Origin of the sequence: Lwoffella lincolnii (genome assembly GCF_037201985.1) — a bacterium.
GTDB classification, from domain to species: domain Bacteria; phylum Pseudomonadota; class Gammaproteobacteria; order Pseudomonadales; family Moraxellaceae; genus Psychrobacter; species Psychrobacter lincolnii.
Genome location: NZ_CP147511.1, coordinates 2,076,172 through 2,133,842, shown reverse-complemented (window position 1 = coordinate 2,133,842; position 57,671 = coordinate 2,076,172). Strand labels below are relative to the sequence as shown.

Below are 57,671 nucleotides of genomic sequence, written 5' to 3'. Positions count from 1 at the left end.
CATTGCCACCATTAAATCTGTCTATGAAAGTGATGATGACTTACTGGACCCACACACGGCAGACGGCGTGAAAGTGGCTCGTCAAGTGCGTCAAGATGATGAAATCATCATCTGTGCTGAAACCGCACTGCCTGCTAAATTTGCTCAAACCATCAATGAAGCGGTGGGTGAGATTGACATTCCTAGACCTGAGCATACCAAAGGCATTGAAGCCTTGCCACAGCACGTTACGGTATTGGACAATGATGCCCAGTTAGTGCGTGAGCAGATTGAGAAGTTTGTCGTGGCGAAATGATGGGCAAAAATTGAATTTTTAGCTAAAAAATGGCTCATTTTGTCAGTTTGTTGCCAAATCTTGCTGATATTATGTTATTGTTAGACGATATGTAAATGAGATACAATGTTTATTTGGTCATGATTGCAATGATTCCAGTTCAGTTTCATTTTATGCTCAATGTCATTTTATGATGGATACAACAATGAAAAACACCGCTCGCTTTGTTAAAAAAATGCTTACTGGCAGTGTCATGGCAGCCACGTTGCTGTCAGCCATTCCTGCTCAAGCGGACAATCCCCCACCGACCTTTAAGGCAGATGCCCCCAACCGTTATGTGGTAAAAAAAGGCGATACCCTTTGGCACATCTCGGGGCGTTACCTTGAAAGCCCTGCTCGTTGGCGTGAGATTTGGGCAACCAATCCACAGATTAAAAACCCCCATCTTATCTACCCCGGGGATATTTTAATTTTGTGTGTCATTCGTGGTGAGACCATGGTTGGCATTGATACAGGTGAAGGCTGTGCAGGGGTAGAAAAACACGTTACAGGTCAAGTTACCCAAACCCCTCAAGTTACCCAAACCCCTTCTGTTGTTGTTACTGATGTTGCCAATAGCATTCCTGCCATTCCGTTATCTACCATTCGTCATTGGTTGGATAAGACCGTCATCGTCGACCCAACCAATTATGAAGCCACACCGTATGTCTTGGCATCTAAAAATCGCAATCTGCTTACCGCAGAAGGGGATAAAATCTATGTCAAAGGTGTTCCGTTAATTGTTGGTCAAAGATATGGTGTGTATCGTGAAGGTCAGCCGTATGTAGACCCATTAACCAATCAAGTCATGGGCTTAGAGGTTACACAAGTGGCATCAGGCATCGTTACTGATGTGGCGAGCAATGGCATATCTAGCCTACAGTTGCTAAAAAACTATGATAAAGAAGTGCGTGAAGGTGATCGTGTCTTTGTCGAATTGGGTAATTTTGTTCCTCCTGTGTTTAATCTTCGTCCTGCTCAAGTCAGCCGTGGCGGTCGTATTTTAAGGGTGATGGATTCTATCAACTATGCTGGGCAAGGCAGTGTGGTGTCTATTAACTTGGGTGCACTACAAGGGGCAAATCCTGGTGATGTGCTGACGGTTTATCGCAGTGGGGCATTGGTGCGAGACATACGAGATGATGACGCAACAGTGCGCCTACCCAGTGAGCCTGCTGGCAACGTGATGATATTTAAAACATTTGATAACATCAGCTATGCGTATGTGCTTGACTCAACAGTGCCGTTAGATGTGGGTGATAAGTTATTGCCACCACCTTATATTTAAGTATTTAATCATCACATTGCCATTTACTCCCATGTCGCATCAATCGGGCAGATAATGTTATCTGCCTTATTTTTATGTTTTTATGGCATATTTTTGATAATGGTTTTGATTTATGACAGTGATACTCACCCATCAACAGCAAGCGATATTGAGCCTTTGGCAACAAGTCAATGCGTCATTGACTGCCTATCACAAACTATTGACCCATTTTGGGTCAGCAAGGTCGGCTCTTGATGCTGGTGGGCAGGCTTGGGCAAAGATTGGCATTCATGCCACACATGTGGCTCGCCATCAAGACACAGATAAAAGTCAGCAGGTGTTAGAGCAGATTGAGCGGTCTGTTTATCAAGGTGAGTATCAGCTAGTCTTTGCTGATGGCAAAGATTATCCTCAACAATTAAGCCATCTATATGACCCACCACCGTTGCTGTTTGTCAAAGGCAACGTAGCACGCTTGCAAGATGCCCAAATTGCCATTGTTGGCAGTCGCAAGCCCACGCCACACGCACAAAAAATCACCTTTGACATGGCACAATATTTGGCTGAGCGGGGCTATGTCATCACCAGTGGCTTGGCTCAAGGGGTAGATAAGCAAGCTCACCTTGGGGCGTTAGAACAAAGTTCACCTGAACAACTTGGACGCACTGTGGGTGTGATGGGCACTGGCATTGATGTCTGTTATCCCAGCAGTCATGCTTTGCTGTTTGAGCGTATTGTTCAGACAGGGGGCTGTTTGGTAAGTGAGCTGTTACCCAGCACTCCCGCCAGTAAGCACACCTTTCCACGGCGTAACCGTTTGGTTGCAGGTTTAAGTCTTGCCACCATTGTTACCGAGGCCACCGTCCAAAGTGGTTCACTCATCACCGCACGGCTGACCAGTGAACAAGGTAAGCAGGTCTTTGCCATACCCAGTCACATTGATAATGCCAACGCTGAAGGCTGTCACCATTTGATACGAGAAGGGGCAACGCTCATCTATCACCCTGAGCAAGTCATCGAAGATGTACAAACACAGCGACACATCATCAGCCGTATTAGCCAGCCCAATACTCAACCGCCAACGTATGCTCATCAGCATCAAACCAACAAACCGCACATCAATCAACCACCAGAAAATATCAACACTGACCAACCATCGACTTCAACCATCACCAGTGCCACCTCTGTATCACAAATCACTGTACCCACACACCTACAAGCAATCTATGCCCACATTGACTGGAGAGGCATAGACCTAGACAATTTAGCGGTTAAGTTGGGTAAAGATGTCCAAACCCTGCTGGTACAACTGATGGAGCTTGAGCTGATGGGGCTGGTCATGACTCAAGGTGGACGCTACCTGAGAGTTTAGCCAAGTTTAATTTGGTTTAATGGACAGACACCCAATGACCACCACCCAACCTTTGTTGTCATCATCATATCCATCTTGCATCACCACTGAGCCAATGATTGCCAGTCAATGGCTTAAACAAGGTGAGCTGTTGGCATACCCGACTGAGAGTGTGTGGGGCATTGGTTGTGATGCCATGAACGAGCAAGCTGTCATCAAGATACTGACCATCAAACAGCGTCATGTTAATAAAGGCTTGATTGTGCTGACGGACACCACTGAGCGACTCATTCCACTGCTGGTTACTTTAACCAATAAGCAACGCCAGCAACTTGAAAAAAGCTGGCAAGCCCAATATCTAAAAGACCAACCCCCACAAGCACAAACGCAAGCCAGCACATGGCTATTGCCCTTACCCCATGGCATTAACCTGCCCCATTGGCTGACTGGTGAGCATGGCAGTTTGGCAGTGCGAGTCATTGCCCACCCAGTCATACAGCAGGTGTGTCGGCACATGGTGTCAGCCGATAATCCCTTTGGTTTTATTGTTTCCACCAGTTGCAACCCATCTGGACAAGCACCTGCCAAAACTTTGCCAGAAGCCATCTGCTATTTTGGCGATGATATCGGCTATTTGCAAGGTGATACTTTGGGTTACCATAAGCCCAGTCAAATCAAAGATGCCATCACAGGTAAAGTTATCCGCTAACAACGTTATCCGCTAACAACGTTATCTGTTAACAACGTTATCTGTTAACAACGTTATCTGCCAACAACAAAGTTACCTACTAATAATCAACTGATTGGTTTTCTTTTTTTTGTTTTGGTGTTTTGTCTTGTCTGTCATGTTTCAATTTTTAATAACGCTTGTTTTTTGTCAATTCCCCCAGTGTAGCCACCCAGTGAGCCATCACTTCGAATCACTCGATGACAAGGAATGATGATGGAAATGGGGTTTTTGCCATTGGCATTGGCAACTGCTCTGGTGGCGGTGGGCTTGCCAATACGCAAGGCTTGCTTGGCATAACTGATGGTCTGCCCATAAGCAATGCGTTGTAATTCTTGCCATACTCGTTTTTGAAAAACTGTGCCTTGTAAAAGCAAAGGAATGTCAAACGTTTGGCGATGACCAGTAAAATACTGCCTTAGCTGGTGTTCTAAGTTATCCATTTGCTCTATCAGTTCAGTTGCTGGATTGGCGATTGAATTGATGATGTGAGGTGATGCGGTTTGTTGGCAATAGACTGCATTGATAAAATCCAACCGACACAATGCCCAGTGTTGTTTTGAGTGTGGCTTTGAATGTGGTTTTAAGTTCTCTGCATGGTCTGACAGTATCCATTGGGCTTGTAACTGCCCCAATGGGCTGTTGATGTGTTGAATGCCATGAGTTTGCTGTGTTTGCTGGTCATTATCTAAATAACAATGATGATGACGCAGGGTGATTGACTGAGTTAAATCATGAGACTGACACATCGGATTTTAATATCCTTAATAATAAATAAACATGCACCAACGTCAACAGGGTAAACAAAATAGATGATTGCTCAGGAATTGATAAACCCATAAACGTCCAGCTAATTGCCCCACAGTATCCTGAGCCACGGAACACTTGTTTAATCACTTCAAACAATGGTAGGGTATTGACCATGTACTCAAGCCCAGCCCCACAACTGGGCAAATCATTGGACGGAAACCACTGCATGTATACATGACGATACGCCACCCCTGTTGCCCACGCAATCCCTGCAAAACTGCCCAGCCATAACGTGAGCTTTATCCAGCGTTTTTTAGGATTGATGAGCAGTGTTAATAAGGCAAATATACCCATGATAATCACCCCAATCCGCTGAAAAACACACAAATCGCACGGATGCAATCCCAAATGTTTTTGTAAATAAAAAAAAGCAAAACTCATGGCAACCACAGACATCAACAGCAAAAACGCATTGATACTGCGATAAGATGTTAAAACATGTAGCATGGTAAGCACCTTATTTAATTAAGTTAATTAAGCAAGTTAAATTGATTAACGATATTGTTTGATAAATTCATTAAACGCTTGTGTTTGCTCAGCTTCTAGCTCGCTTTGTTGCATAAGCGACTTCTCTGCCAGCACTTCATATTTTGCTTGTAGATGGGGGCTTAGGGCATGCCCCAATATTTGCTTACGATGATGCAACGCCAAATCATACCCCAACTGCCATGTACTGCCCAAACGTTTGCTGTCAGCCATCAGTTGTGCCGATAAAGTCAGCTCTGGGTTGCCCACTTTACCCTGCATCAGTGCCATGGCAGTGCGGTATTCGTTACCACCTTGCTTAGCGTCCAGCAGACTTGCTAAAGGCAACATATTATTCATATGCTGGTTCATCCAAGTGTGTAGTGAGATTTCTTTACCTGCAACCAAAATGGTCAAGTCTTCTTTTAAGCCATCATTAACCACCCGCTCAAGGTTAATGGCAAGCTCATCGTCTTCTTGTGGCAACAGCATGGGTGAATCGGTTAACAGACAGTACAACGCCAACACTTCCAAAAAGCACGCACTGGATAAACGAATGCCTACATCGCTATAAGGGTCTAAATCAATGGCACGAAATTCCACATAAGCGATGCCACGATTTTCAAGCGCTTGGGTAGGTGTTTCTCCTACCTTGGTCACTTGTTTGGGACGAATGGGGCTATAGTATTCATTCTCAATTTGTAAAATGTGGTCATTTATTTGAATGGGGTTGCCATCAGCATCATCTACGCCAATATCGCTAAACTGAGCAAATGGCGTGCCAATCGCTTGTCGCAAGCCTTGGATATATTCAGGCAAATGATTGTAGCGAATGTCTAACTGGTCCTGCACGCTGTTGGTGTAGCCCAACTTACCCATGCGTAAAGATGTGGCATGGGGTTTATAAAAGGTCTTAGTATTTAATGGCTCAAGATCATGCTCTCGCCCTTTTAAAAAGCATGGGCAGACGCTGGGGCTTGCCCCAAACAGATACAGAACCATGCTGGTCAGACGTTTAAAATTGCGGATAAGCCCAAGATATTTTTGGTTTTTAAAACTGGTCAAATCATCATCACTGCCCACATCACGTTGCCAAGCGACAAACAAATCATCGCCAAAAGATAAATTATAGTGCAATCCTGCGATGGTCTGCATACGCCTGCCATAACGCACCCCAAGCCCACTGCGGTATAAGGTCTTAAGCTTACCACTGTTAGATGTGCCATAGTCTGCCAATGGAATGTCATCGTCATTAGATGACAGCATACACGGCATGGACAAAGGCCACATCAGCTCACCTTCTGGTAATGCCTGCTGTACCAAAACATGAAGTTGACGAAGCATGTTTAACGCATCTTTGACTGATGACTTAGGCTCAGTAATCAGCTCTAGCAGACTTTCTGAATAGTCTGTGGTGATGAAAGGGTGGGTCAGCTTAGAACCCAGTGCTTTGGGGTGGGGGGTTTGTGATAAAAACCCATTGGACTGCATACGCAAGCCTTCTTTTTCGATGCCACGGAGCATGCTGGCGGTCAAATCAGCATCTAACCAATCAGGTGGCGTAAAGGTCATATCAGCTTGGGACATGGGGGTAGATATGGGAGCAGATAAAGGGGCAAGTTGAGCAGAAGTGTGTGTGGGCATGGGAGACTCTTTTTATAAGGTTTATTCATCAAAACAGCAAAAACTGTGTATGGCGTAGATTTTATCCTATTTAACCGATGATGTGTATGATAAGCTGGCAATGTTTTAATGCCTTATTGAATAAGCAACAAAAAAACACCCACCAAAAGGTGGGTGTTCTTAGCTCTATATGATGAGCTTTGCGATTGATTAAGAAAAATCAAGCTCAGTTTCAAACCCTTTCAAGCTATGGCGAGCCATGGCAAGGTTTGATTTTTGACGGTCAAGTACTAGGTACAAAAATAAATTTTCATTACGAACCAATGGGCGTAGCAAGTGATATTGCTTGCCTAGTGTGATTAGAATGTCTTCGATAGATTCGTTCAGACCTAAGGCATCAGCGACTTTACGCTTAGCACGGATAACTTCTGTGTTACCAGCAGAAGCCAATTCAAGATCCAAACCAGTACCTAAAGTAGCCAAAGCAAGACCTGACTCGCTATCAACTAGGGCAGCAGCGATGAAGCCATCAACTTGGTTTAGTGCGTCTAAAGATAATTTAGCCATGATAATTTTCCTTTTAAAAGATTAAATTAAAATTATCGTTAATATAAATAATAATTACTTGTTAATTTTGTTTGTAAATGATAGTTCAGTCTATGGTTATAAACTTATTAACAGATAACAAATTATTTAACCTGTTTAACGACATGTTGGTTAAGAGAACATTGATATGGACAGAAAGTTAAGAAATTTATTAATGTCTCAACCCACATCAGAAAATATACCGAATAATGGGCTTGGTTGCAAGGGGGTATCTGATAAAGTGAGTAAACGGTTGATTGACTGGTTAATGATGCGAATGAATAAAGCTTTAAGTCATGGGAAATCAAGCAAAACCATGGTTTGTTGATTTGGTCGCTATTTGCTACCATTTATCGTACATGATTATCCAATTATTTTTATCAATGGTTACATTAAGGTAAATAAAACTAAATTGAAAATGATGAGCCACAACCGCACGTGGTGGTGGCATTTGGGTTGGTCACGGTAAAGCGTGAACCCTCTAGCCCTTCTGTGTAATCAACGGTAGAACCTTGTAGATATTGGTAACTCAATGAATCAACCACCAAGGTAACATCGTCATTGATAAAGCTGGCATCATCATCACCAAGTTCGTTCGCAAAGTTAAAGCCATAAGAAAATCCTGAGCAACCACCACCAGTAACATAAACTCGCAACATCAGGCTGTCATCGCCTTCTTCGATGCGTAGGCGACGCACTTTGTCGGCGGCGTTGTCAGTTAGTATCATGGTAGGGCTTGTCATGGCATGGTCTCTTTGATATGGCGTTTTGATACGGACGATTGCTTTTATGCTTTGATGTGGCATCAATTTGGCAATCATGATGGTGTCATTATGATGATGTAATATAGTATCATAATTCCATAAATCAAGCGTCTTAATTAGGTGTCTTAATGCGATTGCGTTTTAATAAGGTTGTATTTTAATAAAGTCATGAGTAGTCAGGTCAAATGATAGAATTTAATGATGTCAGTGTGCGTCGAGATGGGCGTGTGCTGTTTAAAGATGTCAGCTTTCAGCTACACCCTAAGCAAAAGGTGGGTTTAATTGGTAACAATGGCACGGGAAAATCGTCCTTTTTTGCGGTGTTGTTGGGTGAGCTTGGTGTGGATACAGGTGAGGTGAGCATGCCACCTAACTGGCAGATTGCCCATATGGCACAGGAAGTGCCTGCCAGTGATGAGTTGGCGATGGATTATGTGTTGGCAGGTGATAAAGAATGGTATGAGCTGAATGCCAAGTTGTTGGCACAGTCTGAGCTTGATGGTGAGCAGATAGCTAAGTTGCATCAGCGATTTGATGAGATTGACGGTTATCGGATACCCGCTAAGGCGGCTCAGATTTTGGCTGGGTTGGGGTTTGCCACGCATCAGCATGATCATGCGGTTAAGGCATTTTCAGGTGGTTGGCGAATGCGATTAAATCTTGCACGCACTTTGATGAGTCGAGCTGATTTATTGTTGCTTGATGAGCCAACAAACCATTTGGATTTAGATGCCATTTTATGGTTGGAAGAGTGGATTGCTGGATTTGATGGGTTGGTGTTATTGATTTCACATGACCAAAGTTTTTTAGATGCTTGTGTGGGGCATATTTTACACATCGAATATCAGCAAATGATTTTATACACAGGTAATTACAGTCAATTTGTCCGCATTCGCAGTGAACGGCTTTCTCAACAGCAACAAGCTTATGAAAAACAACAAGCCACTCGTGCCCATTTAGAGGATTTTATCCGCCGTTTTAAAGCCAAGGCCAGCAAAGCCAAACAAGCCCAAAGCCGTATCAAACAACTGGAGCGTATGAGTAAGATTGCTCCTGTGATGGCAGACAATCCGTTTACCTTTGCTTTTTATGAACCTGCACAGCTGACCTCGCCTTTAATTGTGATGGACAATGCCAGCGTGGGCTATGATGGCGTGCCATTGATTCAAAACATTCGCTTACAGATTACCCCTGACAGTCGAATTGGGCTATTGGGTATGAATGGGGCAGGCAAATCAACGGTCATTAAAGGTTTGGTTGGTGAGTTGCCATTGTTACCAAATGACCTGTTATCAAACCATAAAGGCGTGATAGGCACACGCACTGTTGCAGACAGTCTGGCACTTGGCTATTTTAATCAGCATCAAATGGACGCATTAGACAGCGAAGCCACGCCCATGTTGATGTTACAAAGATTGGCAGGCAACACATCTGATGCCGACTTAAGGGCTTTTTTGGGCAGTTTTGACTTTCGTGGTGAGCGGATTGACACGCCCATCAAGCTGTTTTCAGGCGGCGAACGGGCAAGGCTTACGTTGGCACTGATTGTGTGGCAACGCCCTAATGTGTTGGTGCTGGATGAGCCTACCAACCATTTGGATTTACAGATGCGTCAAGCGTTAAGCTTTGCTTTACAAAACTTTAGTGGGGCGGTGATTTTGGTGTCACATGACCGAGAGATGATGGCCACGGTTTGTGATGAATTGTATTTGGTGCATGATGGCAGATGTGAAATTTTTGATGATGACATTGCGTCTTATGGTGTGTGGCTGTCGCAAGTGCGAAAAGAGCAAAGCAAAACCCTCCATCATGGCGCATGTGAAACAATAAAAAAATCTGAACAAGCCAATTTAAGTGTATCAAAAGAAGAACAACGCAAAAAATCCGCTGAGCAACGCAAACTGACCGCTCCCATTCGTCAACGCATTGAAACTGCTGAAAATGGCATTGAAGTCTTGGATAAACAGCTTGCTGATTTGGAAAATAAGCTTAGCAATACGGAGCTTTATGACGACAGCCGTAAAGCAGAATTATTGACACTATTGGATAAGCAAAAACAGCTACAAAGGCAGCACAGCGAGCAAGAAGAAGCATTGTTAATGGCAATGACAGAGCTTGAAGAGATGGAAAGCGGATTTGAATGATGAATTAAAATGAAGAAAAAAAGGAAAATTATGAGTGATAAAACCCACTACGACAGCCTAGGGGTGAGTAAAAACGCCACCGAAGCTGACATTAAAAAAGCCTATCGCAAACTGGTGCGACAATATCACCCAGATGTCAGCGATGCTCCTGATGCCGATGAAAAAATCGCTGAAATCAACAACGCTTACGAAACCCTAAAGGACAAAGACAAACGAGCCGAATATGATGCCATGTTGTCTAATCCATTTGCCAGAGCTGGCGGGTTTGGTGGCACAAAAAGCGGTGGTTTTGGTTTTGGCGGTCGCACACAAGGGAGCGGATTTAAATGGGAAGATTTAAAGGACCAGTTTGGTGAAAATTCACCGTTTACCAGTGGTAGTTTTCGCTTTGATGACATTTTATCTGCATTTGGCTCTGGCAGACGTAAATCATCACAATCTGGGTCTGCTGGGTCAAGAGCAAACGGCTTTAATTTTGATGCAGGATTTGACCCAGCTGGTTCATATGGTTTTGGGGACAGTGGTCAAGACCAGCATGCTGAGATTGAAGTGGAATTGGCATCAGTGTATACAGGCGATGATTATCATGTTCGCTTAAGCGTTCCCACACGTGGGGCTGACGGTCATATCCAAAATCAAGACAAGACGCTAAAAATTAAAATTCCCAAAGGCATCACCGAAGGTAAGCAAATCCGCCTGACAGGACAAGGGGCTGTCAGTTTAAGCGGTGGTTCAAATGGCGATTTGTTATTAAAGGTAAAAATAAAACAGGCTGATGGCATACGCATTGATGGAGCAGATGTGTATCAAACCATTAACGTTACCCCTTGGCAAGTGGCGTTGGGTGAACACATTACCGTGCAGACACCAGCAGGCAGTTTTGGCGTAACCATTCCTGCAGGCAGTCAGTCAGGCAGTAATTTACGGCTTAAAGGCAAGGGCATTCCTGCCAACGACGTGGGCGACTTGTATCTCACCTTAAACATCACCGCCCCAACCATTGACAATGATGCACAAAGACAAGCGTATGAGCAGTTAAAAGCGGTTTACAGTCATTAAATATCCCACATTAAATATCCCATACGGTTTATGGGCTGTTATTCTTATAGGTCGTTATTCTTGTGGGCTATGATGACTGAGTAAATCTTTTTCTCCATCATTGCCTTGGATTTCTGCTTCCACTTTCTGTAACAGATTGGGGTCAGGGGCGGTGTCTAATACCGCATCAATGTCTTGACATGCCAAGATTTTCTTGGCACGTTCTTTGGCAAGTTGTTTTTGGTTGTTGTCGGTTGCTGTGCTAAGTGTTGTCTTATTTGTGTTCATTGATGGGGCGATGGGTTTGTCGCTTGTGATTGAATGATTGGTGGTAAAGTGGCTGGCAAGATTAATGATGGCATCTTCTAATGTTTGGTCAAAGTTCATCATATAAATGGGCTCGGGTAAATTAAAGCCATTATTTTCAAGGGCATGTTTGGTCTCACGAATGGCGACACTGCGTGCTTTTGAGAAATCAGTTGTGGTTTGGTTTACCCAAACTTGAAAGCCAAGTAAGATGTTTGAATCCCCCACTTCTTTAATGACGGCCGTTGCTTTGGGTTCTTTTAGCACAAATTCTAACCCATCAATGGCATCTAATCCCACTTTAATGGCGGCTAATGGGTCGTTGTTGGCATCTACACCCAGCTCAAAGGTAAAACGTCTTTCTGGGTTTTTGCTGTAATTTAGGATAGTGCCTTTAAATACTTCTGAGTTTGGTAATCGTAAATGATTGCCGTCTAATGTCATTAAAATGGTTGCACGGCTGGTTAAACGCACCACAATGCCTTCATGGTCATTAATCACCACATGGTCACGAGAGCGAAATGGCTGCCTGATGCTGAGCATCAACGACGCAATGTAATTTTCGATGGTGTCTTTCACCGCAAAACCCACGGCAATCCCCAACACCCCAGCACCGCCTAACAGAGTGCCGATGATGGCTTCTGCTCCCATCAAGCTTAAGCCCAATATTAACCCCAAAATGATAAAAATCACTTTGGCGGTCTGAGCCAAAAGTTCTGCCACAAAAGGGTTGGGCGTGATGCGTTGCCAAAGATTATTGCGATTGGCAAGCCAACCGCCAAACCATGCCATCAATCCAAACGCCAATATGGCCACTAACATCAAAGGCATCGCCCTTAGCCAACCTTTGGCTTTGATGTATAGATTATTAAGTACGGGGGTTACGTTGTCTTGTACGTCCAGCGTGCGACTGATGCCATCTTCCACCGTGACCACGTTGCTGACTCGGCTGGCAAGTTTCACCGCTTGTGTGGCTTTTTTTTCATTGGCGGTTTCACCACTTAATTTTACCACCCCTTCATTGACGGTGACTGTGACCGCCATCAGCCCATCTACTTCAGCAAAAATCCCCCGAATGCGTTCAGCAATCTTATCATCATTAATCAGTGCAGGGTTGCTTTCAATTGTACCGTTGATTTCGATGTCATCGGTTGGCGTGGGTAAGCTTGTGTCATCATTGGCGGTTGCTGTGTTGTTGGCTAACTGGTCATCAGATGACTGATTGCCAGATAACTGATTGCCAGATAATATGGTATCCACCATCAATAGCTCTTCAGCAACGGCATGGGCAGATGGGGCAAACAGCCCACTGCTGACAATGAACACAACGGTGGTAAGATAAGATAATAAAGTTTGACGCATTAATGAGTTATTCATGGCTAATGGGTAATGGGTGGTTTTTTATCTCTTTATGATACTGTATTTTAATTGTGCGATGTCAAATTTATGTCAAATTTTATGTTGTTTGCATAAATATAAAATTTAATATTAATAATCAACATTAATCATAACACCACAAAAAAACGGTGTCTTTGCTGATGACATATCAGCTTAGTCTGCGTCCAACAGCATTTGGGCTTCACCCAAATCTAGCGTGCCTTCATATATCGCTCGCCCTGTGATGATGCCTTTAAGGTATTGAGCATGTGGTTTGAGCGTGTGAATGTCGCTGATGTCGGTTACCCCGCCAGAAGCAATGACAGGCAGACCGCTTTGTTTGGCAAGATGAATGGTTTGCTCCACATTAACCCCCTGCATCATGCCATCACGAGCAATGTCAGTATAGACAATAGATGACACCCCCATATCCGCAAAGTGTTTGGCAAGTTCCACTGCCTTGATGTCGGTTACCGTTGCCCAGCCATGCGTGGCGACCATACCATCTTTGGCATCAATCCCCACCATGATATGCCCTGCAAACTCACGGCATGCTTCTTTGACAAATGCTGGCTCTTCTACTGCCTTTGTGCCAATGATGATGTCAGTTAATCCTGCATTCAGATAATGCTCAATGGTGGATAAGCTGCGTACGCCACCTCCTAACTGAATGGGCAACTTTGGGTGAGCTTTGGCAATGTCTGCCACCACCTCTTTATGCACAGGCACACCGTCAAACGCCCCATTTAAATCCACCAAATGTAGCCGTCTTGCTCCTTCACGCACCCAGCGGCTTGCCATCGCCACAGGGTCATTGCTAAATATGGTGTCATCATTCATGCGTCCTTGTTTAAGACGCACACATTTGCCATCTTTTAGGTCAATGGCAGGAATGATGATGGGGCAAGATTGGGGTGATGGTGGCAACATTGACATGATGATTTCCTTGAGTGTTGTTTTTAAAGCATTATTTTTAGATGGGCAGTTTTTAGACGTGCATTGACTAAAGTTGAGACAAAAATGATGAAAAATAACATCTGACTGTAATTTTAGGTGAATTTATCGTATAATCCTAGATGATATTACATTTATATTTTGGTTGTCAGTCGCCACCGAGTTGATTTTAACGTGCTGTCAAGGCGTTTAGGTCAGCGTTATCATTGGCATTATTCCAGTTACGTTAAAATGAGTTATATTAAAAGTCGTTCAGCTTTTTTTTAAGTGGTTGGTAAGTGGTTTGGCTGGTGTGTTTTAAGTTAGTTAGAACAAGTGTTTGCTTATGATTACCATCAAAAAAGGACTCGATGTGCCCATTGCTGGTGAGCCAAACGATCAGATTACTGAGCATACGGCACGCCATATTGCTTTAGTGGGCTACGACTATGTCGGTATGAAGCCCACCATGAATGTTAAGGAAGGCGATACGGTTGCTAAAGGGCAACCCATCTATGAAGACAAAAAGCGGGTGGGGGTCATCTACACAGCCCCAGCCGCTGGCAAAGTGATTGCCATTAACCGTGGTGAGCGTCGTGTGTTTGAAAGCTTGGTCATTGAGGTTGACCCAAATGGTGAAGAGATTACCTTTGATGTCTTTGCCAGTGATGAGCTTGCCAGTTTGGACACAAAAGTTGTCGAAGCACAGCTTATCAAATCAGGCGAATGGACAGCATTTCGCAGTCGTCCTTACAGTCGCACGCCAGAGATTGGTTCCAGACCTGAGGCGGTGTTTGTCACAGCAATGGATACCAACCCTTTGGCAGTCAACCCAATGACGCTCATCAATCATGAACGACAAGCTTTTGATGATGGCTTGGCAGTCATCTCAACACTGACCCCCATCACCTATGTGTGCCATCATGGCGATGCCAATTTATCTGGCATTGATAAAACAGCACCCAATAATCGCACTGAATACCACGCCTTTGCTGGCGTGCATCCCGCTGGCTTGGCAGGCACACACATTCATTTTTTGCATCCTGTTAGCCGTCATGTCACCGTATGGACGATTGGCTATCAAGATGTCATTGCCATTGGTAAATTATTTACCACAGGTAAACTTTTTACCAAACGCTTGATTAGCCTTGCAGGGCCTCAGGTTACCACACCGCATTTGGTGGCGACCGACCGTGGTGTGGCGTTAGATGAAATTACCCAAGGTCAGCTTAAGGCAGGCGATAACCGCATTATTTCAGGTTCGGTGCTATCAGGGCGTAAAACCATTGCCAGCACAGCCTATTTGGGCAGATTTCACAATCAAGTCAGCGTGCTAGAAGAAGGGTATGAACGCCCTACCTTGCACTTTTTTAGTTTGGGAGCAAATCGCTTCTCTAAATTGCCGATTTATGTGTCGCACTTTATGAAGAAAAAATTCAACTTCACCACATCGTCGAATGGCTCACCTCGTGCCATGGTACCGATTGGGGTGTTTGAAGAGGTGATGCCACAAGATTATCTGCCCACTCAGTTGCTCAAAGCCTTGATTGTTGAAGACATCGTACAAGCGGTGGAGCTTGGGGCGTTAGAATTGGATGAAGAAGACTTGGCATTGTGTACCTTTGTGTCGCCAGGTAAATATGAATTTGGTGACATATTGCGTGACAATTTGACACGCATTGAGATGGAGGGCTAATCCAATGAAGTTTATCCATAATGTGTTTGATAAGATGGGCCCTGCTTTCTCAAAAGGGGGTAAGTACGAGAAGTACTATGCTGTCTTTGAGATGTTTGATACCTTTTTTCGTCAACCTGGCACAACCACCCATTCAGCAGCACATGTGCGTGATGGCATTGACCTAAAACGCATCATGATTACCGTGTGGCTGTGTACTTTCCCTGCGATGTTTTTTGGAATGTACAATGTTGGTCATCAAGCCTTGATGGCAATCGCTCAGCTGGGGCTTGAGCCAACAGGTTGGCGTACCATCATCACCAACATGGCAGGTTATGACCCAAATAGCATTTGGGCAAGCTTTGTCTATGGGGCAATGCAGTTTTTGCCCATTTACATTGTTACGTTTGTGGTTGGTATTCTTTGGGAGATTATTTTTGCGGTGGTGCGTGGACATGAAGTCAATGAAGGCTTTTTTGTCACCTCTGTGCTTTATGCCTTGTGTTTACCCCCTGACATTCCATTATGGCAAGTGGCACTTGGCATCACTTTTGGGGTTGTGGTTGCCAAAGAAGTGTTTGGTGGTACAGGTAAAAACTTTCTTAACCCTGCCTTGGCAGGTCGGGCATTTTTGTACTTTAGCTATCCTGCTTATATGTCAGGTGACAGCATTTGGACGGCGATCGATGGCTTTTCTGGCGCAACCCCATTGGGTTTGGCGGCCATTGGTGTGACACCAGAGCAATTTAGCAATGCTTATGGTCAAGCCATCAGCTGGACAGATGCCTTTTTGGGCAACATGCAAGGCAGTATTGGTGAGGTCTCCACCCTTGCGATTTTGCTTGGGGCGGTTGGATTGATTTGGACTCGCATCGCATCGTGGCGGATCATGGCTGGCGGCGTGATTGGCGTGGTGGTTACTGCCTTGCTGTTCAATGTGTTTGGTTCAGAAGAAAATCTGATGATGAGCATGCCATTTTATTGGCATTTGGTGTTGGGTGGATTTGCCTTTGGGATTGTGTTTATGGCAACCGACCCTGTGTCAGCGGCCCAAACCAATAAAGGACGCTGGCTTTATGGTATTTTGATTGGTGTTATGACCGTGCTTATCCGTGTGGTTAACCCTGCTTTTCCAGAGGGGATCATGTTAGCCATCTTGCTCGCCAACTTATCTGCCCCATTGTTTGATTATTTTGTTACCCAAGCCAACATCAAACGCCAAAATGCACGGAGAATGAGTCATGTCTCAGCCCAAAAATAAGTCTAAAAGTAATAACTTAAGTACCATTGCCGTTGCCTTAACCTTGTGTTTGGTCTGTTCGGTGTTGGTATCGGCAGTGGCAGTGGGGTTAAAACCCAAACAAACTGAAAATGTTAATCTTGACCGTAACAGAAACATCTTATTGGCAGCAGGTGAGTTGCAAGAAGAAGATGACAGCGAAGTGGTTAAGCAAAAGTTTGCTGACTTTGAGCCACGCATCATTGATTTACAGACAGGCAAAGTTGCCACCGATGAACAGCTTAAACAAGCAGGCATTGAGGATGTCAACGCTTATGACACCAGTTCGGCATCAAAGATAGCCAATCTGAGCAATGACTTGGGTGATGATGACCCTGCCAATATTGGGCGTGTGCCTAAGTTTGCCAAAGTTTATGTTAAAGAGGGGACAGATGGTGCAACCGAGGCGGTGGTATTGCCCGTTTATGGTTATGGGTTGTGGGGAACGATTTATGGCTTTTTGACCATCGGCTCAGACATGAACACCATCGAAGGCATCAGTTTTTATTCTCATAAAGAAACCCCCGGTTTGGGCGCACGCATTGAAGAATCTCAATGGCGGGCCCAATGGAAAGGCATCAGTGCTTATGATGAACAAGGCAATGTTGCCACTGGTGTGACCAAAGCAGGTAACCATAAAGAAAATTATGTCGATGGCATCAGTGGAGCAACGTTGACAGGGCGTGGGGTGAATAATTTCATTCAATTTTGGCTGTCTGAGCGGGGTTATAAGCCATTTTTGGATAACATGAAAGAAGGTCAAATTTCAGCAGCCACCGCTAACAGCATAAATTCAAGCACAGATAAGGAGATATGAGCATGGCGGATACCAAAAGTATATTGACCAAACCCATATTTGATAACAACCCCATTGCGTTGCAAATATTGGGCATTTGTTCGGCATTGGCAGTAACCACCAGCGTTACCAATGCGTTGGTGATGTGTATTGCGTTGACGTTAGTAACGGCATTTTCAAGCTTTTTTATCTCCATTATCCGTAACAAGATTCCTTCATCGATTCGCATCATTGTACAGATGGTGATCATCGCTTCTTTGGTCATTGTGGTTGACCAAGTGCTTAAGGCAGTGGCGTATGATGTCAGTAAGTCTTTGTCCGTCTTTGTGGGTTTAATCATCACCAACTGTATCGTCATGGGTCGTGCTGAAGCCTTTGCCATGAGCAATCCACCTATCCCAAGCTTTTTAGATGGCATTGGTAATGGGCTTGGCTATTCGGCGGTGTTGATTTTTGTTGCCAGTATCCGTGAGCTGTTGGGGGCAGGCAGTTGGTTGGGTATTCAGCTATTAAATCCTGCCACTGATGGTGGTTGGTATGTTCCCAATGGCTTGTTATTGTTGCCACCGTCAGCATTTTTTATCATTGCTTTGTTCATTGTTGTGGTGCGTTTGTGGAAGCCAGAACAGGTTGAAGAATCAGAGTTTGTGATGAAACCACAATCTAAAGGCTTGTCTCATGGAGGAAGTCACTAATGGGTGCTCATGTCAGTTTATTTATCACGTCAGTATTTATTGAGAACATGGCACTTGCCTACTTTTTGGGCATGTGTACTTTTTTGGCAGTATCCAAAAAGGTTTCTACTGCCCTAGGTTTGGGCGTGGCGGTGGTGGTGGTCATGGCGATTACGGTGCCGTTAAATAATTTACTCTTTCAATTTATCCTAAAAGATGGGGCGTTGGCATGGGCAGGCTTCCCTAACTTGGACTTAAGTTTTCTAGGCTTACTGAGTTACATTGCTTTGATTGCTGCCACGGTACAGATTTTAGAGATGTTTTTGGATAAGTTTGTGCCAGCTTTGTATAACGCTTTGGGGGTATTTTTGCCTTTGATTACGGTGAACTGTGCCATCATGGGTGGTGTGTTGTTTATGGTTGAGCGTGATTACAACTTTGGCGAGTCGCTTACCTATGGTGTGGGAGCAGGTTTGGGCTGGGCGATTGCCATTGCTTTGTTGGCTGCCATTCGTGAAAAGCTAAAATATTCAGACGTGCCTGCACCGCTTCGTGGTCTTGGCATTACCTTTATTACCGTTGGGTTGATGTCACTGGGCTTTATGTCTTTTGGCGGTATGTCCATATAATTTAGCCATTTATATTGATGTTGGTAAGGGTTGATTGATGTTGGTTGGTATTGATTGATATTGATTGGCACTGTCCCCTTACTCTCAGATAAATTAAGGAAATAAGTATCATGGAATCGTTCGGTACTGCAATTGGTGGTGTCGCCATGTTTACCCTGATTATCATGAGCTTGGTTGCCATCATTTTGATGGCACGCTCACGATTGGTCAGCTCTGGTGATGTCACCATTCGCATTAATGATAACCCAGATAATGATGTCGTCACTCCTGCTGGTGGCAAACTGCTACAAACCCTTGCTAATGAAGGCATCTTTTTATCTTCGGCATGTGGTGGGGGTGGCACATGTGGGCAATGTCGCTGTAAAGTGAATGAAGGTGGTGGCTCAATTTTACCCACCGAAGAGGGGCATTTTACCCAAGGTGAAATCCGTGACAACATGCGTTTGGCGTGCCAAGTGGCGGTCAAACAAGACATGAAAATTGAGATTGATCCAGAATTTTTTGATGTGCAAAAATGGGAGTGTGAGGTTGTCTCTAATGACAACGTTGCCACCTTTATCAAAGAGTTGGTATTAAAAATTCCAGAGGGTGAAGAGGTCAACTTTCGTGCAGGTGGTTATGTGCAACTAGAAGCCCCTCCGCATGAAGTGCATTATAAAGACTTTGATATTGATGAAGAATATCGTGAAGACTGGGAAAAATTTAACATGTTTCGTTATGTCTCTAAGGTTGATGAGACGGTGGTGCGTGCCTATTCCATGGCAAACTATCCAGACGAAAAAGGCATCATCAAGTTTAATATTCGCATCGCAAGCCCTCCACCAAGAGGTCCTGAGGGCATTCCTCCTGGTAAGATGTCGTCTTGGGTGTTTAGTCTAAAACCTGGTGATAAGGTAACGGTATCAGGTCCTTATGGCGAGTTTTTTGCCAAAGATACCAAAGCTGAGATGGTCTTTGTCGGTGGTGGTGCGGGCATGGCACCGATGCGTTCACACATTTTTGACCAGCTTAAACGCTTAAGCTCTGACCGTAAAATCAGCTTTTGGTATGGGGCCCGCTCCATTCGTGAAATGTTCTATGTGGAAGACTATGACAGCTTAGAAGAAGAGTTTGACAACTTTGAATGGCATGTGGCGTTGTCTGACCCCTTACCTGAAGATAACTGGGACGGATACACTGGCTTTATCCACAATGTCTTGTATGAAAACTATCTTAAAGACCACCCAAATCCTGAAGACTGTGAATTTTATATGTGTGGACCACCTGTCATGAACGCTGCTGTCATTGACATGTTGCATTCGTTGGGGGTGGAAGATGAAAATATCTTATTGGATGACTTCGGTGGTTAAGCCATGCCCCTTTAGTAACATTCACTTTTTGTTTAAAATAAGCCCCATGTTGATTGGGGCTTGTTTTATTGATAGAGTGGTTCGGTTTGAGTTTATTTTAACGTATCGCTGACTTTAACTTATCATGATGAGATGAATTATGGAATTTGAATTAAATGGCTACTACACGCTGATTTTAGCCACTTTGGTGTTGTTATTAGGGCGATTTTTGGTCAAACGCATCAAATTTTTATCTGACTTTAACATTCCAGAACCTGTGGCAGGTGGCTTGGTTGCTGCCATAATCGTCTATGTGCTTAATTTGACCTTAGGATACAATTTTAATTTTCAAAAAGAGCTACAGACTGCTTGTATGTTGATGTTTTTTGCGTCCATTGGGTTAAGTGCTGACTTTGGGCGACTGAAAGCAGGCGGCAAGCCGTTGGTGGTGTTTTTGGTGCTGGTCTCAGGTTATATCATCGTGCAGAATGTCGTCGGCGTGGCAATGGCAAAGGTTGTGGGGCTTGAGCCATTGATGGGCTTGGTGATAGGCTCAATTTCGTTGACAGGCGGGCATGGCACAGCAGGAGCATGGGGGGCGGTGTTTGAGTCAAAATATCAAATCACTGGGGCGACCACGCTGGGCATTGCTTGTGCAACTTATGGCTTGGTTGCAGGTGGTTTGATAGGTGGCCCTGTTGCCAAACGCTTGATTAAAAATCTAAACATCAGCCCAATGATGAATCAGGACAATCAAACCGATCAGACTGATGTCGAAAAGTTGGCAGGAAAGCAATCGCTATATAGCACCCGCCATCATGAAGATGATGATGGCAAAGCCAAAGAAATCTTTGAAAGACCTGATAACATTCGTTTAATCACCGCATCATCAACCATTGAAACTTTGGCGATGTTCGCTGGGGCGTTGGCATTTGCAGGCATCATGACCGATGTTGCTAAAGGCACTTTGTTTGAATTGCCGACGTTTGTTTGGGCGTTGGGTGGTGGGGTCATCATTCGCAATGTGCTGACCACATTCTTTAATTTTGATATGTTTGACCGTGCCATTGATGTGTTGGGCAATGCGTCATTATCGCTGTTTTTGGCGATGGCGTTGATTTCGCTTAAGCTGTGGGAATTGGCAGATTTGGCAGGTCCTGTGTTGATTATTTTATTGGTACAAACGGTGATGATGATAGCGTTTGCTTATTTTTTAACCTTCCGTGTGATGGGCAAAAACTACGATGCGGCTGTCTTATCAGCTGGGCATTGTGGTTTTGGCTTAGGGGCAACACCGACTGCCATCGCCAACATGCAAGCCATCACTGACCGTTATGCCCCATCGCCCAAAGCATTTTTGATTGTGCCGATGGTGGGGGCATTTTTTGTGGATATCATCAACGCCACGGTGTTGCAGATTTTTACTCAATTGCCATTTATGTGATTAGGTTGATATGATAGCCTAAAGGTCAATCACATTTTATAACCGAGTATTTACCCCATGCCCAGCTTATCTTTCACAATGTCGTCCATTGACCCTAATGCCATTGGCGACAACGTGCCACGCCGTCATAACCCCATCATTGCCAAATATGCCGATAAATTTCTAAAAATGCTGGGTTGGGACATTGTTGGCAACATTCCCAATGTTAAAAAATGTGTGTTGCTTGCCGTGCCACATACGTCTAACTTTGATGGTGTTTATGCCATTCCCACCTTGTTGGCATTAGACGTTGATATCAAAATATTGGGCAAAAAAGAGTTGTTTAAAGTGCCTGTGATGGGTAAATTCTTAAAATGGGCGGGCATCATCTCCATAGACAGGCAACAAAAAGGCTCAACTTTACAAATGACCATTGACCGTTTTTGGCAAGAAGACCAGCTTTGGCTCGGACTTGCCCCAGAAGGCACTAGGGATTACACCGAAAGCTGGAAAACGGGCTTTTATTATTTGGCATTGGGGGCAAAAGTACCCATCTTACCTGTGGCGATGGATTATCAAACCAAGCAGGTGCGTTTTATGCCATTATTTTATCCAACTGGTGATATTGACGCAGATTTACCAAAAATTTATGACTATTATCGTGGTGTGCAGGGCAAACATGTCAATAAAATGTCTAAGCCTCTGCAAGATATGAATAAATAGAAGAGAGAAATGAATAGAAAAGGTGCGTCAATAATAAGGTATTTGTATTTTCATCAGGTTATCAGGTTAATCATGTCAATGCACAGACGTTGATGATAAATAAAAAATGACAAATAGAAAATGACAAATAAAAAAGGGCGACCACAGTCTCCCTTTTTTTTGTATCAACGTTATTGTGTCAGCTTTATGGCATCAACATTGCATCAACCGCTGATGTTTATTTTAGGTCTTCGCTGTTGAACGAGCTGGTTTGATGAAACGTGGTTGATGTGGCATTTACACCTTGAACATTATCATTGCCTTGAGTGATGTGGGTGGACTCAGACGCATTGTTGATTTTGTTGGCTTCACGCTCGGCTTTATCCTGCATGTTGCGTAATAGGCGAGCGGCAGCTTCTTGACCACCCAACCCAAAGGACAAAGCGAATGCCACGGCAACCGCACCTAAGGTTAGACCAAATGCCAAGTTAACAATCGAGTCAGCGATGCCCATGGCTTTTAGACCCATGGCAAGTACCAAGCCCATAATCAGCACACGCACGATGTTGGCTAAAAATTGTGAGCCTTTTTCAGAGCGTTCAACCATGCCAGCGATGAGGTTGGCCAGCCAAAACCCAATAAATAGGATAACCGCACCCAACAATATGTCAGCACTAAAAGTAATGAACAGAGAAATTAAGTCACTCACACGGTTAAAGCCTAAGCGATTAGACGCTTCGATAGACGCAAATAACATGGTGAAAAAAACCAGCAACATACCAACCAAATCAGATACCCGCTTTTCACCCAAGATGTCTTGCACACCAACTTTGTTAGGTAATTCATTAATGCCAGTGTTGACTAACAAGTTAGCAACAATGTTGGCAACAAACTTAATCACATAATAAGCAATGCCCAAAATGGCAGCGGCAGCAATGATGTTAGGAATGGCTTGCATGATTTGGTTAAGCATGTTGGTTGCAGGGCGTGAGATGACCTCAATTTTTAGGGCATCTAAAGACGCAATCAACGATGAGATGATAACCACCAAAAACACCAACGTCCCTGCAATATTGGCAATGCTGGTGTCGTTGCTAACACCTGCTTTATTGGCAACTGATTGGATATTGAGGGTGGATACCAAGTTGGTAACGATGCTGCGTAAAATTTTGGCGATGACATAACCCACGCCAAAAATGACCACGGCGATGACCATATTGGGAATGAAGTCTAGCATCTTGCTGACCATGCCACTGACAGGCTCAAGCAAGCCAGTCAAACGCAACTGCCCCAATATCATGGGTAAAAATATTAATAAAATAAACCAATACACCACATCAGAGATGGTGCTACTCAAAGGCTGTATGCCAGCTTCGGCACTCAATCGCTCATCCATGGTGGTCTTAGACAATGCGGTGCTGATGGCGGTACGAGCCACCGTCGCCACAACCCAGCCGACCACGCCAATGGCAACTGCGGCAATGAAATTAGGGATAAAGGACAACACTTGGTTGACCATATTGGCAAATGGGGTAGAAATTGAATCAAGATTCAACTGATTTAACGCCCCAGAAATGGCGATGATAAAGATAAACCAAAACACCACCTTAGAGATGATGTTCTCAATGTCGTGTTGCTTGCCTGTTGATGAATTGATGCGTTGATTGAGATTGACCTTTGCCAAGACGTTGCGTATCAACGCACCGCCAATCATGGCAACAATCCAGCCAAAGATGAATATTACAATTGCCCCAATCACAGAGCCGATGGGTCCTGCCAGGTTGTGGTTAAACCAACCCAATGTGTTGTTCATACTGTCTCCAAAAATGAGTTTGTCGCTTCAAAAACTTGTTGCTAAAAAACTTATTGCTAAAAAAAAGTTGTCCTAACCGAACTGATGGGCAAATGAGAATTTGCCATCTAAAATGGGGTAAGACGGTGAAATGTTTGACGATGGGGTTTGACAGAGTTTGTCAATGTGTCAACATATGTGTCATATATCAATGTGTCATATATCCATGTGTCATGATATCAACACATCATGCGTATCAACATATGATGGTGGTTATGCTGACGATTTTAACAGAGTGATGTTCCAAACACTAGCATCTGACATACTGCCATCATTAATACTGCAAGGCTAAAAAAACTTGATAAAATTTTTAGTGGTCAGTGTGGTCAGTCAATCACAACAATTCCTTACTTAAAAGTCATCAAAAGTTGTCTAACATGGTTCTATCAAAAAATAGGCAGACAAAAAAGCAAATAAAGCCTGCTGACTTGCTTGCTGACTCTAATTTGATGACTCATCACGCCACTTTTTGACAACACTTTTACAACACTTTTTTTTGACAACTCACCTTGATGTTGTCAAAATATGCTTGATAATATTAGGTTTGATAAATGTTGATAAGTTTTGTACAGCAAATTTTGCTAAATGTTTATATGCCAAAAGGCGTTTGATGGCCATTTTTTTGTTTTTTATCAAGGGTGTGTTTATCAGCGGTCATTTGGGCATCATTAAGGATAAACTATGCGTAATAAATCAGTTTTGACAGCAATGACCATGGGGGTCAGTGTGTTTTTATTTGGTTGTAACAATGGTGGTCAGCAAGCCCAAACCGCCCAAGCCACTAAAAGCACCATGACCATCACCAATGAGTCGCCTGAGCTTGAAAAAGTGGGCTATAGCTTGGGTTATATGATGGCAGAAGGTAATAAAGGTCAGGTTGATGATTTAAACCTTGATGCCTTTGAGACAGGTTTTCGTGATGGTTATGAAGAAAAAGAATCCGCTCTTACCCAAGAGCAGATGCAACAGGTGTTGGTGAGTTATCAAGAGAAAAAACAAGCTGAATTGATAAAAGAGATGGAAGCCAAAGCCGCCAGTAATAAAGAAGAGGGGCAGAAGTTTTTGGCAGAGAATAAAACCAAAGAAGGGGTACAGACCACCGATTCAGGTTTACAATATAAAGTGGTCAAAGAAGGTAGTGGTGCATCACCAAAAGCGACTGATATGGTTAAGGTACATTATGAAGGCAAGCTGATTGATGGCACGGTATTTGACAGCTCTTATGAACGTGGTGAGCCAATTGAGTTCCCATTAAACCAAGTCATTCCTGGTTGGACAGAAGGCGTGCAACTGATGAAAAAAGGGGCAGAATACGAGCTTTATATTCCGTCTGATTTGGCATATGGTGAGGCGGGTAATCCGGGGATTGAACCCAATAGTGTGTTGATATTTAAGGTTGAACTGTTGGACTTTCACTCTGCTTAATCGTTTTGTGGGTTGGATTGTGTCAACAACGCCAACAACATCAGCAAAAAACGCCTAAAAAACGCCAACATGATTTGGCGTTTTTTGGGCGTTTTTGTGTCATGTTGCGTCCATGATGCCACTGTATTTGTGTTTAATTATTTGTGTTTAATTTCCGTTCTCATCATTCACTTTCGTTAAAGAAGTGAAGTTAAAGAGGTGAATATGATACATAACGCACACAACTATGTTGCCTAAGCTTTGCTTGGGTTTGTTATGATGGTTAGCATTTCTTTTCTTTGATTAATTTTTATTGGTTTTTATCAACATTCATTTTATTAATTTATTAATAATATTAAGGATACCACCATGAAGCATCAGAACCGCCATGTTTCACTTCTTATCCCAATTCTTAACCCCAATTTTACTTTAAATTCTTTAAGTTTGCTAAATTCTCTAAGCTGGTTACGGTCTTTGGCACATCGTTCCGTGGTCATGGCAGTGGGCATGCTGTCTGCCACTGCATTGATGATGAGTCAAGCCACAGCAGAACCGCTACCCAGCACTCAACTACCCAGCACCCAACCTGCAACCAATTGGGTAAATGCGTCAAATGGTGGTACTGGTGGGGTTAATGGCATCACCATAAACACCACCGCCCAACTTGTCAGCAATGATAACGGACAAGAAGTGTTTATGCCACTGAATGCACAGACCCAACTGGTCAGGGGTAATGTCATTGAATATCATGTGTATTTAACCAACACCAATAACGACCGTATCCGTACCATGAAAGCCAATATCACCATTCCCAATGGTGTTCAACTGTTGGGAGCGGTTAGCCCAGAAGCGACCATGGGCAGTGTTGATGGACAAAACTTTTATCCCATGCCTTTGCGTACGCAAGTGGGTGGACAAATTCAGCCCATTCCCTTAGGTCAATATAAAGCCCTACAATGGCAAATTGAAGATGTGGGGCTTAACCAAACTGCCAACGTCAGCTATCGTGTGGTGGTTGAGTAGTCGTTTTGGTTGAGTGGTTTGATGTCATTGATAAGCCTGTTACTGCTTTGACAGGGGTTGGCAGTCAGGTTGCCCAACAGTTGGCTGATTTGGGTATTCACCGCTTATTTGACTTACTTTTACATCTGCCCAGAGATTATGAAGATCGCAGTCGTTTGTGTGCCATTGATGGTGTTCGGTCGGGGCAGTCGGTGCTGGTGGAAGGAACAATCCTGTATGTGAGCAATAACCAGCGTGGCATGACGGTGATTTTGGCAGATGCCAGTGGGCAGTTACAGTTGCGTTTTTTTAAGGTGTATCGTGGGCTTACTCAGACCATGCAGGTGGGCAATCGGTTGCGAGTGTTTGGGGAGGTGAAGATGAGCCGTTATGGCACACAGATGCACCACCCTGAATACACTGAAGTGGTGATTGGCAGTCCGCTACCACAGATAGGGCCACAGCCAATTTATCCGACGGTAAAAGGTTTGCACCAAAACAAACTTCGCACATTGATGCGATTGGCATTGGCGACTTGGGAATCACAAGCTAAAAATCAGTCACAGATGCTCAATCTGTTCACCGATGAGCGTGTGGGCATGGATATGGCTCAACATTCTCAACATCATGGCTTGTTTGATTTGAGTTTGTTTGAGGCATTGACGTTATTACACACACCGCCCATTTATGCCAATATCGGGCATCAACAGCGACTTTTAAGCCAAATCCGTGAACGCACTCACCCTGCCTGTCAGCGATTGATTTTAGAAGAGTTGACTGCCCATCAGTTAAGTTTGTTGCAACGGCGTGAACAATTGCACACTCATAAAGCACCCAAATGCCAGTTTCACAGTCCGTCGGCAGATGCGTTGATTCAGATGTTGCCATATCTGCTGACATCAGCACAACAGCGGGTGGTCAGTGAGATTGTCAATGACTTGACCACGTCTGTTCCTATGCTTAGGTTGCTACAAGGTGATGTGGGAGCAGGCAAAACGTTGGTGGCGGCATTATCAGCGTGTCATGCCATTGACAGTGGTTGGCAAGTGGCGATGATGGCACCCACGGAGATATTGGCAGAACAGCATTTTAATAATTTCAAAGGTTGGTTTGAGCCGTTAGGTATCGGTGTTGGGTGGTTGGCTGGCAAGCAAGGCAGTAAAGAGCGTCAACAAATGCGACAAGCCATGGTTGATAATGATGTGCAGATTGTGGTTGGTACGCATGCGTTATTTCAACAGCAGGTCAGTTTTGCCAAACTGGGCTTGGTCATCATTGACGAACAGCATCGCTTTGGGGTAGAACAAAGAAAAGCCTTGACTGACAAAGGGGTCATGGGCAGTACACCACATCAACTGGTGATGACCGCCACCCCCATTCCAAGAACCCTTGCCATGAGTGCCTATGGTGATATGGACACGTCCATCATCGATGAGTTGCCCCCAGGGCGTACGCCTGTTACCACCGTTACCATTGACCGTAACCGCCGTGATGCGGTGATAGAGCGAATCGCTGCCAACTGTGCTAAGGGTAAGCAAGCCTATTGGGTTTGTCCTTTAGTGGAAGAATCAACCGCACTTGATGCCCAAGCAGCTCAGGCGACTTATGCCGATTTATGTGAGCGTCTTGACATTCGCATTGGTCTTGTGCATGGAAAAATGAAAGCGGTTGAAAAACAGGCGGTGATGCAGGCATTTAAAGCAGGTCAGCTGGATTTATTGGTGGCGACAACGGTCATTGAGGTGGGAGTAGATGTGCCAAATGCGTCACTGATGGTCATCGAAAATGCCGAGCGTTTGGGACTGTCGCAGTTACATCAGCTCAGAGGTCGAGTGGGGCGAGGCAGTCAAAAAAGCTTTTGCGTGCTATTGTACCAAATGCCATTGTCTGCCACAGGAATTGAGAGGCTCAATGTACTAAGAGGCAGTAATGACGGCTTTGTCATTGCCCAAAAAGACTTACAAATCCGTGGGCCGGGGGAGCTGCTTGGCAAACGACAAACAGGCAATGTGGGATATTATGTGGCAGATTTGACTCGTGATGAAACGCTATTGACTTTGGCCACGCAGTTGGCAAAACGGTTATTGGCAAACAAAGACAACCACCCAGCCATTATCAAACTGATTGAACGTTGGATACCAAAAGCAAGCCGTTTTGGTCATGTTTAAAGATGAAAACAAACAAAAGTATGAAAAAATCCAGAGGTATCAATCCATGAATAATATGGTGTTATTTGCCACTTTTTATGCGGTTATTCTCCAATCATTCGTCAGGAAAATCAGGCAAAAACTGTCTAAAAAATGGTTTAAGCCAGTTATTTGTTCGGTGTTGATGCCATCGTGCATGTTGCCGATGTTCAGTCATGCCATTGAGCCGATTGGGTTGGTGGCGGTTGAATTTAATCATGAATTGAAAGACAGTGGGGTGCAGGGGATTTGCCAACGTTTTAACATGACTTGTGCCACTGATGCCAAACTGTGGCAACTGCCTAACCAACAGCGACCAAATCATTATTATTTGATTGACAGTACACCGCAATTTGTGGAACTACAAATGCAAGACCATCACATGACCGCTAAGGGTGTGGAAGACAAAGATGATAAATTGCTGGGACAGTGGCAATTTACCAATTATTTGCATCAACGTGTGAGCGATGACAACATTGCCAACAACATTGGTGATAATATTGGTGATGGTATTGGTGATAACACTGGCATAAAAACTGACAGCCCGCTGCTGTTTATTGCCCCAAATCTGTATCCAATTAACCAAACTGAGACGGCCATCGCTTTAATCAATCAAATAGACATCTCATTTAACGGTGGGGTAACCCGTGAACGGTCAGCAGACTTTATCCAGTTATTGCCCAACGGCAAGCATGAGCAGGTACTTACCAATGTGCCTTTTGATGGTCATTACAGTTATAATGCGTGTTTTAGTGAAGAAGAAAAATCACAGTCTGTTCACTGTCAAGAAGAAGGTTGGCAAGTGCTTAACGTGTCAATGAAAGACATCAAAACACCCTTGTATCAATGGATATTGGCATATGAAAATAAAATTTGGCCAGCACACACTCCAGAAGACAAGGCGGTATTAGAAACCCATCAAGTCAAGGTGATGCCCTTTGGTGATACGGCAACCTTATTTTAATCAAGTCAGAACCTTCAATCAGCAACACACATAAACACATAAAGGAAGCGACCATGCACGAGCTACAACGTCCACAGTCATCTGCTGAACAGCCAAAGCATGATAACGCAACCCGTCATGACCCGAGCATCAGCCATCACACTCAACCCATACATCATGGATTTAAAAAATCCGCTCCCAATCTTTGGGCGTATGTGCTTGGTTTGATGGCCGTGTTGTTGGTGGGCTTGGGGCTGGGGCATCATTGGGGCAGTAAGCAAGGCAAAAATTCCAATCAAACGATGGCCAACACAGACAAAACAGCCGTCAACCCCACTGGCACTGATAAATCTGCGGTATTGACCGTGGAAGTCATCTCACCCACAAGCCAAGATGTGGACAACAACCTGTTGGCAGATGGCACGGTGGCAGGCAAGAGCATTGCCAACGTCAGTGGGCGAGTTAATGGGGTTGCCATTGAGAAAATATTGGTTGATGAAGGTGATTGGGTAAAAGCAGGGCAGACGTTGGCGGTGTTCGATGCAAAAGGACTTGAGCAAAATGTCATCGAAGCCCAAGCAAGCGTTGTGGAAGCCCAAGCCAACCATGCCAATGCGGTTGCCAATGCGGAGCGGGTCGTACCACTATTGGACATTGACGCTGTCAGTCAGCAAGAAGTGGATCGCTATGTCAGTACCGCTGAGCAGGCAAGAGCACTTTTGGTTTCTGCCCAAGCTCGTCTAAATGGGGCTGAGTTAACCTTACGTGATAGCAAAGTCATTGCCCCTGTCAGTGGCATCATCAGCAATAAACACGCACAAATTGGCAGTGTGCCACAACAGGCATTGTTTAGCATCATCGAAGGAGGCGTGCTGGAATGGCAAGCTAAGGTTGACCCAGAACAGTTAAAGTTTATCCAAATTGGCATGCCCGTCATCGTCAAAACACCAAGCAATGACTGGATTAATGGCAAAGTGACTCGCATCTCCCCAAAAGTTGCCGATGACCGTCGCATGACGGTGGCCGCCACTTTAGAAAATAGCCGACAAATACAAGCAGGCATGTTATTAAGTGGTGAATTTGTCATGGACAGCCAGCCACAGACGGTCGTGCCAGTGGCATCAGTGGTTAGTCATGATGGTTATGAGTATCTGATGCTGGTGAAAGACATCAGCGACCAAGATGGCAGTCGTACAGGCACGGTCGAACGCCTAAAAGTTGAATTGGGCAAGCAAATAGATAAGCAAGTGGTGGTCAATTCACGATTACCAAACAATGCCTTGATTATCCGCCAAGGTGGTGGGTTTTTAAATGATGGTGATAAAGTACGAGTGGTTACTGATGTCAATGCTGCTCAAGCACAAGCCACTGGTCAAGCACAAGCTCAAACACATTCTAAATCAATGGGAGTAGGCAACTGATGAACTTTTCTGCCTATTCCATTCGTAACCCCTTGGTGGCGATTTTATTATTTGTGTTATTGACTTTGGGTGGTTTATTTGGTTTTCAGCAGATGAAAGTCCAACAGTTTCCTGACATTGATTTTCCTGGGGTGGTGGTAACCGTAACCTTACCAGGTGCTGCCCCCAGTCAACTTGAGAATGACATTGCCAAAAAAATTGAAAACAAAATTGCCAATATTGAGGGTGTCAAGCACATGCGTACGGTGCTACAAACAGGGGCTGCCACCATCAGTACTGAATTTACTTTAGAAAAAGACATTCAAGAAGCGGTGGACGATGTGCGGTCTGCTGTGGGTGAGGTGCAAGGCGAGTTACCTGCTGCTGCTAATGACCCCATCATCACCAAAATAACCACCGCAGGGTTTCCTGTTCTGACTTATACCGTGTCAGCAGACAACATGAGCGTGGAAGATTTGTCTTGGTTTGTTGATGACACCATCGCTAAGCATTTATCAGACATCGAGGGGGTGGGGCAGATTGCTCGTATTGGTGGTCTTAACCGTGAGATAACCGTCGCTGTTGACCCAAATCGCCTAAATGCCCTGCAACTGCCCATCAGTCAACTGTCTGAGCAAATAGCAGGCATGCAGCAAGACACATCAGGCGGTGAAGCCAAAGTGGGCAAACGCACCCAAAATATCCGAGTCTTAGGAGCGGTGGATAATGTGCAACAATTGGGTGATGTGCAAGTTGCCTTACCCACAGGCGATGCTCAAAGCTTGGCGAGCATGGCAACCATTACCGATGGCACATCAGAGCCAGCATCGATTGCCAAACTTGATGATAAAACCGTGGTGGCATTTAATATCAGTCGCTCACGAGGGGCAAGTGAGGTGGATGTGGCGACACGTGTCGATGCTGTTTTGGCACAGCTACAAAAAGACATGCCACACATTCATGTGGATAAAGTGTTTGACACCGCCACGCCTGTGGCAGAAGACTATCAGGCATCGATGCAGATGTTATTAGAAGGTGGTATTTTGGCGGTGGTGGTGGTGTTTTTATTTTTACGCAATGTGCGAGCAACCATTGTGGCAGCCGTGGCGTTGCCATTGTCCATCATACCGACATTTTTGGGCATGTGGTTGTTTGGCTTTAGTTTGAACATCATTGCCTTATTGGCATTGTCTTTGGTGGTGGGCGTTTTGGTTGATGATGCCATCGTGGAAGTTGAAAACATCATTCGTCATTTACGCATGGGTAAGTCGCCTTATGAAGCGGCAATGGAAGCGGCTGATGAAATTGGGTTGGCGGTGATTGCCACCACGTTCACATTGATAGCGGTATTTTTACCCACGGCATTTATGAGTGGCGTGGTTGGGCAGTTTTTTCGCCAATTTGGTTGGACAGCAGCGATGGCAATTTTTGCATCACTGTTGGTCGCACGCTTAATTACCCCAATGATGGCGGCGTACTTGTTAAAACCAGAGCCTGATAAAGTTGAAAAAGATGGCAAGTTGATGACAGGCTATCTGAAGGTGGTTAACTGGACATTGCGTCATCGTTGGCTGACGCTTGGTTTTACCTTATTGTTCTTTGTGGCATCAGTCAGTCTTGCAAAACTGTTGCCCAGTGCGTTTATTCCTGATAATGACATCAATCAAACTCGTGTTGCCATTGAGTTAACCCCTGATGCCACTTTAGAAGACACCGAAGCGGTCAGTGATAGGGCGATAGATGCCATTAAACACATTGATGGCATTGCAAGCATCATGGCTGCCATCGGTCAACCACAAACTCACTTAGGTCCTCACCGTGGTTCAGGACAAGCCAAAAACACCGCAAGCCTTGACATTATTCTTGAGCGTCGTGGCGAACGAATGAGTAAAACTGACATAGAACAGCAGATAACCCAAGCCATCAGCCAAGTACCGGGGGCAAGATTTACGGTGGGTTTGTCCAGTGGTGGTGAAAGTGGCTATGGCTTTCAACTCACCAGCAGTAATGCTGTTCTGTTAAATCAGTACGCTCAACAGGTGATGAATGACATTCGTCAGCTGTCGCTGGCAGGCGATGTGACCAGTAATCTTAGTCTACCCCGTCCAGAGCTGACTGTCATACCCAACCGTTTGGCAATGGCAGATAAAGGCATAACCACTCAAAGCATCGCTGATACCTTACGTATTGCCACATTGGGAGATTATGAACAACGTTTGTCTAAACTCAACTTAGACACTCGACAAATCCCCATTGTGGTGCGTTTGCCTGATGATGCAAAAGCCAACATCAATCAGCTGGGTGATTTGTATATTCCCAGTAACCGAGCGATGGGGCAAGGCGTGCAAGTGGCACATGTGGCTCAACTACAATTTGGCAATGGGCCTGCTGAGATTCGCCGTTTTGACAGAGAGCGTGCCATACGCATTACCGTGCAGTCTGCCACAGGTGAGCTGGGTCCTTTGGTAGCAGCAGTAAAAGCCACACCCAGCTTACAAGCCCTGCCCAATGACGTGACCATGATTGATGAAGGGCAAGCGGAGAACATGACAGAATTGTTCACAGGTTTTGTCATCGCCATGAGTGTGGGGATAGTTTGTATCTTTGGCGTGTTGGTGTTGCTGTTTCATCGGGTGCTACAACCGTTTACCATCTTAGTGGCATTACCTTTGTCCATTGGAGGGGCGTTTGTTGGCTTGCTGTTGACAGGCTCTAGCTTGTCGATGCCATCGATGATTGGCTTTATCATGCTGATGGGCATCGCCACCAAAAACTCAATCTTATTGGTGGACTATGCCATCATTGCCCAAACCGAATATGGGTTAGCAAGGTTGCCTGCGTTGATTGATGCTTGCCATAAACGGGCTCGTCCCATCATCATGACCACCATTGCCATGGGAGCAGGTATGATGCCTTTATTATTGGGATTTGGCGACCATGACCCCACATTTCGTCAACCGATGGCAGCGGCGGTGTTGGGGGGATTGGTTACTTCAACGTTTTTAAGCTTGGTGGTCATTCCTGTGGTGTATACGTTGATGGATGATTTGTCCCTGTTGATGGCTCGTTTTACCAGAGCAAAAAGAGCCTAAACGTTAGGGAAAGAACGTTAGGGAAAAAACGTTGGGTTGTGAATTTCACCATTGGTGTTTGCCACCCAACGTTCTAACCTACTTACGCCAATGTTTATGACAATGTTTATGACAATGTTTCAACCCGCTCACGCCCACGCTCAATCGCCAGTTTTACTTGATTGGGGGCAGTGCCACCGATGTGATTGCGAGCGTTTAATGAGCCTTCCAATGTCAAACAATCAAACACATCATCAGCAATCAACTCACTAAAACTGGCCAGTTCATCTGGCGACAGCTCAGACAAATCTACGCCCTTTTCTACCCCAAGTGCCACAGCTTTTCCCACCACTTCATGAGCATCACGAAAGGGTAAGCCTTTTTTGACCAAATAATCCGCCAAATCGGTTGCCGTGGCATAACCTTTTAACGTGGCTTGTCGCATGTTGTCTTTATTTGGCACAAGGTTTGGGAGCATGTCTGCAAATGCCAAAAGTGAGCCTGTCAGAGTATCCACACAATCAAACAGCGGTTCTTTGTCTTCTTGGTTGTCTTTGTTGTATGCTAAGGGTTGGTTTTTCATCAGCACAAGCAAGGTGGTCAGCTGACCAAACACCCGTGCGGTTTTGCCACGCACCAACTCTGGCACATCAGGATTTTTCTTTTGGGGCATGATAGATGACCCTGTACAAAAGCGGTCTGGCACTTGCACAAAGCCAAATTGAGCCGACATCCATAAGATAATCTCTTCACTCATACGAGACAGGTGCATCATTAAAATACTGGCATTACTGGCAAACTCAATGGCAAAATCACGGTCAGACACCGCATCAAGTGAATTTTGACAAATGCCCTCAAAGCCCAAAAGCTTGGCTGTCATGGTACGGTCAATCGGATAAGGCGTTCCTGCTAAGGCTGCACTGCCCAATGGCATTTGGTTGATGCGTTTGCGAGTGGCAATAAAACGCTCACTGTCACGAATCAGCATCTCAAACCATGCCATCACATGATGAGCAAAGCTGACAGGTTGAGCGGTTTGCAAATGGGTAAATCCTGGCATGATGGTATCGGTGTGCTGGCTTGCCAAATCAAGCAAGCCGATTTGCAGGCGTTTTAATAATCCCAAAATCACATCGGTCTGCTCACGCAAATAAAGCCGAATGTCAGTCGCCACTTGGTCATTACGGCTTCGCCCTGTGTGCAGTTTTTTACCGACATCACCTATCATGTTGGTCAGTTGAGCTTCTATGTTCATATGCACATCTTCTAACGCCACCGACCAATCAAACTGTCCATTGGCAATCTGTTGTTTGATTTTTTGTAGACCATCTATGATTTTATCGCTTTCATCGGTTGTGATGATGCCACAATGCCCCAACATGGTGGCATGGGCAATAGAGCCATCAATGTCATGATTTGCCATGCGTTTATCAAAATTAACCGATGCGGTGAATTGGGCAACAAAGCCATCTGTCGCTTCACGAAAACGCCCACCCCACATATTAGATGGGTTTGTCGTATTTGTGGGTAAAGCGGACATAGAAACCTTGGCAGTTGTGTTAGAATCTAAGCGGTAATCGTTCATAAGGTGAGTTGGGTGTGAAAAGTTATTGGCAGTCATATCAATCTAAGCTTAATAAAAAAAATGGTGCATTGAGTATAGCAAACGATGAGCTAGAAATGCTAATGCAAAAATTGGCGTTTTTTTTACCCAGTCAGCAAGCGTTGTTGCGGTCATTTTATTTGCCCATTTATGGTGCGTTGTGGGGGTTGCTGATGGCGTTAGTCAGACTGGCTCATGACATACAAATTAGCCATATGGAGTTTTTATCAACGTTATTTATTGACATGCTGTTGCTTTCTTTGATTGCTTATATTGGGCTGTTTGTGTATGAAAGCATCAGACCCATGTTATTCAATTTACATCATTTAGTGGCGTGCGTTTGGGTAACACTTATCTTTATTGTCAGTGCATTACTTGTGGGGCTTTTGGCACATGTTGCATTGCCTTTATTGATGTATGGGCATGTTGCTGATGTGTTTTATGCTATCGTTAACATACTGATTGACATTATTGTAACCACTGGCATCACAATCCTGTTTTTATTGTATTATCTTAAACGCCATCAAGATTTGATGATGCTACAAAAAATGTTTGATATAGAAGTTGCGATGCAAAATGACCAAATCAAAGCTCGTATCGCTCCGCATTTTTTGTTTAACACCATCAATGGTTTGGTTTCGTTGGTGGAGACCAATCCTGACAAAGCCATTATCATGCTGGGCAATGTCTCTGAGCTGTTTCGTGCCAGCTTTTCTAAGTTTAAAGAAATTGGCATGGACACTGAAATTCACGTGTGTAAAGTATTTTTAGAAATTGATGACATGCGATTTCAAAATAAGCTGAAAGTTAAGTGGCATTTACCTGATGAAGACACACTATATGACATGACCATCTGTGGCATGACCTTACAAAGCATCATTGAAAAACTGCTCAACCAAGTGGTGGAACACACGGTGGAAGAGATTGAGCTTATCATCAGCATGACATGGCAGAATCATAAAGTTAACATCGACGTAAGCCTACAACTGCCTAAAGATTTGCTGATGATGCGTCATGATTTATTGGATCGGTTGGATTTCTCCATTCAAGAAAGAAAATTACAGGTATTTTTTGGTAATCAAGCGAGCATCATCACCAATATCCATGACAATCACATCGTTACCAATATTCAATATTGCCTATTTGACACAGCGGTTGACAATGACGTATGCAAAACATGGCAGATGGAATAAGGCTAAATCAGATAAAAAAATCATGAATAAAAATAAAGTTGCATCTGTTGTTAACATCTCGTAACCTATCTGATGACATAAAAACAAATGGTCAAAAAGTTTTAAAAAAAATCAGCAAACAACATGCCATCAATACATATAAAAGTAACGCATGAAAAGTAACGTATGAATAGGAGTGAACTATGAAAGTAGTGGTCTGCGATGATGAGCCGTTATCACGTGAGCGTCTGGCAAGGATAATCAAAGAAGGCGGCCACGAAGTCGTCGCCATGGCAAAGACAGGATATGAAGCCATTGATGCGGTCAAAGAACATACCCCCGATGTGCTACTTTTGGACGTGCGAATGCCAGAGTTAGACGGTATCCGAGCCGCCAACGAGATTGCTAAATTTGAACATCCCCCTGCCATCATTTTTGTTACCGCCTTTGAACATTATGCCATTAAAGCTTTTAAAGCCAACGCCATCGGCTATTTGCTCAAGCCTGTCAACAAAGATGAATTGCTTGAGATATTAAGCCAAGCCAAACAACTCAACGCCGCTCAGATGTTTGCCATCAAACAAATGGAAGAATCAAATAACAAACCTGCTCGCCAACACATCGCTGCTCGCACACATCGTGGCGTTGAGCTGATTGCTTTAGCCGATGTGCTGTATTTTACCGCTGACCAAAAGTACGTCAAACTGCGTCATAAAAATGGCATGGTGTTGATTGATGATACGCTAAAAGAGCTTGAGCAAGAGTTTGAACATGAATTATTTCGCATTCACCGCAATGCCTTAATTAACCTAAATCACATGCAAATGCTAGAAAGTATCGATGCAGGACAATATCAGGTGCGTTTTAAAGGCATTGATGACGTATTGGCGGTCAGCCGTCGACATTTGCCAATGTTGCGTGAAAGAATGCAAAACATGTAGGCAGATAGGCTGAATTTTTTATGGTCATGACAACCCCCACCACCTTAAACATTGCCACTCGCCAAAGCCCCTTGGCACTGTGGCAGGCAAGACACATTCAAACCAGATTGCAAGCGTTATACCCACAACTTAGCATTAATCTGGTTACCATGGTTACCAAAGGCGATAAAATATTAGATACCCCATTGGCAAAAATCGGAGGTAAAGGCTTGTTTGTCAAAGAGTTGGAGCAAGCCTTATATGAAAAACAAGCCGATATTGCGGTGCATTCTTTAAAAGATGTGCCAATGGATTTGCCAGATGGCTTAACCTTAGGTGCATACTGCCAGCGAGAGCAACCCACAGATGCCTTTGTGTCCAATAAGTTTTCTGCCCTTGATGACTTACCACAAGGGGCAACGCTTGGCACATCAAGCTTACGCCGTCAATGTCAAATTCAGCAATACCGTCCAGATTTAAACATCATCAGCCTGCGTGGCAATGTTGGCACACGCTTAGCAAAATTAGATGCTGATGACTATGATGCCATTATTTTGGCGACCAGTGGCTTAAAGCGACTGGGTTTGACTGAGCGTATCTGTCATGAGATTGATACTGACATCAGTTTGCCAGCCGTGGGGCAGGGGGCGTTGGCGATTGAATGTAGAGCTGATGATACGGACGTGTTGAACTTATTAAAGCCACTTAACCATGAACCAAGCCGTCTGTGTGTGCTTGCTGAACGAGCGATGAATCGCCACCTACAAGGGGGTTGCCAAGTACCGATAGCAGGGTTTGCCGTGATTGAAGATGATAAGCTCACATTAACAGGGCGAGTGGGCAGTGTTGATGGCAACGTGTTACTCAAAGCTCAACAAACCAATGCCTTAACTGATGATGCTCAGGAAAATGAACACATTGCCAACGCCATGGGCATCACGGTGGCTCAAGCGTTACTGGCTCAAGGAGCAGATGATATTTTAAAAGAGATTTACCGCCAGCAATGACGTTGATTAACACACGCCCAACAGATAGGGCCAAGCCATTAACCAGGCATCTGCGTCAAGCAGGCATTGATGTGTTAGAGTTGCCATTGCTTGCCACACAACCACGCACGCTCAGCGATGTTGACCATCACACACTTAAGCAATGGCATGATTATGATGTGATGGTTGTCGTTAGCCCAACCGCCGCCAAGTTATTTTTGCAACATTTGGCCAACTTTTCAACAAGCACAAACGCCAAAACAAGCTTGGCAAAAACATCAATGTCAGTCCAACCCCCCATATTGGTGGCAGTTGGACACGCCACAGCAGACGTGTTGCAACAACAAGGTTTGCAACAACAAGGTTACGCCATACAAATTCCCACGACACACAATAATGAAGGCATGTTAGCGATGCCTTGTATTGCCATGCTACAAGCAGGACAGCGAGTGCTTATCTGTCGTGGGGTTGGTGGTCGGCAATTGTTGATAGACACGTTAAACAAGCGGGGCGTTCAAGTAGATACCGTGTCACTTTACCAACGCCAACTGCCAGAGCAGACGCAAGCCACCTTTGTGAATTGGGTAACTGCTGATTGGGTAACACAAACTCATCTGCCAAATGATGGCCGTACGGAGCAAACAGACGCATTGGCCACCGTGCTGATTAGCAGTGGTGAAAGTTTTGAGCATTGGCAAAAGATTTGTCAAAATCTGTCTGTGTGGTTGCAAAGGTGGTTGCAAACACAACCACATAAGTCATTAAATGATAAGCGATTGACTGACCATGCCAATTTATCTTGCTATCGTTATTTGGCGCTGGGTAACAGATTGTGTGCCATGCTAAGTGAGCAACAACTGAATGTGACCATGTTAGACAGCCTTGAACCGCAGCACATTCTTATTCAATATCAACGGCTTGGTTAAACGTGAGATGCTTGGTAAATTTGCTGAATCGAATTATCCATGGTCGCATCAAACTCGGCATCTGTCTGTCCCTTACTTAAGCCTTCGGTAAAGGCACGAGAGAAGCTGGCTATCATGCCTTTGTTTTCGCTGAGACGCTGACAAGCATCATCACGAGAATAGCCACCAGACAACGCCACCACCTTTAATACCTTGGGGTGATTAACCAGCTCATCATAAAAGCCTGCCTGTTCTGGTAAGGTCAATTTCAGCATGATTTGCTGGTCATCAGTCAATCGCTCTAGCTGACGCAAGATTTGAGCTTTTAAGATAACTTCAGCTTCCTGCTTGTCTTTGGCATGAATATTGACTTCAGGCTCAACGATGGGCATAAAACCTTCAGACAAAATTTGCTTAGCAACGTCAAACTGCTGTTGTACCACGATTTCGATGCCGTCCACATTGGCAGCATGAATGACCGAACGCATTTTTGTGCCAAAGATGGGGTAATTTTTGGCTTTTTGTAGCAAACTTGCTAAATTAGGAATGGGTTTCATCACTTGCACATCGGCTTGTTGCTCAGCCAAACCTTTATCAATCTTCAAAAATGGTACGATGTTTTTATCTTCCCACAGATAGTTAGCGGTGGGCTTATTGTTGACTTGTCTGTCCATGGTGTCTTCAAATAAAATCGCCCCAAGCACACGCTCACCATCAAACTTATCTGATGTCATGATGCGAGTACGCATTTCATGCACTTTGGCAAACATCTCCTTGTCGTCATGATATTCCTTTTCAGTAACACCATACATGGCAAGGGCTTTTGGTGTGCTACCACCACTTTGGTCTAGAGCAGCAATAAAGCCTGTGCCGTTTTGGATACGTTGCTGTTGGTCGTCATTCATAAAAAATCTCCAATGATGTGTGATAACAGACATGTGATTAACAAAGTATTATTATAAAAATGTTGCGGTGGTTATGATAACAGAAATTTGAACGATGTTGATACATTTTGCCACCCATCAACGACCTAAGCCCATCACTAACCGCCCATAAACAACAGCAACACACAGCCGATGGCCAGCCCAATGCCCAACACATTGATGCCCGACAGTCGTTCTTTAAAAATGACCATACCCACCATACTGGCAACCGCAATCACCCCCACATTCATGCCCGTAAACACCACACTGGGCGAGTTTGCCAACGTTTGATGGGCCTTAACATAAGCATAGATATTGCCCATATTCAGCACCCCTAACAGCACCCCTGCCAATAGGGCAGATTTTTGCCAGCGAATACGCTTGATTAACAGATACGCCAATAGCAACGTGCCAGCCAACGCAAAACTGACCAACAACGTCAATGAAAATACTGCCCCTTGTTTGGCAACCTGCTTAAATAAAATATCAATCACCCCATAGCCAAGCCACACCATCAATAACCAGCCAGCAGACGCAGAACGCTTGACAGATGGTACAGATGACATGGCTTGTGGGCGATATACCAACGCCAGTAATGCCAAAAATCCCACACCAATGCCGATGCCACGTTGGGGCGTTAAACTCTCACCAAACAGCACAAAGGCAGATATGATGGGAATGATGAGTGATAAGCGTTGTGCTGCATCGGTTTTGATGATGCCCACATGGTCAATGGCACGCCCAAGCACCACAAAAATCAAGGGCAACAGCACCCCCAACGCCATGACAATGCTCAAGCTGATGGGGTTGTTAAACAGTGTCGACAGCCCTGCCAAATCAGGACGCAACAAAATCCACGTTAACAAAAACGCCACAGGATAACCCATGACGATGGTCTGTCTGATATCAAGATGGTGTTGACGCAAAATTTTAAGCAACACTGACACAGCAACACTACAAAATATGGCAAAAACAAGGTAACTCATCTGTGACTCCAAAAAAAAGTCTAATGTATAAAATGTAACAAAATATGTCAAGATGGCAGATGGTGTGGTTCATCTATTTTTGCCACAAAACTTGCCACAAAAAAAACAGCCGTATGATAACGACTGCTTAACTGGTTTAACTTTTGATGGCTGCTGGCTACTGATGACGGCAATTTTTTGTGCTGTTTTTTAGCGAAGCTTTAAGGTCATCAGCCCAAGCACCACCAAAATGATGGAAATGATCCAAAAACGTGCCACCACTTGCGTCTCTTTCCAACCAATCTCTTCAAAATGATGATGCAAAGGTGCCATGCGAAACACTCGTTTTTTACGCAGTTTATAAGAACCCACTTGTAACATCACCGATAAGGCCTCTGCCACAAACAACCCTCCCATGATGGCAAAAGCAATCTCTTGGCGAGTCATCACCGCAATCGTACCGAGCATGCCCCCCAATGCCAATGCCCCCACATCACCCATAAACACTTGAGCAGGATGGGCGTTAAACCACAAAAAGCCCAACCCAGCACCAATCATGGACGCACAGACAATGGTTACCTCTGAGTTATGGACAATATAAGGCACATGCAAATAATTGGCAAAACGAACATCGCCTGTCACATAAGCAAACACCCCAAGCCCTGCTGCCACCAACACCACAGGCAAAATGGCAAGCCCATCTAAACCATCGGTGAGATTAACAGCATTAGATGCCCCATTGATGACAAAATAAGTAAAAATGATGAACCCAAGCCCAAACGGTACTGATGAAAAAGGCACAATCCAGTCTTTAAATAGGGGAATGAGTAAGTCCTGCATGGCGTGAGTGGTGGCAATGTCAGAAGCCTGTATGGCACAATAATACATTGCCCCACCAGAAATCAACGCCCCAAGCGATAAAAAAGCGTATTTCTTACGTGCAATGAGTCCTTGTGGGTTCTTATACTTGATTTTTAGCCAATCATCTGCCCAACCAACCCCCCCAAAAATGACCATCACCAACATTAAAATCCAAACATAAGGGTTGTCTAACCTTGCCCAAAGCAAGGTTGCCACTCCGATGGCGGACAAAATCAGCACGCCACCCATGGTTGGCGTGCCTGTTTTGACCAAATGTGATTGTGGGCCATCATCACGTATGGCTTGACCATATTTAAGTTGACGTAAATGACGTATGGTTCTGCCACCAAACATAATGCTAAAGGCAAGTGTGGTCAGCACCGCCAGCAATGCTCGCAAAGTCAATGATGACACTGCTGAAAACGGAGAATAAAATTGGCTTAGCCACTCAAATAACCATACCAGCACAACAACAACCCCAAGTTAAGTAAAAATAAAGTTAGGTAAAAAATTAGGTAAAAATAAAACCTTATTTATTATACGTCATTTTTTTGCTGGATACAGGCATTCATCAAATAAAACGCACGTCCGTATGGGGGCTAAGCTGTTTAAACCGCTCTTTGATGTTGATTTTGTCATGGTCGGTGGCGATGGCACGTTCGCTGGTGATGAATTTTTAGGCAGTAGCGTTCTTGACTGCCGTCAATGATGGCATGCGACAATTCTTGTTTTAGCAGTTCAAAGTCAATGCCACGCTGGGTGATGGGGTGTCCGTTTTTGTCTTTGATGATGTTGCCGCTTGCGTCGGTTTTTGCTTTTTCGCTGATGCAGTGGGGGAACAGCTGGGCAATGCGGTTAATGTTGTTATCCACTAGGTTTGGGGTGTGCATTTTGGGGTGGGGCATCAGAAGTCCTTTAGAAGTTGTTTGTGTGAGATGGTCATAAAAAGGGCATAAAACAAAGGGGCATAAAAGAGAATTGATGACTTAACACAAGCATGACACGCATTAAATGGCATCTGCGCCTGTCTCACCTGTGCGAATGCGAATGACTTGTTCAAGTGGGGCCACAAAGATTTTACCATCACCAATTTTGCCAGTGCTGGCAACCTTGGTAATGGCATCAATCACAGGCTCGACCATCTCAGCAGTCACCGCCACTTCAATTTTGATTTTGGGCAAAAAGTCCACCACATATTCTGCCCCACGATACAGTTCGGTGTGTCCTTTTTGTCGTCCAAAGCCTTTCACTTCAGTGACGGTTACACCATTGACTCCCAGTTCTGATAAGGCTTCTCGCACGTCATCAAGTTTAAAGGGTTTTAAAATTGCGGTTACCAGTTTCATCAGACAGCTCCTTGACGGTTTTATAAGGTTATTTTAAGTGATAACTCTGTCATCATCATAGCCAAACATCATGGCAAATGTATTCACAACAAGGCAAAAAGTTAAGGTTTTCTAACCATGACATCGACTAAGCTTTAGGGAATAACCAAGCTTTAAACTAAGCTTTAGGGAATAGTAAGTACGCTGTGTCACTGCCTTGCAACAGATGCTCAGTATCACTGCCCTGTAGCCATTGTCTTAGGCGAGATTGCCCAAACGCACCAGACACCAACATATCAAGCTTGTGTTCTTGTTGATAATACAATAAGGCAGATGCCACATGTCGACTATGAATCAGCTGTTTTTTGCATTTATAGCCTGCTTGGGTTAATTTGACATAGGCTTCTCTGAGTGCGTCTTGGTTGCTGTTGGTGATTTCTGCCACCATGACCACATGCAAGGTCATGCCACGTAACAACGGCATTTCGACCACCCAATCAAGCAAGCGATGGCAGGTGGGTTTGTTGTCAAATGCCAATAATGCTGAGCTTGGGGTGATGAATGTGTCTGCGGTAACCAAAATCGGACGATGGCTTGGGCGGATAAAGTTTGCCAACGTTGATTGACAAGTCAGGGTACGCCCTGTGATGATAAGGCTGGCACTGGTATCCACATAATCCAAACTCTCACTCATGCTACAGTGGCGGTGTAGGGAATAAATGGGCTCTTTACAACAGTGTTCATTGCAATAGACAGTGGCAGATTGTAGTAACTGCTTGCTGCTATCTTGCTTGGCTTGGGCATCAGGGCATGAATAGAGTAGGGTAATGGGGTTGTGCAATCGCTGGGCTGCCCAAATACTGCTGTCCAAAATGGTTTTGATGGTGTCAGGTGCGTCCAAAAAAGCGATGATGCCATCAGGTTTTAGGGTACTGTTTTTTAGGGTGTTGTGTTTTAGAGTGTGGTGTGGCACGAATAATGACCAGCCTTGCGACTAAAATGTTAACTGTAAAATACCAAATCCATGCGTTAATCTTAATGCGTCAATCTTAAAAAAAGAATGCGTGAAAAATGCATGCGTGAATGCGGTATAATACCTTAATTATCACCAGCATGCCAATGACCAGCCACGCATCTTATCGTTAACGCATCTTACCATCAACACACACTGCCAACCAAGAGTTTATCATGCCATCTTCTGCCCTTTTTGCCACTGATTTGACCACTGACATACCCAACTTATCATCTTTATCACAATCAAACGCATCACAATCTGAGCCATCTTATCGGTCTGAGTGGTCAGACAAAGTTGATGGTTTGCAGGTTGATGGTTTGCAGGTGGTGATTGGGCTTGGGGCATCGGGGTTATCAGCGGTTAAGTTTTTATTGGCTCAAGGTCATCAAGTGGCGGTAACCGATGCTGGCTATCCCCCATTGGCAACACAGTTATCTGAAGCGGTCAGCATTCGTCAGTTTGGTAAGATTGATGGTGAGTTGTTGTTAAAAGCCAGTCGCATCATCATCAGTCCAGGGGTTAATCCCAACATCACCGCCATACAAAATGCCAAACAAGCAGGCATTCCCATTGTCAATGACATTCAGTTGTTTTGTGATGCCTTAAGTCATCGCACAACGACTGATGGCAAACCAATTTCCATCATCGCCATCACAGGCTCTAATGCCAAAAGCACCGTTACTACCTTGGTTGGACAAATGGCAACAGATGCGGGTGTGCAGGTGGGCGTGGGGGGCAATATTGGTACGCCTGCCCTTGAGCTGCTGGCAGACCCTAAGCTTGAGATGGCAGTACTTGAGCTGTCTAGCTTTCAACTAGAAGCGGTCAGTCATCTCAACGCTCATGTGGCAACCGTGCTGAACATGTCGCCTGACCATTTAGACCGTCATGGCGACATGCTCAGCTACCATCAAGCCAAGCATCGTATTTTTCAAGGAGCAAAGTCGGTGGTCATCAATCGTGATGATGCCTTAACTTATCCCGTTGCTGATGATTTGGTTGCTGATGATTTGACGCTTGATGAGTTAAGAAAAATCAGTGTCGGTAACCATGCCCCAGATAAGGGGCAGTATGGACTGATGACTGATGGTGATGGGCAGACCTTTTTAGCAAAGGGCAATGACCGATTGATGAATGTCAATGACTTACTCATCAAGGGTCGCCATAATCATATCAATGCGTTGTCAGCACTGGCACTGGGAGAGTTGGCAGGCTTGCCAATGGACAGCATGCTGACCACCCTATCTGCTTTTAACGGCTTGCCACATCGTTGTCAGTTTGTTGCTCAAGTGGCAGGGGTTGATTATTATAATGACTCCAAAGGAACAAACATCGGTTCTACCATGGCGGCAATCAAAGGCTTGGGAGAAAGTTATGCCCAACAACATACTCACACATCGCCACAAGAAGGCAAAATGATGCTGATTTTGGGTGGTCAAGGCAAAGGGCAGGCGTTTGGTGATATGGTTGATTTGGTGAATCAATATGTCAGTCATTTGCTGTTTATCGGTGAAGATGCTCACATCATTGAAGAACAGCTGAAGCAAGCTGGTTTGGCGAGCAATGTCATTTGTCAGCATAGCCAAACTTTGGCGACAGCAGTGAATGATGCTAAGTTTGCTAGCCAAAACAGCACCACCAACATCACAGCGGTGTTGTTATCGCCTGCTTGTGCCAGCTTTGACCAGTTTAAAGGCTTTGTTGACCGTGGCGAGCAATTTGTAACTTTGGTGCAAGCGTTATTAGAATTTTAACTGTTGCCTTTATCTTTTATATGGGTTTGTGCCATTTTTTTAGGTTAAGAACATTAAGCACATTGCGTTAGCTAGGTTTGGATTGTTTGGTTGGTTTTCTTGTGTTAAACGCCCAAATTGCCAATCTGGGTTTTTAATCCTAAGCTTTCAATTCTAGGCTTTTAATTCTAAGCCGTGTCAAAATTGAGGTTGTGTCAAAAATTTATGTCAAAGTCTGTCAATCCGCCTAACCGTCCTAAGTTGACTCCTTTTTTCAAACATCAACCATCTGACTATTGGTATCTGCCATCTGCCAGAGCGGTGATGCTCAGTTGTGTGGCGTGCTTATTGGTGCTTAGCTTACTGATGGTAACATCTGCGTCCATTCCCTTTACCTTACATCATGAGGCGTTAACCCAACTACATTTTTTTTGGCGACAGCTGTCGTATATTTTGGTTGGCATGGTGGCAGCCTATGTTGTTACTTTTGTGCCACTTAAGTGGGTATTTAATCTGACTTTAGAGGTGTTTGCCTTACTTTTTGTGATGGTATTGCTGGTAATGACGTTATTGACCACGCCCATCAATGGGGCAAAACGTTGGCTGGATTTGGGCATCATTAACTTACAGGCAGCAGAGCTTGCCAAACTTGCCATCATCGTATTTACTGCCAACTTTGTGGTCAGGCGTTCATCAGAGGTGCGTGAGAGCTGGGGTGGGGTGATGCGACTGTTTTTGATTTCAGGGACGATGTTTGCCATCATTTTGGCTCAGCCTGACTTTGGTTCAGTGGTCATCATCACAGGTTGCATGCTGGCAATATTCTATGTTGCTGGCGCTCCGATTGGTTTATACATTGGCATGATTATCATGACGGTATTTTTGTTCGCCACCGCCATTTATTTTTCGGATTATCGCAGCATTCGTGCCATGTCATTTTTAGACCCATTTGATGATTTAAGTGGCTCAGACTATCAATTATCACGCAGTTTAATCGCCTTTGGGCGGGGTGAGTGGCATGGGGTTGGCTATGGCAACAGCATACAGAAGTTGTCTTATCTGCCTGAAGCCCATACTGACTTTGTGCTGGCGATTACAGGTGAAGAGTTGGGCTTTTTTGGTGTGGGGTTGGTGTTAATGCTCCAAGCCACTTTGGTGGCAAGCATGATGCGTATCAGCATCACCGCCCTAAAACGTAACCAGATGCGCATCAGCTATATGGCGTTTGGGTTTGCCATTATGTTTGTGGGGCAAACGGTGGTGAATGCTGGCATGAACATGGGCCTGATGCCCACCAAGGGTTTGACCATGCCATTTTTTAGCTTTGGTGGCACATCTATGGTGGTGTGTTTGATTATCATTGGAATGACTTATCGCATGAGCAAAGAAAGCGACATCATTAAGGTGGACGATTGTCGCAATTATTGATGCTTTGCTTCTGTTTTTGCTGGTTGCTGTGCCAAGGCGGTTGAACTTTGATATTTGCAATGAAAAATGGATTAAAATTTTCAATTTTTATCAATTCTCAATAATATCAATTCTCAATAAAATGTTATCAATGTTTAACACGCCCTAGTCTTTTGTTTTGGCTTTTTTAGCACGCCCTGAGCCAGAGCGACTGCCATGATTGGTTTTATTGTTACGTTTATTGTTGCGTTTTTTTGTTTTGCTCTTTGTGGTTTTATCTGCCTTTGACTGGTTCATCTCACTTGCTTTTAATTTGGCAAGCAATTCAAAATCAATCTGTAACAAGTCCATGTTAACACCAGCAACTTGCACACGCACTTGGTCGCCTAAGCCAAATAATAGCCCTGTGTCTTTGCCAATCAACTGTTGTTGGCGTTCGTCATAGACAAAATAATCATTGCCCACATTCGAGATATGCACCAAGCCGTCAATAAACAGCTCGTTTAACGTGATAAATAACCCAAAATTGGTTACTGTGCTGACCGTTCCATCAAATTCTTCCCCCACATGTTGTGACATATAATGACATTTAAGCCATGTCTCCACAAAGCGAGATGCTTCTTCGGCTCGGCGTTCGGTATCTGATGTTTGGGTGGCGGCTTCACTTAACGTAAAGTCGGTTGTGGTTTGTTTTTTACCTGTAACTTTATTTTTAATGGCACGGTGTAGCATCAAATCAGGATAACGGCGAATGGGTGATGTGAAGTGACTGTATTCGTCATAAGCCAAGCCAAAATGTCCGATGTTCTCTGGGGCATAGTTGGCTTGCATCATCGAACGAAGCAACATGCTATGAATGCTGACGGCATCGGGGCGGTCTTTGGTTGCTTGTATTAAACGTTGATAATCAGCTTGTGTTGGGTTTTCTTCTGGGAATTTAATGCCAAAGTTTTTGGCGTATTCATGAATACGCAAGGATTTTTCAGCATCAGGGCGGTCATGATTGCGGTATAACACAGGCAGGTTGTGTTGTAGGGCGAATTTGGCAGCACAAGTATTTGCCAACAGCATGCACTCTTCAATGAGTTTGTGAGCGTCGCCACGAGTGCGTACCATAATGTCGCTAATGCCACCTGCTTCATCAAACTTGATATGAGTTTCGGCAGTTTCAAACTCCATGGCATGACGCTGTTCACGTTTTTTTAACAGCACTTGATATAATTGATACAGCACATCAACCGATTTTTTGACCAGTGTGTTGTCTGTCAGCGTTTTAGGCACGTTGGAATCTGTGTCATCATCAAAATAGGCGTTGACTTGATTGTAGGTTAGGCGAGCTTGTGAGTGCATGACAGCAGGATAAAATTCATAACCTGTGATGTTGCCTGTCCTGGACACTTTGATGTCAGCGACCATGCACAAGCGATCAACATGGGGATTTAATGAACATAGCCCATTAGACAGCACTTCTGGCAACATGGGGATAACACGGTGTGGGAAGTACACGGACGTACCACGTTCATAGGCTTCGTGGTCCAGCGGTGAGTTGGCAATCACATAATGGCTGACATCAGCAATGGCAATGACCACACGGTAGTTACCACCAGCACGTTTTTCAGCATAGACAGCATCATCAAAATCACGTGCATCTTCACCATCAATGGTAATCAGTGGCAAATCTCTTAAGTCAATTCTGTTTTTGATGTCAGCATGGCTAGGCTCATCATAAGCATTGGCTTGCTTAAGCACTTCTTTGCTAAATTCGTGGGGAATATCATAGTTAAGCAGCGTGGTCTCAATGATGACTTCTCGGTCATTATCATCAACCATCACCTCGACAATCTTGCCTGTGGCAAATTCATGCTGGTTTGGCCAATCGATGATGTTTACTTTGACAGGGTGCCCAAGCTTTGCCCCACTTTGTTTAACATCATCATCACTGACGGTAACGGGCTGATGGTTATTGGGGCTGGCAAGGCTGACAAAGTAGCCATCTTCTGCCTTATCCAATCTGCCAATAAACTGACTTTGCTGACGCTCAGCGATGTCCACAATCCGTCCCTCACCACGTCCACGACCATCGGTCTCACTGGCAACTGCCCTGACCGTATCGCCATTGAACACCCAGCGCATCTGCTTTTCATGCAAAAATAAATCTGGCATGTCGTTCAACACCACAAAACCAAACCCTTTGGCATGAGCTGATACCGTGCCAGTGACCGTGTCGCTGTCATCAATGGGGCGATAGCGGTAAGGTCTGCCATCTCGGCTGACTTGCCCTGCCCTAACCATGGCTTTTAAGCGATTGCCTAAGGCATCAAAGCGCTCTTCATCATCGATGGCAAATACTTGAGCCAGTTGTGATTGTGTCAGCCCTTGTTTTGAATCATTGTCTATCAGTGTTTGCAAGATTAACAAGCGACTGGGAATGGGGTTGTCGTATTTTTGGGCTTCTGCTTGGGCGTTGGGGTCATTCCAGTTGTGTTTAGTCATAATTTTCCGTAAAAGTCATCGCCTAGAGATAAATTAAACAAAGATGAATTGAAATATAAGATGAATTGAATGGATAAACAAGGCATCATCAGCCATTTTAGCATAATTATTCACAAGCACAGTGAGAAATGAAGCGACCAAAAGTTAAGCAACCAAAATTTGATAAGATGGCAGGGCTTTTATCATGACATGCCTTGATAAATGAATAAATACCTCCATTATAACAATGATTTTTATTGATAAGACTGCAAAATTCGTTCCAAATGACTGATTTTTATTGTTTTATTGGCTTAACCAACCATGAATTTAACCAACCATTAACCGCCTAGGAGACCTGATGAGCAAGCGAGATTTTTACGAAGTGTTGGGCGTTAATAAAAATGCCGATGAAAAAGAAATTAAACGCGCTTATCGCAAATTGGCGATGAAATATCATCCTGACCGCAACCCAGATGACCCACAAGCTGAAGAGAAATTTAAAGAAGCTTCTTTGGCGTATGAAGTGCTGAGTGATGCTCAAAAACGCTCTGCTTATGACCGCATGGGACACGCCGCCTTTGAAAATGGCATGGGCGGTGGTGGCTTTGGTGGGGCGGGTTTTCAAGACATCTTTGGTGATATTTTTGGTAACTTTGGTGACATATTTGGGCAAGCTCGTGGGGGCGGAAGAGCCAGACGTGGGGCAGACTTGCGATACGTGTTGGAGCTGACTTTAGAAGAAGCGGTTAAAGGGGTAAAAAAAGAAATCAGCTTCAAAGCCCCCTCTCCTTGTGATGCCTGTGATGGCAAAGGTACAAAAAATGCGTCTGATGTGGTTACTTGCCCGACCTGTCGTGGACAAGGACAAATCCGTATGCAACAAGGCTTTTTCGCCGTTCAACAGACTTGCCCAGACTGTGGTGGCTCTGGCAAAAAAATCAAAAATCCTTGTTCAGATTGTCATGGCAGTGGCGTAAAAGAAAAATCTCGCACGCTTGAGGTGAATATCCCCGCTGGTGTGGACGATGGCGACCGTGTGCGTTTGGCGGGTGAAGGCGAAGCAGGCGGGGCAGGCATACAAAGTGGTGATTTGTTTGTGGAAGTGCGTGTCAAAGAGCATGCTGTCTTTGTCAGACAAGGGGCTGACTTGTACATGGATGTGCCTGTGAGCATCACCGATGCCGCTCTTGGTAAAGAAGTTGAAATTCCCACTTTAGATGGCAAAGTCAAAATTAAAGTCAGTGAAGGCACACAAAGTGGCAAACTGTTGCGAGTGCGTGGTAAGGGCGTAACCCCTGTGCGTACGTCCATGAAAGGCGACTTAATTTGTCGCATCATGGTAGAAACGCCCGTCAATTTGACTTATGAACAAAAAGAGTTGCTCAAACAATTCCAAGAGACTTTGGATAAACATGACAGCGACAACCCACCACACCAACAATCACCCAAGAAAAAATCTTTCTTTGAAAAACTGGGTGATTTATTTGACTGAATTTAACCTATCCTGCTTACATCTCCACCCATAATCTTTGATTTAGGTGGAGATGTAAGCACAGGCGACCTAGTCAGGGCGTTCTTGTTTTTCGATGTCATAGACACTAAATAAAAACAGACACCAAATAAAAACAATGCTAAATTATACCCATATTTCATCAGCTAACAAGCCATGCTCAAAGCCTACAAATACAGAATTTACCCAAACCAACAACAAGCCATAGCGTTTGAACAACACTTTGGTTGTGTTCGTTTTGTTTATAATTGGGCATTGGCATTACAAAATAGATATTACAAAATCTTTGGCAAGTCATTATCCCGTACTCAAATACAAAACCAATTAGTCAAGAAAAAGAAAACGGCTAAATTTGCATGGCTAAATGAAGTCAATAGCCAATCGCTACTTAATGCATTGCTAAATGTCCATACCGCTTTTACTAATTTTTTCAAAGGTCGTGCCAAGTTTCCACGCTTTAAATCTAGAAAAATCCCACGAAAAAGTTATCAATGCCCCCAACATTGCACCATAAACTTTGAACAAGGCATCATCAACCTACCCAAAATCAAAGGCATCAAAACCGTATTTAGCCGTGAATTTGTTGGCAATATAAAAACAGTTACCATCACTAAGACAGCCACAGGCAAATACCATGCAAGTATTTTAGTAGATACGGATAGCATATTGCCAACACCCACCACAATAGAGCCTAGCCTAACTGTTGGTATTGACTTAGGCATCAGCCACTTACTTAACTTATCAGACGGCAGCAAGTTTGATAACCCAAAACATTTAGCCAAAGCCAGTCAAAGGCTTTCTGCACAGCAAAAAATCTTTGCTCGCAAACAAAAACAAAGTAAAAACCATCAAAAACAAAAATTAGCCGTTGCTCGTATTTATGAAAAAGTACGCAACCAGCGCTTAGACTTACACCACAAAATCACGCATAAACTGATTTGCGAAAACCAAGCTACCAGTTATGCACTTGAAGATTTGGGTGTCAAAAACATGGTAAAAAACCGAAAACTTGCCAAAGCGATTAATGATGTGGGCTTAGGGCAGTTTGTTGCCCTACTCAATTATAAAGCAAATTGGCATGGTAAAAACATTCTAAAAGTGAATCGGTTCTTTGCCAGTAGTAAAATTTGTTCGCATTGCCATCACAAATTAGACAGTCTGCCGTTATCGGTGCGTCATTGGACGTGTCCTAGCTGTCAAACACAGCATGACCGTGATATCAATGCAGCAAGCAATATACGCCATCAAGCGTTAGCTGATGCACTAGGACTTAGTGTTGTATAAAGAGTTCCCCCAGTATGATACTTATCAGCGTAAGTATACTGGCGAAAGGTAACAACTCAATCTAAGTTGAGGTTGTTATGGGTCACAAAGATTCTCACGCCTACCGCTGGGTTTGGTGGTGGGAGTGTGTCAAAAATTGGCTCAAAGATTGATTATCCGTTTTGGTTGTAGCCGACCTGTCGGCTCTAACAACCCTAAACCGATGAAGGTTTGAGCCTTGTTAAGTAACTTAACTTCTGTGGCAATGGTGATGTGTGGCTTACTTGGTGTGTCATCAAAAACCCTCAAACGCTGGCCTTGGCAAATGCGTTCGACTTGTTTGTCGTCCAGCTCAATGCTCATCATATCATTTGGTAAACAGGCTTGTATGGGCAATAACAGGTGCAATCGCTCAACATGTGATAACCTCTCTAATTGCTCTAAACTGATGGCATCTGCCACCATAAATCCACCAGTCTGCAGGCGTCGTAAGGCGGTTAGATGTCCTAATGTGCCTAAAGCCTTAGCGATGTCTTCTGCCAGCACCCGCACATAAGTGCCTTTTGAACAAGTGACGGATAAGCCAAGATAGATGTTCTGAGTGTCGTGCAGGTGTTGATGACGCTCTAATGATAACTCAAAAATGTGAATGCCTCTGGCTTGTCTAGGCACTTCTATGCCCTCTCGAGCCAATTCATACAGCTTTTTGCCCTGTTGTTTTAAAGCAGAATACATGGGTGGGGTTTGATTAAGCTCACCGATAAAATCGTAACTTACCCTGTGTAATTGGTCAGCCGATAAAGACGGCACATCAGCAGTGGCAATGACTTGACCATCCACATCACCTGTGTCGGTTTGTTCACCCAGCTTGATGATGGCATGATAAGATTTGACGGCTTCAAGCTGATAATGGCTAAATTTGGTTGCCTCACCCAAACAAATGGGTAACAGACCTGTTGCCAAAGGGTCTAGCGTGCCAGTGTGTCCTGCCTTGCGACTGTCATGCTCATCAGATTTAAACAAGTATTTGACTTTGGACACCAGCTGTTGGGAAGTCATGCCAGTGGGCTTATCCAGCAATAAAACCCCAGAGACGACTTTTTTAGTGAATGTTTTGTTCACAAAGGGTTTTCCAAATTATTCAGCATCATTATCATTTTTAGATGGGGGGTTGGTATCTGACTTGTTCACTGCTTGCTGGATTAAGTCCATCATATAATTACCGTGGGCGGTGACCTCATCATAATGAAATCTTAATCTTGGTGTGGTGCGAGTATTTAAAATATGGCTAAGCTGGGTTCGCAAAAAACCTGACGCATTATTGAGCACTTCTAAGCTATTTTTATGTGCTTGCTTACTCATAGAGTCTGCCATATCAGGCTCCATGATGGTAACATAGACATCAGCATAACCCAAATCTGAGCTGACTTTGACAGTAGAAATGGTCACAAAACCTGTTAAACGTGGGTCATTGATGTCATCACGGATAAGCACGGCAAGCTCACGTTGGATTTGGTCAGACAATCGTTGTAAACGTTGGTTCATAAAATTTCCTGTTTAATTTTAGCAATCAGTGCATTGTGGCAATAAGTGTTATTAATGGCAACTGGGCGTAAAAAAGACCTGAGCAGAATGAATCTGATAGGTCTTTTGCATGCAAAATATCAACATCAAATCATGTCAACTACAAGGTGCGTTGAACTTCTTGGATATTAAACACTTCAATCTTATCACCCACTTCCACATCATAGCCCTTAACAGCAAGACCACACTCCATGCCAGCACGCACTTCATTAACATCATCTTTAAAGCGACGTAAAGACTGTAACTGACCTGTGAAGATGACCTTATCATCACGCAAAACACGGATGGGTTTGTTACGATAAATTGTGCCTTCAATTACCATACAGCCAGCTGCTGCACCGAACTTACTAGAGCGGAACACATCACGCACCTCAGCAACACCAAGAATTTCTTCACGATGCTCAGGTGATAGCATGCCACTCATGGCGGCTTTGACATCATCAATCAGACCATAAATAACGCTATAATAGCGAATGTCTAAATTGGCCTGCTCAGCAGCTCGTTTGGCCGCCCCATCTGCCCGCACGTTAAAGCCAAGAAGAACCGACTCACTTGATTCTGCCAAACTCACGTCAGACTCAGAAATGGGCCCAACGCCTGAGCTGATGACCTTGACCTTAACTTCATCGGTAGATAACTCGTTTAAAGCGGAAAGTAGGGCTTCTAAAGAACCGCGCACGTCCGTTTTTAAGATGATGTTTAATAAAGACACGTCATTTTGACCCATGGAATCAAACATGTTTTCAAGACGCATCTTATTTTGACGCTCAAGCAGTTGCTCACGTTCACGTGTGGCACGGAACTCTGCCACTTCACGGGCTTTTTTCTCATCAGACACCACTAAAAATTCACTGCCAGCAGCAGGGGTCTCTGGTAGCCCAATGATTTCAACAGGGATAGATGGTCCTGCTGATTTGATGCGATTGCCATTTTCGTCGGTCATGGCACGCACTTTACCATAGTATTCACCTGCCAATACCAAATCACCTTGATTCAGTGTGCCTTTTTTAACCAATAGGCTGACCACGGCACCACGGCCTTTTTCAAGTTTGGATTCAATGACCACGCCTTGAGCTGCCCCTTCAGTTGGTGCTTCTAGCTCCATCAGCTCAGCTTGTAAGCTGATTAATTCAAGCAACTCATCGATGCCTTGACCTGTCTTGGCAGAGACACGAGCCATGGGTGTGTCGCCCCCCCAATCTTCTGAGACCACTTCTTTGGCAGTCAGTTCATTGAGCACTCGGTCTGGGTCAGCAGTGTCTTTATCCATTTTGTTAATGGCAACAATAATGGGTGTGCCAGCGGCACGAGCATGGTCAATGGCTTCTTCAGTCTGTGGCATCATGCCATCATCAGCCGCCACCACAACAACAACGATGTCGGTGGCCTGAGCCCCACGAGAACGCATGGCGGTAAAGGCAGCGTGACCTGGGGTGTCTAAGAATGTGATGACACCACGTTCTGTTTGAACATGGTAAGCCCCAATGTGTTGAGTGATGCCACCTGCTTCACCAGAGGCGACTTTACTTTCACGAATTTTATCCAATAAAGAAGTTTTACCATGGTCAACATGTCCCATGATGGTTACCACAGGAGGACGAGTCTGAACATTACTGCTACGTTCGTTGACAGCTTCTTGTAAATCGTCTTCCACTTTGGTATCGCTGATTAAAATGGGGTTATGTCCTAACTCTTCGACCACAAGGCTTGCGGTGGCTTGGTCAATTTCATCATTGTCTTTGACCATTTCGCCCATTTTCATAAGTAGCTTGACCACTTCACGGACTTTAACTGCCATTTTTTGTGCCAAGTCAGAGACCACGATTTGTTCGCTAATTTCCACATTGTGGATAATTTTTTCCACAGGTTTTTCAAATTTGTGTTTTGATGCTTGCGAAGACTTAAGTCCACGACTTGGACTGCGAATCTCTCTTTCTTCTTGATTACGGCGACGACGACCCTTGACAGCAGTGCTGTTAGAGCCACGTTTGATTTCACGACGTTCTTTTTCAAAAGATTCTTCGAGTGCCTCACCCACCAAGCCTTTAGCAAGTGGCTCATCTTTACGCACCTCAGCGATAGGCTCTTGGTCTGTATATTTTCCAGCCATTTTACGCATTTGCTCAAGGGTGCGTTTTTGGGCTTCTTCAGCGGCTTTACGGCGGGCTTCGGCCTCTAATTGACGCAAGCGTTCTTCTTCAGCTTCTAACGCTTCACGTTCTTTACGCTCAGCATCGGTCTCAACTTTAGGCTTAGGGAGAGATTTTTTCTTTTCTTTAACTTCAATTTCAGCTTTGGCATTTTGGGCAACCTGACTGCCTTTTTTAACCACCACACTGGTGGTGATGTCATCATTTTTGCCATCAGTTGATTTGCCACTGCCTAGGCTGGCTCGCATGGCTGCCAATGTGGCTGCTTGTCGCTCTTGGGCTTCTTTTTTGGCTTTTTCACGTTCAAGAGCTTCTTGTTCGGCTTTGGCTTTGGCTTGGGCAGCGGCTTGTTCACGAGCGGCAATTTCTTCTGCCAGCTTTTTGGGGTCTGGTTTGTCAAAGGTCTTTTTCTTACGCACTTCAACATTGACGCTCTTTGCTTTACCTGAACTGCCTGTCACCCGTGCGGTGCTGGTGGTTTTAGATTTTAGGCTGATGCGTCTTTTTTGTTGCTGACCATGGCTTTTTTTTAGATACGCAACCAGTTGCTCTTGCTCAAGCTCTGAGACCAAGTCATCTTCACCACGAGCAGGCAATCCAGCATCCATCAGCTGTTGTTGCACAACACTGACGGTTTTACTTACCATCTCTGCCAGTTCTTTGACGGTTTTATCTGCCATTAAATGTCACCTATTTTTTTAAATGTTAATTTTTGCCAGTGAACTATTCACAATTTAAATACTCACAATTTAGCAAAAATCTTATCAAATGATGGGTTGCAAACTGATGTTTTACCCTTGATTTTTTGCC

The 57,671-nt window shown here is 44.4% G+C and carries 47 protein-coding genes (1 of these 47 running past the window's edge); 28 read left to right on the top strand and 19 right to left on the bottom strand.

What is annotated here, in order from left to right:
- From thrC to WDM69_RS09665, 4 genes are all read left to right on the top strand, one after another.
- Nucleotides 1-295: the 3' portion of a threonine synthase gene (thrC, locus tag WDM69_RS09680; protein ID WP_078306393.1), read on the top strand. It extends 1,136 nt beyond the left edge of the window; the window shows 295 of its 1,431 coding nt (coding positions 1,137-1,431); its start codon lies beyond the left edge, outside the window; the stop codon is at nt 293-295.
- Between the two features lie 169 nt (nt 296-464).
- The gene (locus tag WDM69_RS09675; protein WP_240494814.1) at nt 465-1,601 is read left to right on the top strand and encodes a LysM peptidoglycan-binding domain-containing protein; all 1,137 of its coding nucleotides are present in this window, start codon (nt 465-467) and stop codon (nt 1,599-1,601) included.
- Between the two features lie 112 nt (nt 1,602-1,713).
- Nucleotides 1,714-2,952 carry a DNA-processing protein DprA gene (gene dprA / locus WDM69_RS09670; protein ID WP_078306391.1) on the top strand — a complete coding sequence of 413 codons (1,239 nt, stop codon included), beginning with the start codon at nt 1,714-1,716 and terminating at the stop codon, nt 2,950-2,952.
- A 55-nt stretch (nt 2,953-3,007) separates the two neighbouring features.
- The gene (locus tag WDM69_RS09665; RefSeq protein WP_422393278.1) at nt 3,008-3,640 is read left to right on the top strand and encodes an L-threonylcarbamoyladenylate synthase; all 633 of its coding nucleotides are present in this window, start codon (nt 3,008-3,010) and stop codon (nt 3,638-3,640) included.
- A 134-nt stretch (nt 3,641-3,774) separates the two neighbouring features.
- On the opposite strand, the gene WDM69_RS09660 is transcribed toward WDM69_RS09665, so the two are convergent.
- The 5 genes from WDM69_RS09660 to erpA form a co-directional block, all read right to left on the bottom strand.
- On the bottom strand, nt 3,775-4,407 hold the full coding sequence (locus tag WDM69_RS09660) for a methylated-DNA--[protein]-cysteine S-methyltransferase (RefSeq protein WP_338755429.1): 633 nt from the start codon (nt 4,405-4,407) through the stop codon (nt 3,775-3,777).
- Nucleotides 4,391-4,915: a disulfide bond formation protein B gene (locus WDM69_RS09655; protein WP_338755428.1), complete on the bottom strand. Its 525-nt coding sequence runs from the start codon at nt 4,913-4,915 to the stop codon at nt 4,391-4,393. Before WDM69_RS09655 ends, WDM69_RS09660 begins: the two co-directional genes overlap by 17 nt.
- A 45-nt stretch (nt 4,916-4,960) precedes the next feature.
- A complete protein-coding gene (gene gshA, locus WDM69_RS09650; protein WP_078306445.1) occupies nt 4,961-6,520 on the bottom strand; it encodes a glutamate--cysteine ligase in 1,560 nt (519 codons plus the stop codon).
- Nucleotides 6,521-6,766: 246 nt separating this feature from the next.
- Nucleotides 6,767-7,123 (bottom strand): hypothetical protein, encoded by a 357-nt coding sequence (locus tag WDM69_RS09645; protein ID WP_078306388.1) that lies wholly within the window; start codon nt 7,121-7,123, stop codon nt 6,767-6,769.
- 425 nt (nt 7,124-7,548) lie between these two features.
- Nucleotides 7,549-7,884, bottom strand: coding sequence for an iron-sulfur cluster insertion protein ErpA (erpA, locus tag WDM69_RS09640; protein WP_078306444.1), 336 nt, complete (start codon nt 7,882-7,884; stop codon nt 7,549-7,551).
- 206 nt (nt 7,885-8,090) lie between these two features.
- On the opposite strand from erpA, the gene WDM69_RS09635 reads away from it, so the two are divergent.
- Together WDM69_RS09635 and WDM69_RS09630 are read left to right on the top strand one after the other, a co-directional pair.
- Nucleotides 8,091-10,049, top strand: coding sequence for an ATP-binding cassette domain-containing protein (locus WDM69_RS09635; RefSeq protein ID WP_078306387.1), 1,959 nt, complete (start codon nt 8,091-8,093; stop codon nt 10,047-10,049).
- A gap of 30 nt (nt 10,050-10,079) precedes the next feature.
- A complete protein-coding gene (locus WDM69_RS09630; protein WP_078306386.1) occupies nt 10,080-11,108 on the top strand; it encodes a DnaJ C-terminal domain-containing protein in 1,029 nt (342 codons plus the stop codon).
- 54 nt (nt 11,109-11,162) lie between these two features.
- Here WDM69_RS09630 and WDM69_RS09625 read toward each other — a convergent pair whose 3' ends face one another.
- Together WDM69_RS09625 and hisA are read right to left on the bottom strand one after the other, a co-directional pair.
- The gene (locus WDM69_RS09625; protein WP_240494812.1) at nt 11,163-12,770 is read right to left on the bottom strand and encodes a mechanosensitive ion channel family protein; all 1,608 of its coding nucleotides are present in this window, start codon (nt 12,768-12,770) and stop codon (nt 11,163-11,165) included.
- A 174-nt stretch (nt 12,771-12,944) separates the two neighbouring features.
- Nucleotides 12,945-13,700: a 1-(5-phosphoribosyl)-5-[(5-phosphoribosylamino)methylideneamino]imidazole-4-carboxamide isomerase gene (gene hisA, locus WDM69_RS09620; protein ID WP_143823236.1), complete on the bottom strand. Its 756-nt coding sequence runs from the start codon at nt 13,698-13,700 to the stop codon at nt 12,945-12,947.
- A gap of 349 nt (nt 13,701-14,049) precedes the next feature.
- Here hisA and WDM69_RS09615 point away from each other — a divergent pair, with 349 nt between their 5' ends.
- The 8 genes from WDM69_RS09615 (at nt 14,050) to WDM69_RS09580 (ending at nt 22,230) form a co-directional block, all read left to right on the top strand.
- Complete coding sequence (locus WDM69_RS09615; protein WP_078306383.1) at nt 14,050-15,399, top strand: Na(+)-translocating NADH-quinone reductase subunit A; 1,350 nt, start codon at nt 14,050-14,052, stop codon at nt 15,397-15,399.
- Nucleotides 15,400-15,403: 4 nt separating this feature from the next.
- Nucleotides 15,404-16,639, top strand: coding sequence for an NADH:ubiquinone reductase (Na(+)-transporting) subunit B (locus tag WDM69_RS09610; RefSeq protein ID WP_078306382.1), 1,236 nt, complete (start codon nt 15,404-15,406; stop codon nt 16,637-16,639).
- Nucleotides 16,620-17,474, top strand: a complete 855-nt coding sequence (locus WDM69_RS09605; protein WP_078306381.1) for a Na(+)-translocating NADH-quinone reductase subunit C — start codon at nt 16,620-16,622, stop codon at nt 17,472-17,474. The genes WDM69_RS09610 and WDM69_RS09605 overlap by 20 nt, the downstream gene beginning before the upstream one ends.
- 2 nt (nt 17,475-17,476) lie before the next feature.
- The gene (locus WDM69_RS09600; protein WP_078306380.1) at nt 17,477-18,148 is read left to right on the top strand and encodes an NADH:ubiquinone reductase (Na(+)-transporting) subunit D; all 672 of its coding nucleotides are present in this window, start codon (nt 17,477-17,479) and stop codon (nt 18,146-18,148) included.
- Nucleotides 18,148-18,756: an NADH:ubiquinone reductase (Na(+)-transporting) subunit E gene (gene nqrE / locus WDM69_RS09595; protein WP_078306379.1), complete on the top strand. Its 609-nt coding sequence runs from the start codon at nt 18,148-18,150 to the stop codon at nt 18,754-18,756. Before WDM69_RS09600 ends, nqrE begins: the two co-directional genes overlap by 1 nt.
- A gap of 110 nt (nt 18,757-18,866) precedes the next feature.
- Nucleotides 18,867-20,105 (top strand): NADH:ubiquinone reductase (Na(+)-transporting) subunit F, encoded by a 1,239-nt coding sequence (nqrF, locus tag WDM69_RS09590; protein ID WP_338755427.1) that lies wholly within the window; start codon nt 18,867-18,869, stop codon nt 20,103-20,105.
- A 139-nt stretch (nt 20,106-20,244) separates the two neighbouring features.
- A complete protein-coding gene (locus tag WDM69_RS09585) occupies nt 20,245-21,528 on the top strand; it encodes a sodium/glutamate symporter (protein ID WP_078306377.1) in 1,284 nt (427 codons plus the stop codon).
- A 57-nt stretch (nt 21,529-21,585) separates the two neighbouring features.
- Nucleotides 21,586-22,230, top strand: a complete 645-nt coding sequence (locus tag WDM69_RS09580) for a lysophospholipid acyltransferase family protein (protein WP_169832897.1) — start codon at nt 21,586-21,588, stop codon at nt 22,228-22,230.
- Between the two features lie 217 nt (nt 22,231-22,447).
- On the opposite strand, the gene WDM69_RS09575 is transcribed toward WDM69_RS09580, so the two are convergent.
- Nucleotides 22,448-24,022 carry a mechanosensitive ion channel gene (locus WDM69_RS09575; protein ID WP_078306376.1) on the bottom strand — a complete coding sequence of 525 codons (1,575 nt, stop codon included), beginning with the start codon at nt 24,020-24,022 and terminating at the stop codon, nt 22,448-22,450.
- Between the two features lie 720 nt (nt 24,023-24,742).
- Here WDM69_RS09575 and WDM69_RS09570 point away from each other — a divergent pair.
- From WDM69_RS09570 to WDM69_RS09545, 6 genes are all read left to right on the top strand, one after another.
- The gene (locus WDM69_RS09570; RefSeq protein ID WP_078306375.1) at nt 24,743-25,486 is read left to right on the top strand and encodes an FKBP-type peptidyl-prolyl cis-trans isomerase; all 744 of its coding nucleotides are present in this window, start codon (nt 24,743-24,745) and stop codon (nt 25,484-25,486) included.
- A gap of 348 nt (nt 25,487-25,834) precedes the next feature.
- Nucleotides 25,835-26,488 carry a hypothetical protein gene (locus tag WDM69_RS09565; RefSeq protein ID WP_338755426.1) on the top strand — a complete coding sequence of 218 codons (654 nt, stop codon included), beginning with the start codon at nt 25,835-25,837 and terminating at the stop codon, nt 26,486-26,488.
- A gap of 5 nt (nt 26,489-26,493) precedes the next feature.
- Complete coding sequence (gene recG, locus WDM69_RS09560; protein WP_338755425.1) at nt 26,494-28,635, top strand: ATP-dependent DNA helicase RecG; 2,142 nt, start codon at nt 26,494-26,496, stop codon at nt 28,633-28,635.
- A 46-nt stretch (nt 28,636-28,681) separates the two neighbouring features.
- Nucleotides 28,682-29,617, top strand: a complete 936-nt coding sequence (locus tag WDM69_RS09555) for a hypothetical protein (protein ID WP_338755424.1) — start codon at nt 28,682-28,684, stop codon at nt 29,615-29,617.
- Between the two features lie 53 nt (nt 29,618-29,670).
- On the top strand, nt 29,671-31,017 hold the full coding sequence (locus WDM69_RS09550) for an efflux RND transporter periplasmic adaptor subunit (RefSeq protein ID WP_338755423.1): 1,347 nt from the start codon (nt 29,671-29,673) through the stop codon (nt 31,015-31,017).
- Nucleotides 31,017-34,088: an efflux RND transporter permease subunit gene (locus tag WDM69_RS09545; RefSeq protein ID WP_338755422.1), complete on the top strand. Its 3,072-nt coding sequence runs from the start codon at nt 31,017-31,019 to the stop codon at nt 34,086-34,088. The genes WDM69_RS09550 and WDM69_RS09545 overlap by 1 nt, the downstream gene beginning before the upstream one ends.
- 106 nt (nt 34,089-34,194) lie before the next feature.
- On the opposite strand, the gene argH is transcribed toward WDM69_RS09545, so the two are convergent.
- Complete coding sequence (gene argH / locus WDM69_RS09540; RefSeq protein WP_143823235.1) at nt 34,195-35,568, bottom strand: argininosuccinate lyase; 1,374 nt, start codon at nt 35,566-35,568, stop codon at nt 34,195-34,197.
- Between the two features lie 98 nt (nt 35,569-35,666).
- On the opposite strand from argH, the gene WDM69_RS09535 reads away from it, so the two are divergent.
- The 4 genes from WDM69_RS09535 (at nt 35,667) to WDM69_RS09520 (ending at nt 39,674) form a co-directional block, all read left to right on the top strand.
- Nucleotides 35,667-36,863, top strand: a complete 1,197-nt coding sequence (locus tag WDM69_RS09535) for a histidine kinase (protein WP_078306368.1) — start codon at nt 35,667-35,669, stop codon at nt 36,861-36,863.
- 182 nt (nt 36,864-37,045) lie between these two features.
- Nucleotides 37,046-37,783, top strand: a complete 738-nt coding sequence (locus WDM69_RS09530) for a LytR/AlgR family response regulator transcription factor (RefSeq protein WP_078306367.1) — start codon at nt 37,046-37,048, stop codon at nt 37,781-37,783.
- A 20-nt stretch (nt 37,784-37,803) separates the two neighbouring features.
- Nucleotides 37,804-38,769: a hydroxymethylbilane synthase gene (gene hemC, locus WDM69_RS09525; RefSeq protein ID WP_338755421.1), complete on the top strand. Its 966-nt coding sequence runs from the start codon at nt 37,804-37,806 to the stop codon at nt 38,767-38,769.
- Nucleotides 38,766-39,674 (top strand): uroporphyrinogen-III synthase, encoded by a 909-nt coding sequence (locus WDM69_RS09520; RefSeq protein ID WP_338755420.1) that lies wholly within the window; start codon nt 38,766-38,768, stop codon nt 39,672-39,674. Before hemC ends, WDM69_RS09520 begins: the two co-directional genes overlap by 4 nt.
- Here WDM69_RS09520 and WDM69_RS09515 read toward each other — a convergent pair.
- The 6 genes from WDM69_RS09515 to WDM69_RS09490 all read right to left on the bottom strand — a co-directional run bounded on the left by WDM69_RS09515 (nt 39,671) and on the right by WDM69_RS09490 (nt 44,700).
- On the bottom strand, nt 39,671-40,558 hold the full coding sequence (locus WDM69_RS09515) for a fructose bisphosphate aldolase (protein ID WP_078306365.1): 888 nt from the start codon (nt 40,556-40,558) through the stop codon (nt 39,671-39,673). The two genes, WDM69_RS09520 and WDM69_RS09515, sit on opposite strands and share 4 nt — an antisense overlap.
- 137 nt (nt 40,559-40,695) lie before the next feature.
- Entirely contained in the window at nt 40,696-41,562 is an 867-nt protein-coding gene (locus WDM69_RS09510) for a hypothetical protein (RefSeq protein ID WP_078306364.1), read from the bottom strand.
- A gap of 189 nt (nt 41,563-41,751) precedes the next feature.
- The gene (mraY, locus tag WDM69_RS09505; RefSeq protein ID WP_338755419.1) at nt 41,752-42,870 is read right to left on the bottom strand and encodes a phospho-N-acetylmuramoyl-pentapeptide-transferase; all 1,119 of its coding nucleotides are present in this window, start codon (nt 42,868-42,870) and stop codon (nt 41,752-41,754) included.
- Between the two features lie 167 nt (nt 42,871-43,037).
- The gene (locus WDM69_RS09500; protein ID WP_338755418.1) at nt 43,038-43,307 is read right to left on the bottom strand and encodes a hypothetical protein; all 270 of its coding nucleotides are present in this window, start codon (nt 43,305-43,307) and stop codon (nt 43,038-43,040) included.
- A 102-nt stretch (nt 43,308-43,409) separates the two neighbouring features.
- Entirely contained in the window at nt 43,410-43,748 is a 339-nt protein-coding gene (locus WDM69_RS09495) for a P-II family nitrogen regulator (RefSeq protein ID WP_338755417.1), read from the bottom strand.
- A 157-nt stretch (nt 43,749-43,905) separates the two neighbouring features.
- Nucleotides 43,906-44,700, bottom strand: a complete 795-nt coding sequence (locus tag WDM69_RS09490; protein ID WP_338755416.1) for a universal stress protein — start codon at nt 44,698-44,700, stop codon at nt 43,906-43,908.
- Nucleotides 44,701-44,915: 215 nt separating this feature from the next.
- Here WDM69_RS09490 and murD point away from each other — a divergent pair, with 215 nt between their 5' ends.
- Together murD and ftsW are read left to right on the top strand one after the other, a co-directional pair.
- Complete coding sequence (murD, locus tag WDM69_RS09485; protein ID WP_338755415.1) at nt 44,916-46,496, top strand: UDP-N-acetylmuramoyl-L-alanine--D-glutamate ligase; 1,581 nt, start codon at nt 44,916-44,918, stop codon at nt 46,494-46,496.
- A gap of 204 nt (nt 46,497-46,700) precedes the next feature.
- Nucleotides 46,701-47,903 (top strand): putative lipid II flippase FtsW, encoded by a 1,203-nt coding sequence (gene ftsW / locus WDM69_RS09480; RefSeq protein ID WP_338755414.1) that lies wholly within the window; start codon nt 46,701-46,703, stop codon nt 47,901-47,903.
- Between the two features lie 144 nt (nt 47,904-48,047).
- On the opposite strand, the gene rnr is transcribed toward ftsW, so the two are convergent.
- Entirely contained in the window at nt 48,048-50,375 is a 2,328-nt protein-coding gene (gene rnr, locus WDM69_RS09475) for a ribonuclease R (protein WP_338755413.1), read from the bottom strand.
- 337 nt (nt 50,376-50,712) lie between these two features.
- Between rnr and dnaJ the strand changes: the two genes are divergently transcribed.
- Both dnaJ and WDM69_RS09465 read left to right on the top strand, forming a co-directional pair.
- Nucleotides 50,713-51,846, top strand: coding sequence for a molecular chaperone DnaJ (gene dnaJ, locus WDM69_RS09470; RefSeq protein ID WP_338755412.1), 1,134 nt, complete (start codon nt 50,713-50,715; stop codon nt 51,844-51,846).
- 174 nt (nt 51,847-52,020) lie between these two features.
- A complete protein-coding gene (locus tag WDM69_RS09465; RefSeq protein WP_078306357.1) occupies nt 52,021-53,148 on the top strand; it encodes an RNA-guided endonuclease TnpB family protein in 1,128 nt (375 codons plus the stop codon).
- A 141-nt stretch (nt 53,149-53,289) separates the two neighbouring features.
- Here WDM69_RS09465 and truB read toward each other — a convergent pair whose 3' ends face one another.
- The 3 genes from truB to infB all read right to left on the bottom strand — a co-directional run bounded on the left by truB (nt 53,290) and on the right by infB (nt 57,541).
- Nucleotides 53,290-54,186, bottom strand: a complete 897-nt coding sequence (gene truB / locus WDM69_RS09460; RefSeq protein ID WP_240494817.1) for a tRNA pseudouridine(55) synthase TruB — start codon at nt 54,184-54,186, stop codon at nt 53,290-53,292.
- A 78-nt stretch (nt 54,187-54,264) separates the two neighbouring features.
- On the bottom strand, nt 54,265-54,672 hold the full coding sequence (locus WDM69_RS09455) for a ribosome-binding factor A (RefSeq protein ID WP_078306355.1): 408 nt from the start codon (nt 54,670-54,672) through the stop codon (nt 54,265-54,267).
- A gap of 139 nt (nt 54,673-54,811) precedes the next feature.
- A complete protein-coding gene (gene infB / locus WDM69_RS09450) occupies nt 54,812-57,541 on the bottom strand; it encodes a translation initiation factor IF-2 (RefSeq protein WP_078306354.1) in 2,730 nt (909 codons plus the stop codon).
- Nucleotides 57,542-57,671 lie beyond the last annotated feature (130 nt).

What these genes read in the sequence shown, in the direction of transcription:
- WDM69_RS09570 (WP_078306375.1), top strand. Translation starts at nt 24,743, where the DNA reads ATGCGTAATAAATCAGTTTTGACAGCAATGACCATGGGGGTCAGTGTG.
- hisA (WP_143823236.1), bottom strand. Translation starts at nt 13,700, where the DNA reads ATGTTGCCACCATCACCCCAATCTTGCCCCATCATCATTCCTGCCATT.
- WDM69_RS09630 (WP_078306386.1), top strand. Translation starts at nt 10,080, where the DNA reads ATGAGTGATAAAACCCACTACGACAGCCTAGGGGTGAGTAAAAACGCC.
- WDM69_RS09515 (WP_078306365.1), bottom strand. Translation starts at nt 40,558, where the DNA reads ATGAATGACGACCAACAGCAACGTATCCAAAACGGCACAGGCTTTATT.
- WDM69_RS09625 (WP_240494812.1), bottom strand. Translation starts at nt 12,770, where the DNA reads ATGAATAACTCATTAATGCGTCAAACTTTATTATCTTATCTTACCACC.
- WDM69_RS09575 (WP_078306376.1), bottom strand. Translation starts at nt 24,022, where the DNA reads ATGAACAACACATTGGGTTGGTTTAACCACAACCTGGCAGGACCCATC.
- truB (WP_240494817.1), bottom strand. Translation starts at nt 54,186, where the DNA reads ATGACTTCCCAACAGCTGGTGTCCAAAGTCAAATACTTGTTTAAATCT.
- WDM69_RS09495 (WP_338755417.1), bottom strand. Translation starts at nt 43,748, where the DNA reads ATGAAACTGGTAACCGCAATTTTAAAACCCTTTAAACTTGATGACGTG.
- WDM69_RS09610 (WP_078306382.1), top strand. Translation starts at nt 15,404, where the DNA reads ATGAAGTTTATCCATAATGTGTTTGATAAGATGGGCCCTGCTTTCTCA.
- WDM69_RS09520 (WP_338755420.1), top strand. Translation starts at nt 38,766, where the DNA reads ATGACGTTGATTAACACACGCCCAACAGATAGGGCCAAGCCATTAACC.
- WDM69_RS09655 (WP_338755428.1), bottom strand. Translation starts at nt 4,915, where the DNA reads ATGCTACATGTTTTAACATCTTATCGCAGTATCAATGCGTTTTTGCTG.
- WDM69_RS09635 (WP_078306387.1), top strand. Translation starts at nt 8,091, where the DNA reads ATGATAGAATTTAATGATGTCAGTGTGCGTCGAGATGGGCGTGTGCTG.
- argH (WP_143823235.1), bottom strand. Translation starts at nt 35,568, where the DNA reads ATGTGGGGTGGGCGTTTTCGTGAAGCGACAGATGGCTTTGTTGCCCAA.
- WDM69_RS09585 (WP_078306377.1), top strand. Translation starts at nt 20,245, where the DNA reads ATGGAATTTGAATTAAATGGCTACTACACGCTGATTTTAGCCACTTTG.
- murD (WP_338755415.1), top strand. Translation starts at nt 44,916, where the DNA reads ATGCCATCTTCTGCCCTTTTTGCCACTGATTTGACCACTGACATACCC.
- WDM69_RS09565 (WP_338755426.1), top strand. Translation starts at nt 25,835, where the DNA reads ATGAAGCATCAGAACCGCCATGTTTCACTTCTTATCCCAATTCTTAAC.
- dprA (WP_078306391.1), top strand. Translation starts at nt 1,714, where the DNA reads ATGACAGTGATACTCACCCATCAACAGCAAGCGATATTGAGCCTTTGG.
- WDM69_RS09545 (WP_338755422.1), top strand. Translation starts at nt 31,017, where the DNA reads ATGAACTTTTCTGCCTATTCCATTCGTAACCCCTTGGTGGCGATTTTA.
- WDM69_RS09500 (WP_338755418.1), bottom strand. Translation starts at nt 43,307, where the DNA reads ATGCCCCACCCCAAAATGCACACCCCAAACCTAGTGGATAACAACATT.
- WDM69_RS09660 (WP_338755429.1), bottom strand. Translation starts at nt 4,407, where the DNA reads ATGTGTCAGTCTCATGATTTAACTCAGTCAATCACCCTGCGTCATCAT.
- WDM69_RS09675 (WP_240494814.1), top strand. Translation starts at nt 465, where the DNA reads ATGATGGATACAACAATGAAAAACACCGCTCGCTTTGTTAAAAAAATG.
- WDM69_RS09615 (WP_078306383.1), top strand. Translation starts at nt 14,050, where the DNA reads ATGATTACCATCAAAAAAGGACTCGATGTGCCCATTGCTGGTGAGCCA.
- WDM69_RS09510 (WP_078306364.1), bottom strand. Translation starts at nt 41,562, where the DNA reads ATGAGTTACCTTGTTTTTGCCATATTTTGTAGTGTTGCTGTGTCAGTG.
- WDM69_RS09550 (WP_338755423.1), top strand. Translation starts at nt 29,671, where the DNA reads ATGCACGAGCTACAACGTCCACAGTCATCTGCTGAACAGCCAAAGCAT.
- WDM69_RS09455 (WP_078306355.1), bottom strand. Translation starts at nt 54,672, where the DNA reads ATGAACCAACGTTTACAACGATTGTCTGACCAAATCCAACGTGAGCTT.
- nqrF (WP_338755427.1), top strand. Translation starts at nt 18,867, where the DNA reads ATGGAATCGTTCGGTACTGCAATTGGTGGTGTCGCCATGTTTACCCTG.
- ftsW (WP_338755414.1), top strand. Translation starts at nt 46,701, where the DNA reads ATGTCAAAGTCTGTCAATCCGCCTAACCGTCCTAAGTTGACTCCTTTT.
- gshA (WP_078306445.1), bottom strand. Translation starts at nt 6,520, where the DNA reads ATGTCCCAAGCTGATATGACCTTTACGCCACCTGATTGGTTAGATGCT.
- WDM69_RS09605 (WP_078306381.1), top strand. Translation starts at nt 16,620, where the DNA reads ATGTCTCAGCCCAAAAATAAGTCTAAAAGTAATAACTTAAGTACCATT.
- rnr (WP_338755413.1), bottom strand. Translation starts at nt 50,375, where the DNA reads ATGACTAAACACAACTGGAATGACCCCAACGCCCAAGCAGAAGCCCAA.
- nqrE (WP_078306379.1), top strand. Translation starts at nt 18,148, where the DNA reads ATGGGTGCTCATGTCAGTTTATTTATCACGTCAGTATTTATTGAGAAC.
- WDM69_RS09600 (WP_078306380.1), top strand. Translation starts at nt 17,477, where the DNA reads ATGGCGGATACCAAAAGTATATTGACCAAACCCATATTTGATAACAAC.
- infB (WP_078306354.1), bottom strand. Translation starts at nt 57,541, where the DNA reads ATGGCAGATAAAACCGTCAAAGAACTGGCAGAGATGGTAAGTAAAACC.
- WDM69_RS09580 (WP_169832897.1), top strand. Translation starts at nt 21,586, where the DNA reads ATGCCCAGCTTATCTTTCACAATGTCGTCCATTGACCCTAATGCCATT.
- WDM69_RS09555 (WP_338755424.1), top strand. Translation starts at nt 28,682, where the DNA reads ATGAATAATATGGTGTTATTTGCCACTTTTTATGCGGTTATTCTCCAA.
- dnaJ (WP_338755412.1), top strand. Translation starts at nt 50,713, where the DNA reads ATGAGCAAGCGAGATTTTTACGAAGTGTTGGGCGTTAATAAAAATGCC.
- hemC (WP_338755421.1), top strand. Translation starts at nt 37,804, where the DNA reads ATGGTCATGACAACCCCCACCACCTTAAACATTGCCACTCGCCAAAGC.
- erpA (WP_078306444.1), bottom strand. Translation starts at nt 7,884, where the DNA reads ATGACAAGCCCTACCATGATACTAACTGACAACGCCGCCGACAAAGTG.
- WDM69_RS09645 (WP_078306388.1), bottom strand. Translation starts at nt 7,123, where the DNA reads ATGGCTAAATTATCTTTAGACGCACTAAACCAAGTTGATGGCTTCATC.
- WDM69_RS09465 (WP_078306357.1), top strand. Translation starts at nt 52,021, where the DNA reads ATGCTCAAAGCCTACAAATACAGAATTTACCCAAACCAACAACAAGCC.
- WDM69_RS09530 (WP_078306367.1), top strand. Translation starts at nt 37,046, where the DNA reads ATGAAAGTAGTGGTCTGCGATGATGAGCCGTTATCACGTGAGCGTCTG.